Here is a 56,381-nt window from a genome sequence, read left to right as displayed (position 1 = left end):
GCGAGAACGCTTGCCGCCGAGTCGAGAACCACGGTGGTGGCCGTCGACTACCGACTGGCCCCCGAGAATCCACCGCCGGCACAGTTCGACGACGCGTACTCGGCCACCGCGTGGGTCGCCGCGAACGCCGAATCCCTTGGCGTCGACGCCGCTCGGCTGGCGGTAGTCGGCGACAGCGCAGGCGGCTCGCTGGCCGCCGCCGTGGCATTGGCCGCGCGCGACCACGACGGACCGAGCATCTGTTGTCAGGTGTTGCTCTACCCCGGCCTCGACCGCGACATGGCCGCACCGTCGGTCACGACGCTGGCCGAAGCGCCGATGCTCTCCCTCGACGACATCAACTACCTGCACGACCTCGCTGACGGCGGTGCGGGCGCACCCCACGATGCCTACCGGGTGCCTGCGTACGCCACCGACCTCACCGGGTTGCCCGCCGCGATCGTCGTGACCGGAGAGTGCGACCCGATTCGCGACTGGGGTGAGCGCTACGCGATGCGCCTGCGCGATGCGCGAGTACAGACGACCGTCACCCGCTACCCCGGCATGTACCACGGCTTCCTGATGCGCTCCGATGCCACCGCCAGGGGCAGGCTGGCCATCGCGGAGGTCGGCGCGCTGCTCAGGGCGAAATTCAGTCACCCGCTGCCCTTTTAACGTCCCGATCAACGGGCATGTGCGTGCTGCGGCGCCGTCGACGGCCGCAAAATCAAGTCCACACTCCAAGCACACCAAGAGGAGACGCAATGCTCACCGAAGAGCGGCGAACGGAGCTTTCAGAGATCCTGCGGCCGGCTTCACCGCCTCGGGAAATCGACAACGTCTACACCGAGGACCAGAAGCAGCGACTGCTCGATGTTGTTCACGCCGAGGGCCCATGGCGGCTGATCATCGCCCAGCACTTCGCGTCGGCCGACGAGTTGATGGCCACGATGAGCGGCATGTTCCCCGAGGGGTTCGAGCCGTCGCTGGATCTGTTTCTCACCCCGACGTTTCGCGGGTATCTGGCCAACTACGGCGCCGTGCTCTACCCCGAACTCCACGACGTGTTCTACAACGAGTCATTCCTGAACATGGCCAAGAGCTACTGGGGCGCGCAATACGCCAAGCCGGAGATGATGCTGTTCAACATCAACGGTCCGTGCGCGAACCGCGACCCCGGCCACCTCGACTCGCCGAGCTTCCGCGGCGTGCGCCACGAGAACGCCCCGACCTGGTTGTGCAGCGTGATGGGCAAATCCGGCCTTTTCACCGACTACCTGATCAAGATGGCTCAGGTCATCACCTGGTTCTCGCTCGACGAGGGCAGCGGCTTCACCTACTGGCCCGACGGGCCGCTGAAGGCGCCCAAACGCATTCTGCCTCCGATCAACAACCGCGGCGTCGTCGTCCAGAACGAGATGATGGTGCATCGCGGCGAGGCCAATGGCCCACTGGAACAACAGGTTCCAGCAGGCCTTGCATTCGATACGGTATTCACCGGCGACCCAGCGGACCGCGACCATTGGCTGCTCAAGAACGGTGACAACGTGATCGCGCGGCATCACACCGACGAGCTGCGATTCCTTGTGCACTGGTCGGCCGAGGTGTTCTCCGACTTCGACGAGCTGAAGAAGAACATGGACGGCACCGACGACCTGACGATCGAACGCGCCATCGAGACGATGGTCAAGGATCTCAACGGCAAGGGCCTCAAGTTGTCGATGCCCGGCGATCCGCTGCATGATGCGGAGTTCATCGGCGCGCTCAACGCCGCCTATGACCTCGGCGGGCCCACCGCATACCCGCAAGAGGCTCCGCTCAGCGCGTTTCAGCTGGCCTGAGCATCAACGCACCACTACCGAACTGGGCTCGCGCGGTGCACCCAACATGTCGCGGTGCGACGGCGGTCGCCGACCGTCCTCGTCGGTGATGCCGTAGCGCTGCGCGAGTTCCGCGCCGATCACGGTGTGTCCTGACAACTCGCCGAGGTCTGGATCGTGGTACAGCGCATTGATCAAATGCCCAGTGAATTCCGGGGTTTCGGCGTGCTTCGCGGTCTCGGTGAGCGCCTCAGGGTGCCCCGCGAAGGCGCTGCGGAACCGTTCGGTGAGCAGAATTCCCATCCAGATCGACACCGTCGCCACTCCCGTTTCGCGGAAGTCGACGGCCATGTCGGCGGCCATCTTGTCCACCCCCGCCTTCTGCGCACCGTAGGCGGGGCCGTGCATGTAGCACGCCGATCCGGGGGACGACGTGAACGCGACCAGGCCGCGATCCTGCCGGACCATCAACGGTGCGGCGTGCCAGGACGCCACATACGCCGACCGCAGCCCGACGTCCAACACGTCGGCCAGCTCGAGCGGCTTCTCCCAGAACGGCTTTGGATTCGTCAGGTCATCGTGGATGGCGGCGACATTGTTGACCAACAGATCCAGCCGGTCACACTCGTGCGCCACCCGTTCGAACAGCGTAGCTACCGCGGCGTCGTCGCTGTGGTCGACCTGTACCGCGATTCCGCCGTCGCCCGGGTCGGTCACCGTCCTGCCGGTCAGGTACACCCGCCAGCCGTGGGCAACGAGCGCCGCGGCGATACCCCGTCCCGCGCCGCGACTCGCCCCGGTGACTACCGCAACACGTTTCACGAATACGAAGTTACGTCGTCACCGGCACCGTCTCGTCTACTACCGGCAGATCGCCGTTGCGCACGGCCTCGACAATCGAATCGCTCAGTGCCGAACAGGCCAGGAACAAGCCTCGTGCCGCGTGCGCGGCGAGGTTCTCGGCATCGCGGCGCTCGTGGCAGCGGGCCGACGCCTCGCGATTCCACTGCACACTTGTCTGGTTCCAGCTGCTCTTGCGGGCCAGCACACAAGCCCCGCAACGGCGGCAGGCCACCGGCGCCATCGGGCAGTCGGCGTACCGATTGTCGGGCCGCACGGTCATCAGGTGGTCCCCGCGGCCGTCCTCGCAGCGAGGTTGGCGTTGACCACCTTCATCCACTCTTCGTACGGGCTGGTGGTGTCGAGCTCGTATTCGAAGCGATCGACCATATCGGGCTGCACATCGGCGACATCGACGTAGAACTGCTCGTACCATCGGCGGAGCTGGTAAACGGGACCATCCTCTTCACACAACAGCGGATTGTCGATGCGCGCCTTGTTCTTCCAGATCTCGACATCCTGCTCGAAACCCATCTTGACGAAGTCCCCAAGACCGATCGCGGTTTCCATCGCGAGATCGTCGGGCAGCGCCTCCGACTTCTTGACGATGATGCCGTATTGCAGCACAAAGGAATTCGCGTCGATCGGATAGTGACAGTTGATCAGCACAGTCTTGTGATCCACGTCGGGATAGTGATAGGTCAGGTCGTCGATCATGAACGAGGGGCCGAAATACGATGCCACCGAGGTGGTTCCAAGCATCTGCGACTCCCCCGGGTCGCCGATGTCCGGGCGGCCCGCCCCATTCATGTACTGAGTGGCGACGTGGCCTTCGAAGATGTTCTTGAAATGTGTGGGCAATGATCCGTGGATGTAGAAGAAGTGCGCCATGTCGACGACGTTGTCGATGATCTCGCGGCAGTTGATGTGCACGACGGTGGTGTACCAGTGCCAGTCCGTCCACTCGTCGCTGGTGGCGCCCTCGATGCGGGGGATTCTCACCTCCGGCGGCGGCGGATTGTGCTCGGGGTCGTTCCACACGAACAACATCCCGTCCTGCTCGAGGGTCGTCCACGTCGCGGTGCGGGCCAGCCTCGGCACCCGCTTGCTGTACGGCACCTTCTTGCACCGGCCGTCGCCTCCCCAGCGCCAGTCGTGGAACGGGCACGCAATCTCGTCGCCCTTCACCTCGCCCTGGGACAGGTCGCCGCCCATGTGCCTGCAGTAGCCGTCGAGCACGTTGATCCGGCCGTCCCCGCTGCGGAACACCACCAACTTCTTGCCGAACGCATTGATCCCATGCGGTTTGCCGTCGCCGAAATCCCTGGTCAAACCAAGACAATGCCAGCCGCGGGCGAATCGAGTGGGAGCCGCTTCGGCCTCGATCTGCCGAATCTCGTCAGTATCTGACTGCAACGTCATGACCTTGTTTCTACCGTCGCAGGACCGGTGACGGAGGCGATCGTCCCGCTAGAAGGGAGAAGTGCGCCGCCGCGCCGTTTCTGCGACTTACCGTCACACCCGTGACCTCTGCTCAAAGTGCGGCCATTCCCGCGGGCCTACCGATCGGTGACACGACGGTTGACTTGCTCGTCATCGGTTCCGGCACGGGCATGGCCGCGGCGTTGGCTGCCGCAGAGCGTGGGCTGAAGGTGCTGATCGTGGAGAAATCGGCCTATGTCGGCGGGTCCACCGCGCGCTCGGGCGGCGCGCTGTGGTTTCCGGCGAGCCCGGTCCTCGAGGAGAACGGCGCGGGCGACACGATGGCGCGTGCCGACACCTATCTCGAGTCGGTCGTGGCCGGCACGGCCCCTCCACAACGCTCGACGGCCTTCCTTGCGCACCTCGCGGAGACGGTGGAGATGCTGCGGCGCACCACACCGCTGCGATTCATGTGGGCACGGGAGTACTCCGACTATCACCCCGAGCAGCCAGGAGGAACGGCGGCGGGGCGCACTTGCGAGAGCAAGCCGTTCAATACCTCGGTGCTGGGTCGTTACCGCTCCCGACTGCGTCCCGGCGTCATGAAGGCGTCGATTCCCATGCCGACGACCGGTGCCGATTACCGCTGGATGAATCTGATGGCACGGGTGCCGCGAAAGGGCATTCCGTTGATCGTCAAGCGGCTGGGACAGGGAGTCGGTGGCCTGCTGCTCGGCCGCCACTACGCGGCCGGTGGTCAGGCGCTGGCCGCGGGCCTGTTCGCGGGTGTACTGCGAGCCGGCATCGGCGTGTGGACGGACACCTCGTTGGTGCGGCTGACGACTGATGGCGCCGAGGTCACCGGCGCCGTAGTACTACACGATGGAAAGCAGTTCACGGTGACAGCGCGCAACGGGATCGTGCTCGCCGCTGGGGGTTTCGACCACAGCATGGACATGCGGTGGAAGTTCCAGTCGGAATCCCTCGGGGAGCATGCCAGCCTTGGCGCAGAGTCCAACACCGGCGACGCCATACGGATGGCCCAAGATGTCGGGGCCGCAATCGATCTCATGGACCAGGCCTGGTGGTTTCCTGCTGTCGCCCCCCTGCCTGGCGGCGCCCCGGTGGTGATGCTGGCCGAGCGGTCGCTTCCGGGTTCGCTGATCGTCGACCAGAACGGCAGCCGGTTCGTCAACGAGGCGACCGACTACATGTCGTTCGGGCAGCGTGTGTTAGAACTCGAACGCGCAGGCACGCCCGTCGAGTCGATGTGGATCGTGTTCGATCAGAAGTATCGCAACAGCTACGTCTTTGGCGCCGAACTCTTTCCGCGGATGCGCATCCCCCAGGCGTGGTATGACGCGGGCATCGCCCGCCGGGCCGACAGCATCGCTGAGCTTGGCCGCCTGATCGGTGTCTCCCAGGAGACATTGCTTGCGACATTCTCCCGGTTCAACGAAATGTGCTGCGCCGGACATGATTCCGATTTCCATCGCGGACGAAGCGCCTATGACCGGTACTACGGCGATCCCACTATCACCCCCAACCCGAATCTGCGCGCGCTGAGCGAAGGCCCGTTCTACGCGGTGAAAATGGTGCTCAGCGACCTGGGCACCTGTGGCGGCCTGCGGGTCGACGAACGTGCCAGGGTGCTACGCGAAGACGGCAGTGTGATCGACGGGTTGTATGCGATCGGCAACACCGCCGCCAACGCCTTCGGGGCCACCTATCCGGGTGCAGGCGCCACGATCGCGCAGGGTTTGGTCTACGGCTACATCGCCGCGCACGACGCGGCAGGCAAGTAGTCAGTCGGAGTCTTCTGCGTCGGCCTTCTTCTCGATCTCGTACCAGTATTCCGGTGCAGGCCAAGGAACCTTCGTCCGTCCACTGTCACCGACGCGAGGAAACTCGGCGTCCGCCTCGTCGAGCTCCTTGATCATCTTCAACGTCAGCTCACGCTCGTTGGCGTAGTACCGCTCGGCCCATCGCAGCGCCACCCGCGCGTACGCCCACGACGGATCGGCCCCGGCCCATTTGGCATCCTTGGCGGCCTGCCGATGCATGTCGTCGGCATAGGCCAGGTGCTCCTGCAGAATCTCTTTCAGCCTCGTCGGGTCGGTGAGGTGTCCCAACGTCACTCGCAGCAGTGGGCTGTGTTTGAGCACGGGCGGGTCGAGGGGTGCTTCGTTGGCCCACCGCGTCACCGCTTCCAGCCCAGCCTCGGTGATTTTGTACAGCCTGCGATTGCGGGTGTTGCCGCTGTTCTCGACGCGCGACGTGACCAGGCCGAGTTGCTCCAGCTTCTTGAGTTCGGAGTAGATCTGGCTGTATGCCGGGCTTCCGTAAAAGAACCGCATGCTCCATTCGATCCACTTCCGGATGTCATAACCCGAAAGCTCGTACTCATACGACAGCATGCCCAGCAGCGCCCAGCTGGTGGCCGCCAGATTTGGCTTGCCCGGTGGATCGCCGTCTGCCATTTTTTCAGACTAACAACACTGGTCACAGCCGAAAGCGTCACTCACCACTGGCCGGGACGCCGTGTTGCGGTAGCTCAGTGCAGGCCCGCACGCTTCCAAGCATGACCACCACCAGACTCGACACGCCAAGCCCGGCGACGATGAGGGCCGTGCTCGGCCATTTCTGTACCGGCGTGGCAGTCATCACGGGGCACGACGGTGACCGCCCGGTGGGCTTCGCCTGCCAGTCGGTCACATCGGTGTCCTTGGATCCGCCCTATGTTTCGTTCTGCCCGGCGCGGACGTCCTCGAGCTGGCCGGCCATTCGGGCGACCGGACGGTTGTGTATCAACATCCTTTCCGCCGACCAGCATCACGTGTGCGCACAGTTCGGCGTCAGTGGCGGCGACAAGTTCGCCCGAATCGACTGGAGCCGTGGTGACAACGGCGCACCTGTGCTGGCGGGCGCACTCGCGACGATTGAAGCCGATCTCGAATTCGAGCACACGGCGGGCGACCACACGATCGTCGTCGCGCACGTCACCGGTCTGCGCGCCTCGAAAGGTCGCCGACCGTTGCTGTTCTATCGAGGCGGCTATGGCGGGTTCGCGTGAACGAACGGCTTGCGCAGTCGGTGCGGCGGCTCATCGACGCGACCATCCGCACTGAGGTCGACGACGCAACCTTGACGACCGTGCAGAGTCAAATCGACTGGGCGACAGCACAATTGAGCGTATCGCTGATGCCCGGATCATTCGGGGTGCGGCAGATGGCCGACGGTCAGAGCAGGGCATTAGGCAACGTGGTGATCGGCGACCGCAACCCGGTCGCGCCGCCCTTGAGAATCAACGATGACGCCGAGGGGTTCGTGTGGACGGAGTTCGTCCTCGGGGCCGCGTACGAAGGCCCAGCCGGACACGTGCACGGCGGGGTGTGCGCGATGATTCTCGACCACGTGCTGGGCGCCATCGCGCATCTGCCAGGCAAGCCGGCGTACACCGGCACGCTGACACTGCGGTATGTACGCGGCACTCCGCTCGGACAACAGTTGCGTGCGGAGGCGCACGTCGAGCGGACGGAGGGATCGAAGACATTCGCAGTCGGGCATATCGCTGACGCGGAGGGCGTCACCGTTCAAGCTGAGGGCGTGTTCATCCATCCGAAGAAAGCCGAGCATTGACGACCTGGGACGACGAAACCGATGTGATCGTCGCCGGCTCCGGCGGCGGCCTGGTCGGCGCGTACACCGCGGCCCGCGAAGGACTGTCGGTCGTGGTGCTGGAGGCCAGTGAGCTGTTCGGCGGCACCACCGCATACTCCGGTGGCGGCGGCATGTGGTTCCCCTGCAACCCGGTGCTACGTCGGGCAGGCGCCGACGACACCCTCGACGACGCGTTCGAGTACTTCCACGCCGCCGTCGGCGACCGCACTCCGATAGAACTGCAGCGTGCGTACGTGTACGGCGGCGCCGAACTGGTCGCCTACCTCGAAGCAGACGACCATTTCGAGTTCGACATCCTGCCCTGGCCGGACTACTACGGCAGCCTTCCGCATGCGCGTCTCGACGGGATGCGGCACACGGTGATGAAACCGCTTCCCGCCCAACGGCTTGGCGAGCTTGCCGACCGGATACGCGGCCCGCTGGACAGAGAACGGCTCGGTGCGCAGGTGCCGAAGTATCTGATCGGTGGGCGGGCGCTGATAGGCCGACTGCTCTCGGCGATCACCTCATATCCGCACGCTTCGCTGCGTCTCAACAGCCCGCTGGTGGAACTGATCACTTCCGAGGATGGGGTCGTTGGCGCAGTGGTCGAAGACGACGGCGGCCGCCGCGCTATCCGCGCCCGCGCCGGCGTCCTCCTCGCTGCAGGCGGATTCGAGAACAATCCGGCGCTGCGCGAACGCTTCGGCATACCCGGCGACGCGCGTGACACGATGGGCGCGCCAAGCAATCTGGGTCTGGCGCTCGAGGCGGGCATGGCCGCGGGTGCTGCGACCGACCTGTTGGACCAGGCGTGGTGGTCGCCCGGGTTCACCCATCCCGACGGGCGCTCGGCGTTCTCGCTGTGGTTCACCGGAGGCATCTTCGTCGGCCAGGACGGTAAGCGCTTCGTCAACGAATCCGCACCCTACGACCGGATCGGCAAGGCGATCATCGAGCAGATCTCCAGCGGCGCAATGACTTTGCCGTTCTGGATGATCTACGACGACCGAGAGGGCCTCGTTCCGCCGGTGAAGGCCACTAACGTGTCGATGGTCGATGCCGAGCAGTACGTCGACGCCGGTCTGTGGCACACCGCGGACACCCTGCCCGAGCTCGCGGCGAAACTCGGTGTGAATGCCGACAACCTGGTCGAGACGGTCAAGCGCTACAACGAGTTCGTCGCGGCGGGGGCAGACGACGACTTCGGCCGCGGCGACGAGGCGTACGACCGCGCGTTTTCGGGCGGCAAGTCGCCGATGGTGCCGATCGACGCCGCGCCGTACCACGCCGCGGCGTTCGGGCTGTCCGATCTCGGTACCAAGGGCGGACTCGTCACCGACAGCCACGCCCGCGTGCTCGATGCCGACGGCAACCCGATCGGCGGCCTCTATGCTGCGGGCAACACCATGGCCGCGGTCACCGGCACCGTCTATCCGGGCGGCGGCATCCCGATCGGCGCGTCAATGTTGTTCAGCCACCTCGCCGCACTCGACATGACAACTCACATCTCATCTGAGAGGAACTGACCATGGCATCACTTCAGCGATACACCGACCGTCGCGTCCTGATCACCGGCGGCGGCTCCGGCATCGGGCAGGCCACCGTGTTGCGCATTCTGGACGAAGGCGGCCGGGTCGTCGCGGCCGACATCAGCGAATCCGGCCTGAAGGACACCGTCGCCAAGGCCGAACCGCACGGCGATCGGCTCAGCAGCGTGGTCATCGACGTCGCGAGCGAGGAATCCGTCAAGGACGGCGTCGCCGAGGCGGTCGGTGCGCTCGGCGGGTTGGACGCCCTGGTCAACGCCGCGGGGATCCTGCGGTCATCGCACTTCCTCGACACCACGCTTGCCGACTTCGAGCAGGTGCTGCGGATAAACCTCGTCGGCACGTTCCTGGTGATCCGCGAGGCGCTGCCCGCGTTGCGTGGCGGAAACGATCCGGCAGTCGTCAACTTCAGCTCTACCTCGGCGTCCTTCTCCCACCCGTACATGTCGGCCTACGCCGCGTCCAAGGCGGGCGTCCAAGCGATGACTCACGCGCTGGCCCTGGAATTCGCCAAGGACCGGATCCGCTTCAATGCTGTTCAGCCGGGCTCGATTTCGTCCGGGATGACCGACGGCACGGGTGAATCCAAGCAGAGCATCGGACCCGGACTGCCGACGGATGCGGACTTCTCGCTGTTCGGCAAGATCACGCCGGTGCTACCGCTCGAGGACGGCGGCATGTTCGCCAGGCCGGACGCCGTGGCCGCAGTCGTCGCGATGCTCGCCTCGTCGGACGCCTACTTCGTGACCGGAACAGAGGTCCGCATCGACGGCGGCACCCACATGTAGCCGGTCATCCGTCGGTACGGCGGCGTCGAACCGGCGCCGCAGCGGCTCGCACGAGCGCCCGAACCTCGTCGTCCAATGCCCCGCCTGCGACGAACAGCATCTCGTCGCCCACCTGCAGCACCTCATCTGCTGTCGGCAGGAGCACTTCACTGCCACGCAGGACGGCGGCCAGCGCGGTGTTCTGCGACAAGGCCAACTCACGAATCCGTTGCCCGACAAATGCGTTGCCCTCGGGCAGCGTGAGCTTCGCGAGGTTCACCTGGCCCTCGCGAAGTTGCATCAACCGCACGAGGTGTCCGATGTCGATAGCCCCCTCGACACCTGCCACCATCGCGCGGGGTGTGGAGACCGCGACGTCGACACCCCACGCATCGGTGAACAGCCACTCGTTGCGCATCTCATTGACCCTGGCAACCACCCTCGGCACGCCGAACTCGGTCTTGGCCAGCAGCGCCGCGGTGAGGTTCACCTTGTCGTCCCCGGTCGCGGCGATCATCACCTCGCACGTCTGCAATCCCGATTCTTCAAGCGAGACAAGCTCGCACGCGTCGGCGAGCAGCCATTCGGCCGCAGGAACCGTGTGCGGTTCGTAGTGTCCGCGGTTGCGCTCGATCAGCAAGACCCGGTGGCCATAGTCAAGCAGTTCACGGGCGACCGATCGGCCGACGGCGCCGGCACCTGCGATGCCGATCCGCATCGTCGGCCTATCCTCGGCATGCGCCAACTGCTTTTGACCCTTCGACCGCCACCTCCCGCGAAGCACAAAGTCATACTGACCCATGACATGAGCTTGCAGCAGCTGTACCTCGCGCTTCTCGCCGGTGGAGTCGTGCTGCTGGCCAGCATCGTCGCGACGCGGCTTGGCACCCGGGTCGGCCTGCCCAGCCTGCTGCTGTTCCTGGGCGTTGGCGTCATCGTCGGCGAAGACGGCCTTGGCCTGCATTTCGACAACTATCTGCTGGCCGATCACCTCGGCACGGTGGCGTTGGCGATCATTCTGATCGAAGGCGGCCTGACGACGAAGTTCGCCGACGTGCGACGGGTATTGGCGCCGGCAGGCGCGTTGGCCACGGTGGGCATCGCGGTCAGCATGGCGGTCACCGCCGCAGGGGCGCATCTGTTGCTCGGAATGGACTGGCAACTGGCACTGCTGATCGGAGCCGTCGTGTCGTCCACCGATGCCGCGGCGGTGTTCTCGGTGCTGCGAGTCGTGCCATTGCCGCGCCGCGTCGCCGGGCTGCTGGAAGCCGAGTCGGGATTCAACGACGCGCCCGCCGTCATCCTCGTGCTGATGTTCAGCGTGACCCCGCTGCACCTGTCACCGGTGCACGCGCTCGCCGAGTTGGTCTACGAGTTGGCTGTCGGGGCCGCGATCGGCTTGGGCTGCGGCATACTCGGCGCGTTCGCGTTGCGCCGCATCGCACTTCCGGCCTCCGGCCTCTATCCGCTTGCGACGTTCGGACTGGGTATGGTCGCGTTCGCCGCGGCCGGGACCGCTCATGCCAGCGGGTTCCTCGCCGCCTATCTGGCCGCGGTCGTGCTCGCGAACTCGGGGTTGCCGCACCGTTCGGCCATCCGGTCGTTCGCCGAAGGGCTCGGCTGGCTCGCACAGATCGGCCTGTTCGTCCTGCTTGGTCTGCTCGTCGACCCCAGCGACCTCGGTGCTGAGCTGATACCGGCGATCGTCATCGGTCTGGTCTTGCTGTTGGTCGCACGACCGCTCTCCGTCGTCATCTCGCTGGCCGGATTCCGGGTGCCCTGGCGCGAGCAAGTGTTTCTGTCCTGGGCAGGCCTGCGCGGCGCCGTCCCGATCGTGCTGGCGACCTTCCCGATCGTGGGCGGCGTCCCCGACAGCCTGCGCATTCTGAACATCGTGTTCATCCTGGTGGTGCTGTTCACCGTGGTGCAGGGACCGAGCCTGCGTCCGCTGGCCCACCGGCTGGGGCTGATCCCGCGTGACGCCACCAGGGAGATCCAGGTGGAAGCCGCACCGCTGGACGTGCTGGATGCCGAGTTGCTGACCATGACGGTCCAGGCGCCGTCGCGACTGCACAACGTCACAGTCCTCGAGTTGCGGCTGCCCGACCCGAGCGTCATCACCCTGATCATCCGCGACGGCCATACGTTCGTTCCGCAGCCCGACACCCGCATCGAGATCGGTGATGAACTGCTCATCGTCACCACCACGAAGACGCGCGCGATTGCAGAACGCCGACTTCGGGCGGTGAGTCGGCGCGGCAAACTCGCCTACTGGTTCGATGAGTACGGCGAAGCAGATTGACCTCAAAGGAGATGTTGATGACGAACCGGCCACTACGCGTCATTCAGTGGACCACCGGAAACATCGGACGGCGCTCGCTGCACGCGATCATCGGCCGCGACGACATGGAACTGGTCGGGGTGTACGCGCACGGCGCCGACAAGATCGGCGTCGACGCCGCCGAACTCTCGGGTTGGCCCGAGCCCACCGGTATCGCGGCCACCAACGACATCGACGCGCTGCTCGCCACGAAGCCCGACGCCTGTTGCTACAACCCGCTGTGGCCCGACATCGACGAGTTGGCCCGACTGCTCGAGTCCGGCGTCAACGTCTGCTCCAGCGCGGCGTGGATCACCGGCGGAAAGCAGTCGCCCGAGGACCTGGAGCGCATCCGAAAAGCTTGCGAGAAGGGCAATTCCACGATCTTCGGCAGCGGAGCCCATCCCGGTATGACGAACCTGGTCGGCATGGTGCTCAGCGGATCGTGTGAACGGGTCGACGAAATCCGCATCACCGAGTCGGTGGACTGCTCGACCTACGAATCGGCGGGCACCCAAACCGCGATGGGGTTCTCCCAGGACCCGGATACGCCCGGTCTGGCCGAGAGCGTGCGGCGCGAGAGTGAGGTCTTCGCCGAATCGGCCGCGATGATGGCCGATGCGATCGGCGCCAAGCTCGACCGGATGACGTTCGACGTGCAGTTCACGGCGGCCACCGGTGACACCGATCTGGGTTTCATGCAGATCCCGAAGGGCACGGTGGCGAGCGTGTACGGCTATCACCGCGGCTGGGTCGGCGACCGCAATGTCGTCAGCGTCGGCTTCAACTGGACCATGGGCGATCACGTCACCCCGCCCAAGCCGCTGGAGCACGGCCACGTGATCCAGGTGTTCGGGCTGCCCAACATGCGGACCGTGCTGCACTGCCTGCCGCCGAAGGACTGGACCGAGCCGGGGTTCATGGGCCTCGGCATGATCTACACGGCGATGCCGGTGACCAACGCGGTACCCGCGGTCGTCGCCGCACCGCCAGGCATCGTGACGCTGAAAGATCTGCCACCGGTCACCGGCCGGTTTGCGGTGTAGGACGGGCCGCTCATCCCGGCGTTTGCCACACGCGCGAGGGCCGGCCGCTCCTACGCTGGGTGTATGCGTTTGGCGTGGCCGCTGACCGGCCGCTCGGAACAACTGCGAGCCATCGAGGCCGCCATTGCCGACGCTGACATCGGCGGGATCGTGATCAGCGGGCCAGCTGGTGTCGGCAAGAGCCGGATCGCTCGTGAAGCACTCGCCCTTGCCGCGGCGAGCGGATGTGAAACTCGTTGGGCCGTCGGTACGTCGTCGGCGGGGAAGCTTCCGGCCGGGGCGTTTGCCGCCTGGGTGGAGCCGAATGTCACCGACGCCCTGCAACTGGTCCGCAGTGTGATCGACGCCCTTACCTCGGCCTCACCAGGCCGCACGGTCGCCATCGGAGTCGACGACGTTCATCTGCTCGATGATCTGTCGACGTTCGTCGTGCACCAGATCGTCCAGCGCCGGTCCGCAAAGGTCGTGCTCACCGTTCGCGATGGTGACCCGGTTCCGCAGGCGACGCGTGAGATCTGGTCCGGTGGCCATTTCGAACAACTCGACCTTCCGCCGTTGTCACATGACGACACCGCCGCGCTGCTCGCCGCGACTCTTGGCGGTCTGATCGACCCTGGCGTCGTGCAGACGGTATGGCGCCTGACCCGCGGCAATGTTCTTTACGTACGCAACATCGTCGAACGCGAGATCGCGGACGGGCGATTGATACACCAGCATGGCCGATGGCAATGGACCGGCGAGCCCGTCCTACCACCAAGCTTGGTCACGATGATCGAATCCCGAATCGGGTCCCTACCTGTCGCGGTCAGCGATGTTATCGACGCACTCGCGGTCGGTCAGCCGATCGAACTCGCGTCGCTTGGCCGAATCACCGATTCGGCTGCGGTCGAGGAGGCCGACCGCCGTGGGCTCATCGCGATCGAATCCGTCGACGACGGGGTCGAGGTTCGGCTGGCACATCCCCTCTACGGCGAGGTGCGCCGTAACCGCGCAGCGGTTTCCAGGCTGCGGCGGTTGCGCGGGTTGGTTGCCGCCGAATTGGCCAAGGGGCACAGCGGCAACGACCCGCGAACAGTGGTGCGTCGTGCCACGCTGAGTATGGAGTCCGACCTCGAGCCCGATGCAGACCTGTTGCTTCGGGCTGCCCAGGGTGCGGTGTGGCTTGCCGATATTGCTCTCGCCGAGCGACTCGCGGAGGCGGCCATTCGCGCGGGCGCGGGACCTGAGGCGAATTTCGTTCGCGCGCATGTACTTGCGTTTCTGAGCCGCGGCGACGAAGCAATCGCGGTGCTCGCCGCCTGTCCAGAAGAAGAGCTGACCGACGCCGACCGCGCCCGGTTGGCCTTCCTTCGGTCCCACGTCACCCTTTTCACGCGCCGTGACCCCGCAGGCGCCAAGAGCTTGATCGACGAGGCGGCATACCAGACTCCGTCGACTGAGCGAACCTGGATCGATGCCTTCCTGGCGATCTATTGGGCAGTGATGGGTAAACCCCAATCTGCAATCGAGATTTCGCGGAACTTTGCACTGGATCAGTTGCCTGGCGTGATGGGCGCCGGCACTGCCATGGCGATCTCGGTCGCGTACGGCGACGCGGGCCGAACCTCGGACTCCGTGGCGGCCGCCAAGATCGGGTACGCGATCGTCGAGCGTTCGTTCGATGCCGCGCAGATGCGGTTCATCATTGCCGATGGCCATATCTGCGCGCTCTTGCAGGCGGGCCGAATTCGAGAGGCTCGCGAGGTTGCGGATCGACTGCAAGAACAATCGGCCGACCTCCCCGGCCCAGCCCAACTCTTCAGCAACGGGCAAGTCGGAATGGCCGCCCTCGCCGCCGGACAACTGAGCGCTGCATGTGGGTTGCTGGAATGGGTGGTCGCGGCATTCTCCGGCGACACAACGGGATGGGGTTACCGCTACCGGCTTCCGCACACCGTCGCGCTGGCCATGCTCGGTTCGCTCGATGAGGCCGCCGCCGGCCTTCGTGAGCTCGAGCAACAGCGGCACCCGACGTGGCGCTACCTCGACTACGAGTTTGCGATCGCGCAGGCGTGGGTGGCTGCGGCTGACGGGACGACCAGCAGAGCAATCTCGACACTGCTGTCGGCCGCCGAAACTGCCCATGACAATGGGCAATTGGCGGCGGAGGTTCTTTGCTTGCAGACGGCGACGCAATTCGGCGGCCGTTCATCTGGGCGGCGACTGAACGATCTCGCCCGCACAGTCGAAGGTCCGCGTGCCGCCATCGCGGCACGATTCGCCGCTGCATTACGCGAGGGCAACGGCGGCGAACTCGCGGCGGTATCCGATGAATACGAGCATATGGGCGACCTGGTCGCTGCTGCCGACTCGGCCGCCCACGCCGCCTGGGCTTTTCGGCACTCCGGTCATCGCGGATCCGCGTATCTCTGCGCGGCGCGAGCGGAGTCACTAGCCGCGACATGCGGCGGCCTGAGCACCCCGGCGGTTCGGAAGGCAGCGGAGCCCTTGCCGATCAGTGATCGCCAGCGCGAAATCGCAATGCTGGTCGGTGAAGGGCTTTCCGCCAAGGCGATCGCGGAGCGACTGACCTTATCGGTCCGCACTGTCGAAGGGCATATCTACCGGGCGATGTCGCGGACCGGCGTCGCTACTCGCGAAGAGCTCGCGGCCATAGTCGGCACTCGCAAGCCCCGGCGATGACTCCGTCAAAGCCGTTGGGCCAGTTTGGCTTTGCCGGGGCCGTCGAGGTCGTCGAGCGCGACGCGCCGGCCGGCCATCGCCATCAGCACCGCTTCGCCACTGCCCCGCACCTCGGGGCCCTTGCCGTAAGTCCAGTCGACGTCGGTGGCAACCAGACGCACCCCGCGAGTACGCAGAGCCCCCCGAAGTCGCGGGGCCCAGGTGGTGAAATCCAGTGCGGTTCGCAATGATTCGGCAGGGATGTCTCTCGGAATGCCGAGCGGCCTTCGGATGTCCTGCTGGTGAATCATCCCGTCGGTGAGCGCGATTTTGCCACCGAAGCCCGCCGTCAACCCGTGCGGCACGGCGTACTCACGCATCAGCGCCGTCAACTCCTCCGGCGACTTGCATGCGTACTCCGCAACCCCGACCACGTTGGCGCCACCCCGGGTTATCAGGCCTTTGGCCATGCGCCGCAACAGTTCTGCGCGACTCAGCGGGTCGTAACCGATGACGTGTGCGACGACATCGCGCACCCGCCACTTCTCGCACAGTGTCGGACTGTCCCACTGCTCGGCAGACAACCCCTCCAGCAGTGTGGCGAACTCCTCACGCTCGGCCTGCGCCAACTGCATCGTGTCCGTTGACGTCATTGGTTGAACAGGCCGGCGTAGCGGCCGAGATACAGCGGCCAGCCTGCGTCGCCGTCGACGCCCGTTGCGACCGACTCCCAACCGTCACCGTGGCGTTCGATGTGCCGGTGTTCCAGCTCGACGCGTGTCCGCTCGGCCGACTCGGCAATGAACCGGACCTCCACCTCGCTGGTCCGGGTGAGGTCGGTTTCCAGCTGCCATGTCGGCCCGATGTCCCATGTGAAGACGACGCGATTGGGCGGCTCGAAGGCGAGGACACGCGCCCACTTGCACAGGCTGCCGTCCTCGCCGCGGTCATAGATGTGTCCGCCGACGCGGCCCTCGAACACCGTCTCGGCGATCGGGACGTTCATCAGATTGTGTTCGCGCGGCTTGAAGTCTCCGAACCGCTCGGTGAATACGCGAAACGCCCTATCGAGTGGGGCGTTGACGACCACGTCGTGACGGATGCTCACGGGTCGCGCTTGCGTCATGATTCGTCTCCCTCCAGATGTTCGACGGTGTCCTTGAAGCCGGCCAAGGCCTGCACCCAGAACCGGTCGAGGTCGGCACGCAAGGCTTCGAGCCCCGTCGGGTCCAACTGGTAGACCCGTCGGGTGCCTGCCGCACGGTCGCGCACCAGGCCTGCGCGTTTGAGGACTTTCAGGTGTTGCGATACCGCGGGCCTGCTGACAGGCAGGTCGCGGGCGATTTCGCCCACCGCCATCGGCCCATGTGCGAGACGTTCCACGATCGACCGCCGGGTGCGGTCGGCGAGCGCGACCCAGACGTCATCTTGGTAAGTCGACACGAACCGTAAGTTACCACTTACCGATACGGCTGATCAATGCTCGTCGAGTGCAGCAGTCTTCGGGTGTGGCACTTCGATGGCGACCAACTCGGCGAGGCCACTGATGGTGAGGCTGCGCATCAGCACGGAGTTGACGATCAGGTGAATGCGGTCGGCTACGTGGTACAGCGCATTGATAGCTGAGCTGTCGAGGTACTCGACTGCTGTGAGATCGACGGCGAGCCGTTCGCCGCTCTCCGCTGCCGTCGCGGTGGAGTCTGTGAGCGCCTCGCTGAAGGAGTCGATGTTGCTGAGGTCGATTTCCCCGACCGCGATGAGCACAAGGTTTCCGTTGTCGCCGCGCGCGATCTCGAGCGTCAGCGACGCGGACATCAACCGACCCTAGCGGTCAGGTGAACCGTGGTTCCGGCAATGCCGGGCTGGATGGCAACCTCCTGCATGAGCCCGCGCATCAGTGCGATGCCCCGACCGCGAGTGGAGTCCCTCGCCGGCTGCGGAGGTTTCCACGAGCCGGAGTCAGTGATGGTCAAGTGCACCCGGTCGACCAGTGCCGTCGCGTCCATGCTGATGACTCCGTTCGGGTTGTCGCGGTGACCATGCTCGATCGCGTTGGCGACCGCCTCTCCCGCAGCAATGAGTAAGTCCATACTTTGATCCGGATTGACCATGGCTCGTTTCAGCCAGCCGCGTAAGGCATGCCGAGCGGGCGCGAGTTGGCTTGCGTGCGCTGGAAATTCAAGCGCGAGCGGGCCCGGGTGGCGGTAGAGCAACACGACCACGTCGTCCTGATACCCGCCTGCCGGCGCGACACCGGACATGATCTGGTTCGCCAGATCGTCCATTGTTGACGCGCGACCGTCCCGCACCACCTCGGCTACTCGGGAGATACCGTCGTCGAGTCCGCTTCTGCGACGTTCGATCAAGCCGTCGGTGTAGAGCAGCAGAGTCGCGCGCGGCGGGAGAGTCACCCGCGCTTCGGGGCGCGACCAGTTCGGCCGTACTCCCAACGCAATGGTGTGGCCGTCCTCGAGAATCCGAATAGCGCCGTCGGCTTCGACGAGGATGGGCGGCGGGTGCCCGGCACTGGAGTACACCAGCTCACCGGTCTCGGGGTTGAGCACGCCGCAGACGACCGTGGTGCATCGGGCGCCGGGAAGGTGCGAAGCGAAGCGATCCATCCCCTGCAAGGCCGCCCCCGGGCTGGCGTCGCTGAACAGCAGCGCACGGCAGGCGCTGCGCACCTGTCCCATCACGGTGGCAGCGGTCAGGCCGTGACCGACGCAGTCGCCGACGATCAGCGCGATGCGCCCGTCCTCGAGTTCGACGATGTCGTACCAGTCACCGCCCACCTGGAGGGGTCGACTTGCGGCCTGATAGCGCGCCGCGAATCCGGCCGGTAGCTCGGCGGGACCGAGGATTGCGTGTTGCAGCGCAAGGGCGGTTTCGCGCTGTTTGTCCACCTGATGCACCCGCTGCAGCCCCTGGCCGAGGCGGCCTGCCAGCACCGTCAGCAACGTCTGGTCCTCCAGCGTGAACGACCTCTGCTCAGCGAGCTCGATCCAGACCACAAGCACCCCCTCGGGATGCTGCAGCGCGATGCCCGTCGCGCCCGGCGGCATGGTGTTCGGGGAGCTGAGAAGATCGCCGTCGCGCAATTCCGTGATCAGCTGTTGGGTCTGAGGCGGCAGGTCGCTCCACGTCGCCGGCTCGCCGACCGACACCACATCTGGTGCACCATCGGCTCGTTCACCCGGGGTCGTGAAGGTGACCGCGAGTACCCGGCGCGCCCGCCACAGTCGGCGAAGTTCCTCCGCGGCGGCGCGCAACGCGTCCTCGACGGTGTCGGCCTGGGCGAGTTCCTGGTTGAGCGCATGCTCGCGACCTGCTGCCAGTGCCAACGCGATCGCAGCGTGCCGGGCGAAGTCGCTCACGAGGTCGAGGTAGTCGTTGCCGAACGGCGTCTGTTGAGGCTGACGGGCGATGGCGATCACCCCGAGCACCCTGCCGTCGGCGATGAGCGGTATCACGATCGCGGAGCGCTCCCCGACATCGGTGAACCCCTCGATGGGATATTGAAAGGAGTCCGTGATCAGCGGTATCCCGCGACGCGCGACGCCGCCGGTGGTGGAGCCGTCCATCGGTACCTGCTGACCGATCACCTGCGACGCGTACCGGCCCGCCGTGGCGGCCACGACCAGCGTGTCGACTTGATCTGGCAGGTCAGGCTCCCGCGGCACCAGCAATATCGCCTGCTCTGCATCGGCCAGCTCGAGCGCCCGGTTCACAATGAGCTGCAGCGGTCCCATTTGGGGATCGCCGGAAAGCAGCGCGGTGGTGATCTCGCGGCTGGCGCTCGTCCATTTCGCCGCTTCGCGTTCTCTCTCGAAAAGTCGAGCGTTGTCGATTGCGGCTGCCGCCGCCGTCGTCAGTGCGCGGACGGCGCCTTCCTGGGAATCGGAGAACACCCGGCCCGGCCGGTCGTCCGCAAGATAAAGAATTCCAAAATCGGTGCCCCGCACGGTGATTGGCGCCCCGAGGAGTGCTCGTAGCGGTGGCTTGTGTGCGCTGAGCACCTCGCCATGCGGATGCGCGCTCAAGTCATCGAGGCGCAGTCCCTCGCCGACGGGAAGCTCGCCGAGCCGACGCGCAGTCTCGTCGTCGATGCCCGCGTGCACGCCGGAGACCAGGCTGCCGTCTGATGCGCGCAGTCTCAGCACCCCGTACCGAGCGCCGGCCAGCTCGATCGCCGCGTTGACGATCCGTTTGAGCGTCACGTCCAGGTCCAGGTCGGAACCGATCTCGACGATCGCCCGCACCAGCTGTTCCAACTGGTCGCGGGCTGCCGCTAGCTCGTCTAGCTGATTACGCTCGCCCCGGGGGTCTTCCATCCGCGCAAAACCTCTTAACAGTCACTCACTTCGGAACAGCGAACGCGACCACACACTGGAAACCGGACGACCGCCACCTATCTGTGTACCCAACGAAGCGCCCGAGTACCCATGTAAAACCGGGTTACTGCTCAGCCAGTTGCACGGCAACACCGACCGCGCCGCCACCCACGTGAACCGACAACAGCGGCCCCATGTCGGTCACGACAAGCGACTCGATCTGGGGCAGCCGCGTCGTCAACGCCGCGCCGATCTCGTCGGCGGCGTCGTGATTGTCGACATGATGGACCGCGATCGCCGCCTGCCGCTCCCCGACGACTTCGGCGACCCGCTCCACCATCGCCGCGTGCGCCTTGGACACGGTGCGGATCCGCTGATCGAGCACGAGCCGCCCGTCGACGTCGAGACACAGCAGCGGCTTCAGCGACAATGCCGTGCCGAGCCGCGACGCTCCCTTGCTGATACGCCCGCTGCGTCGCAGGTTGTCCAGCCGGTGCACGACGACGAACACGTGCCCGCGCGACTGCGCCGTACGGGCCACCGCTTCAACGGCATCCAGATCGGCACCCGAGCCCGCCGCAAGCGCGGCTGCCAGCGCAATGAAGCCCACGCCCATCGCCGCCGACCGCGAATTCACCACCCGCACCGCGGGACCGAAGTCACGCGCAGTCAGCGCCGCCGAACTGTAGGTGCTCGACAGCGCCGCCGAAAGATGCACGGCCACAACGCCGCCGCCGTCGCTGTCGGTCAACGCCTGTTGATAGATCTCGGCGAGTTCTGCGGGTGTGGCACCGGCTGTCGTCACGCGCGGACGGTCGTGGATGTCGTAGGGCACGTCGTCGATGCCGTCACGCAGGTCAGTTCCGTCGACCAAGACGTGCAGAGGCACCTGCCGGATGTCGTACTCTTTGAGCTCGTCTGGCCCCAGCCGCGACGACGAGTCGGTGACGACGACGACCGGCATGACTACCGCGAATCCTCTTGCGGCACGCCGGCTTCGGCGAGCGCCTTGAGCATCAGCTCGGCCACTGCCTGGTGCGCCTCGAAGTTCCAGTGAATACCGTCGGGGTTGCCCCGACCGCTCATCACTTCCTCCTCTACAGCCGCCTTGAGGTCGACGAGCGGCACATCGTGCTCCTCGGCCCATGCAGTGATCGCCCTGGCCGTGCCTTCGCGGCCGTGGTGGGCCTTGCCGTAGGTCTCGGCGATGTGCACCGACGGCAGCGACGCGACGACGGGTATACCCGGCCTGTTGAAATCGATTGCTCCACGGGTCATTTCGAGATATTCGACCGAAACATGCGGAGGAAGGGCTGCGCGGGAGATCGGCGACAGCCGGGGCTGGACCCAACCGTAGCCGTCGCGAACCCAGCGCCGCAGCCAGGCCGGCCGGACATATCTGATCAGCTCACGCAGCGCTGTCGGCAGCGGCGACGGCAGCGAATCCATGCCGCCGGTCGCGAAGACCACCGCGCCCGCCCGTGGCAACGCCGCCCACGCCCGCGGGTCCTGAGTGGCCGCCCACCAGATGTCGCGACAGGTCCAACCGATCCGGCCGATCACCTCGACATCCCAACCCAGTTGTGTGGCAACGATATTCGGCCAGATTCGCGGATCGTCGGCGGGCAGCCCGCCGGTCGGGCCGTAGTAGGACAGCGAGTCGCAGAAGACCAGAAGGGTCTTATCAGAGGACATCGTTGGCGACCTGAGCCGAGGCGTTCCACACATCGAGTCGCCAGCGGATGTCCTCCGCAGCGGCATCGGGCCGCGAATGGCCGGACAGCTGCACCCAGCTGGCGTTGCCCATGCCGCCGAGCGCCGGCCAGTTGTCGACCGGCAGGCCAAGCAGCGCGGCCGTCAACGCCGCGATCAGCCCGCCGTGCGCGACCAGAACCACGGGGCGCTCGGGATCATCGACACCCCACTCGGTTTGGTCGGCGACCAACTCGGCCAGCAGCGGCATGCTGCGCGCCGCGACATCGACACGGCTTTCACCGCCGTGCGGCGCCCAGCGCGCGTCGTCGCGCCACGCCAGCCGCGCACCCGGCGCCGCGGCATCCACTTCGAGATGAGTCATCCCCTGCCAGTCGCCGAGGTGCGTCTCACGCAGCCGGGTGTCGACGAGCACCGGCTGACCTGACCGCTCACCCAATGCGACAGCGGTGTCCAATGCCCGCCGCAGATCCGACGAAACGATGACCAGCGGCTGCCGTTTCGCAAGCACTTCCGCGGCGGCGGCGGCCTGGTCGCGGCCGAGGTCGGACAGCTCGGTGTCGAGTTGGCCCTGCATGCGGCTGCCCGCGTTGTAGTTGGTCTGCCCGTGGCGCAGCATCACCAGCCGGCGCACCCTCATGGCGCCGCGTCCAGATCCACCGGCACGATAGGGCAGTCGCGCCACAACCGGTCGAGGGCGTAGAAGTCACGCTCGTCCTGATGCTGGATGTGCACCACGATGTCGACGTAGTCCAGCAGGGTCCATCGGCCCTCGCGGGCGCCCTCGCGACGGGCCGGCTTGTATCCGGCGAGACGCATCTTCTCCTCGACCTCGTCGACGATCGCGTTGACCTGCCGCTCGTTCGACGCCGACGCGATGACGAAGCAGTCCGTGATGACGAGCTGTCCGGACACATCGATGATGACGACATCTTGCGCGAGCTTCTCGGACGCGGCGCGCGCGGCGACGGTGGCCATGGCGACCGCTTCATCGGTGGCGGTCATATCTTCCCGTCTTTCGTCGCCGCCGGCTGGGCAGCGTAGAGGTCCCGCTTCGCGACGTATTGCACAACGCCGTCGGGCACCAGATACCAGATCGGCCGGTTCTCCTCGGCGCGCTTGCGGCAGTCCGTCGACGAGATCGAGAGCGCGGGCACCTCGACGAGCGTCAACGCGTCCGCAGGCAGTTCGGCGACCGCAGCCGCGATGTGCTTGCCGTCCAGTTCGTAGCCGGGCCTGCTGACGCCCACGAATTTGGCGATCGAAAACATGTCCTCCCAGTTCTGCCACGACAGGATCGAGGCCAGTGCGTCGGCGCCGGTGATGAAGTAGAGGTCCGTGTCGGGGTTCAGCGCCCGCAGGTCGCGCAGCGTGTCCTTGGTGTAAGTAGGACCGCGGCGGTCGATGTCCACCCGGCTGACCGAGAACCTCGGGTTTGACGCGGTAGCGATGACGGTCATCAGGTAGCGGTCCTCGGCGGCGGTCACATAGCGGTGGTGCTTCTGCCAGGGCTGACCGGTCGGCACGAACACCACTTCGTCGAGCTCGAAGAGATCGGCGACCTCACTGGCCGCGACCAGGTGGCCGTTGTGGATGGGGTCGAACGTCCCACCCATCACCCCCAGCCGCCGTCGCGAAGTCACAAACAGCCAGCTTACGGGAGGGGCGCCGGCGACTCTCCCCGCGCCGAACGTGGGTTACCGTCACGCTTCAGCCGCTCTAGACGTGCGGGTAACCCACGTTCGCGGGGATTAGACGGGCAGCAGGGCGTCGATGACTCCTGCCAGCTGCTTGGCCGACCGGCATTCGTGCATGGTGATGACGTCCTGATACCGCGGCACCGCCGAGTCGCCGCTGCCCCACAAGTGCTTGGGCTCGGGATTCAGCCAGTGCGCGTGCCTGCTGGCGTTGACCATGTGGGCCAACAGCTCGGTCTCCGGGTTGCGGTAGTTGTTGCGCCCGTCGCCCAGCACCAACAGCGAGCTGCGCGGCGAGAGCACGTTCGGCCACTTCTCCATGAACGACACGAACGCGTTGCCGTAATCGGAGTGACCGTCGCGGGTGTACACGCCTGCCTCGCGGGTGATGCGCTGCACCGCGACAGCGAGATCGGAGTCGGGCCCGAACAGCCCGGTCACCTCGTCGGTGGTGTCGATGAAGGCGAAGACGCGAACTCTGGAGAACTGCTGACGCAACGCATGCACCAGCATCAGCGTGAAATGGCTGAAGCCGGCCACCGAACCGGACACGTCGCACAACACGACGAGCTCGGGCCGCGCGGGATGCGGCTTTTTGAGCACGACGTCGATCGGGACGCCGCCGGTCGACATCGACTTGCGCAGCGTCTTGCGCATGTCGATCTCACCGGCGCGCGACCGGCGCCGCCGCGCGGCCAGCCGAGTCGCGAGCGTGCGTGCCAGCGGCTGAACCACCCGACGCATGTTGCGCAGCTGTTCACCTGAGGCGCGCAGGAATTCGACGTTCTCGGCGAGCTGCGGGACACCGTACATCTGCACGTGCTCGCGGCCAAGTTGCTCCGCGGTGCGCCGCTTGGTCTCCGCCTCCACCATCTTGCGCAGCTGCGCGATGCGTTGGGCGGCAAGCGCTTTGGCGATTTGCTCCTGCGACGGCGTCGGCTCGTCGCCGTACGGTGCCAGCAGCCCCGCCAGCAGCCTGCCTTCGAGGTCGTCCAGGCTCATAGCCTTGAGCGCCTGATACGACGAGTACGACGGCCCGCGGCTGGACTGGTAGCGGCCATAAGCCTCGACGATCTGGGCGATCATCGCCGCCAGCCGCTCGTCCATGTTGGCCAGATCGGCGTTCTCGCTGAGCATGTCGATGAGCGCGCTGCGCAGCGCTTCGATGTCCTCGGGCGGCAGGCCCTGCTCGACGTCGTCGGACTCGTCGTCGTCCTCCAGCACCGTTCTGGCGCCGAGCGCCGCGGGGAAGAACAAGTCGAACATCGCGTCGTAGGTGTCGCGGTGGTCGGAGCGGCGCAACACCGCACACGCGAAGCCCTCGCGCAATGCCTCACGGTCGCCAAGGCCCAAAACGGACAACACGCGGCCGGCGTCGACGGTCTCCGACGGCCCGACCGAAATGCCTTGCTTGCGTAGCGCTTCGACGAACTCCACCAAATGCCCGGGCAGACCGTGAGGGGCCAGCGGCTGAGGCGGACGGGTGCGGCGGGCGGCCATCAGTTCAACCTGAGTTCCCCGGAAGCCTTGACCTGATCGGACTGATGCTTGAGCACCACGCCGAGGGTCGCCGCGATCACCTCGTCGTCGATGGTGTCCATGCCGAGCGCCAGCACCGTGCGGCCCCAGTCGATGGTCTCGGCCACCGACGGCAGCTTCTTGAGCTGCATGCCGCGCAGCACCCCGATGATCTTCACCAATTCCTGCGCCAGGTGTTCGGGCAGTTCGGGAACGCGCGACAGCAGGATGCGGCGTTCGAGATCGGGATCGGGAAAGTCGATGTGCAGGAACAGGCATCGCCGCTTGAGCGCCTCGGACAACTCCCGGGTGGCATTGGAGGTCAGCAGCACGAACGGCGGGCGCTCGGCGGTGATGGTGCCCAGTTCCGGCACGGTGACTGCGAAGTCGGACAGCACCTCGAGCAGCAGACCCTCGATCTCGATGTCGGCCTTGTCGGTCTCGTCGATCAGTAGCACCGTGGGCTCGGTGCGCCGGATCGCGGTCAGCAGCGGGCGCGTCAGCAGGAACTCCTCGCTGAACACGTCGGTCTTCGTCTGCTCCCAGTCGCCGTGGCCGGCTTGGATCCGCAGGATCTGCTTGGCGTGATTCCACTCGTAGAGCGCGCGCGCCTCGTCGACACCCTCGTAGCACTGCAGTCGCACCAGCCCGGAACCGGTGCACTGTGCCACGGCACGCGCCAGTTCGGTCTTGCCGACACCGGCGGGACCCTCCACCAACAGCGGCTTGCCCAGCCGGTCAGCGAGGAATACCGCTGTGGCCGTTGCGGTGTCGGGTAGATAGCCCGTCTCAGCCAGCCGTCGCGAAACATCGTCGATGTCGGCGAACAGCGGCGCAGGGCGCGCGGGGACGCTCACGAAAGTCTTCTCCTGTTTAGGCCGGGCGGGTGTGGCCGTCTCCCCACACAATCCACTTGGTTGACGTCAATTCGGGCAGGCCCATCGGTCCGCGGGCGTGCAGCTTCTGAGTCGAGATGCCGATCTCGGCGCCGAATCCGAATTGCTCACCGTCGGTGAAGGCGGTCGATGCGTTGACCATCACTGCGGCGGCGTCGACACGCTCGCTGAATCGTTGGGCCGCAGCGAGATTCGTCGCGACGATGGCCTCGGTGTGTCCGGTGCCGTACTCGTTGATGTGCGCGATCGCCGAGTCGAGGCCGTCGACGACCGCAAGCGCGATGTCCATCGAAAGGAACTCGGTACGCAGTTGCTCTTCGGATGGATCGGCGTGCACGGTGACGCCGGCGTCCTGCAGCGCCTTGGTCAACCGCGGCACCGCGCGCTCGGCGATGGCCCTGTCCACCAGCAGCGACTCGGCGGCGTTGCAGACGCTGGGCCGACGGGTCTTGGCGTTCAGCAGGATGTCCTCGGCCACGTCGAGATCGGCCGATTCATGAACGTAGACATGGCAATTGCCGACACCGGTCTCGATGGTCGGCACCGTCGCGTCTCGCACCACCGCATCGATAAGGCCGGCCCCGCCGCGCGGGATCACGACGTCGACGAGGCCGCGCGCCTGGATCAGGTGCGTGACGCTGGCGCGGTCCTCGCATGGCAGCAGTTGCACGGCATCGGGGCTGCGGTTCTCGAGTTCGAGCGCGTCGCGAAGTGCCTTGACCAGAGCGGCATTCGAGCGCGCGGCCGACGAACTGCCGCGCAGCAGCACAGCGTTACCCGACTTGAGCGTCAGCCCGAACGCGTCGACGGTGACGTTCGGCCTGCCCTCGTAGACGATGCCGACGACGCCGAGCGGGACCCGCTGCTGTCGAAGCTGCAGACCGTTGGGCAATGTGCGCCCGCGCAACACCTCGCCGATCGGATCGGGCAGGCCGGCCACCTGGCGCAGCCCCGAAGCGATGCCGTCGATGCGGTTCGGATTCAGTGCGAGCCGGTCGAGCATGGCCTCCGGGGTGCCGGCCGCCTTGGCGGCAGCCAGGTCCTCGGCGTTGGCGGCGAGGATCGCACCCTCCTCGCGCAGCAGATTGTCGGCTGCGGCATGCAGCGCGGAGTTCTTCGTGTCGGTGCTGAAGGTGGCCAACTCGCGCGCGGCGACGCGTGCCCGCCGCGCGGCGCCGTGCACCTGCTCGCGCAAGCCGGAGACGGCTGGTGCTTGGACACTCATCGACCCAGCGTATCGGACATGCCCGAGCCGCTCGACAGGTGTCAGGTCGGGCCGAGCTGCGTTAGCGTTGACAGTTATGGTCGCGCGGGTCTGCGTAGTGGGCAGTGTCAATGCCGACCTCACTTTCACCGTCGATTCGCTGCCGAGGCCCGGCCAGACCGTCCTCGCGTCGTCGCTGTCGTCGGCACCGGGCGGCAAGGGCGCCAATCAGGCGGTGGCCGCGGCCCGTGCCGGCGCGGAGGTGCAGCTGGTTGCGGCGCTCGGCAGCGATACGGCCGCCGATCAGCTGCGCGCTCACCTTCGCGACAACGAGATCGGGCTGGACGGCCTAGTCACCCTGCCCGGGCCCAGCGGCTCGGCGGTGATCATCGTCGACGCCGCAGCCGAGAACACGATCGTCGTGGCGCCAGGCGCGAACGCCCATCTGACCGTGACGTCCGGCGACGTGCGCGCGGTGATCACCGACAGCGACGTGGTGCTGCTGCAGTTGGAGATCCCGATCGCGACGGCTATCGCCGCCGCGGGAGTCGCGCGGGCCGCCGACGCGGTGGTGATGCTCAACGCGTCGCCTGCCGGCGCCGCACCCCACCGGTTGCTTGCGCTTTCCGAGTTGGCCGACGTCGTCATCGTCAACGAAGCCGAGGCGCGTGAATGGCATTGGCCCGTACCGCATCTGGTGATCACCCGCGGCGCGCGCGGCGCGAGCTACCTCGGCCAGGACGAGCGGTTCGACGTGCCCGCCCCAGCGGTCGAGGCCGTCGACACCACCGGCGCGGGAGATGTTTTCGCCGGAGTGCTGGCCGCCGGCTGGCTGCAAGGGCATGAGGATGCGCTGCGCCGGGCCTGCGCGGCGGGTGCGCTGTCGACACTGGTTCCAGGAGCAGGCGACTGCGCGCCATACGCAGAGGCCATCGATGACGCGGTGGTCAACCGCAGGGCGGGCGAAAGGCAGATATGACGACAACCACGCCACGTCCACCGGAGGGCGACTGGCTCGGCACGCCGTATCTGCGCTTCACCAGGGAGGGCGCGTTCGGCGTGTGCACGCTGGACCGGCCCGAGGCGCGTAATGCGATGACGCCCGCGATGTATTTCGGCATCCGCTACGCCGTGCGGCACGTCGACGCCGACCCGGACCTGGCCGGCCTGATCATCACCGGCACCGGTGACGTGTTCGCGCCCGGCGGCGACTTGGGCGGCGGCGACGGCTCGGACAACTGGCTGACGTTCGGCTCCGCGTTGGGTATGGACGTGACGCCGTTCGAGGTGCTGCGGCAGTCGGTGAAGCCGGTGGTGTCCGCGGTCAACGGGTTGTGTCAGGGCGGGGGCTTGCAGATCGCGCTGTGCAGCGACATGGCGGTGGTCAGCGACCGGGCGACGTTCCGGGTGCCGGAGTTGTTGCGCGGCATCGCCGACACTTACTACAGCCACATGCTGGCGCGGCTGATCGGGCCGGTGCGCACACGGGACCTGATGTTCACCGGGCGGACGTTGAGTGCGGCCGAGGCTGCGGAGTGGGGCATGGTCACGCGGGTGGTGCCGCATGACTCGTTGCTCGATGCGGCCCGCGAGGTACTCGGCCAGTGCTGCAGGACCGCGCCGGCGGCGCGCGGCGTGGTGAAGTCGAGCCTGGACAGTTACATGGGGCTGTTCGACCGGATCGGCATGCAGGCCAGCTATTCGTCGCCAGAGGCCTTGGAAGGCTTCCGCGCGTTCAAGGAACGGCGTTCGCCGGACTGGGTGCACCCCGACCTGCGGATCGACGGCCGCCTCTGAGCGATTTGTGCACGGTTTCACGCGATGAGCGCGGATTTTCGTGCACAAGTCGCTGGGAATAGTACAGATTCTGCTGTACTGTCTGGCGTATGCAGACCGTGATGCAGCGCGATGCCCTTGCGCGGTTCGGTTACGCACTGTCCGACGCGACGCGCACCGAGATCCTGCTGACGCTGCGCGAGGGGCCGGGCTATCCGTCGGAGCTGGCCGAGAAGATCGGGGTGTCGCGGCAGATCCTGTCGAACCACCTGGCGTGCCTGCGCGGCTGCGGGCTGGTAGTGGCGCAGCCGGAAGGCAGGCGCAGCCGCTATGAGCTGGCCGACAAGCGAATCGCGCACGCGCTCGACGATCTGGTTGGCCTGGTGCTCGCCGTCGACCCGACCTGCTCCTGCTGATGCTCGAGACGCGTCGCACCACGCTGCAGCGCCGGATCCGGCTGCTGGTCACCGCGACCATCACCTACAACGTGCTCGAGGCGATCGTCGCGTTGGCGGAGGGCACGCGGGTGTCGTCGTCGGCGCTGATCGGCTTCGGCCTCGACTCGGTTGTCGAGATCTCCTCCGCGGCAGCCGTAGCGTGGCAGTTCTCGGCCAAGGACCCCGAGACGCGGGAGAAGGCCGCGCTGCGCTTCATCGCATTCTCGTTCTTCGCGCTCGCCGCCTATGTCTCGGTCGACGCGATCCTGTCGCTCCTTGGCGTCGGTGAGGCGCGGCCGTCAGCGATCGGCATCGCCCTTGCGACGGCGAGCCTCGTCATCATGCCGGTGCTGTCGCTGACGCAGCGCCGTACCGGCCGCGAGCTCGGTTCGTTGTCTGCCGTCGCCGATTCCAAGCAGACGCTGCTGTGCACATACCTATCCGCAGTCCTGCTGGCAGGCCTGGTGCTCAACAGCCTCTGGGGATGGTCGTGGGCGGACCCGATCGCCGCTCTTGGTATCGCCGCTATCGCCGTACGAGAAGGAATCAACGCGTGGAGAGGTGACCCATGCTGCCAGTGATGTCATTAACGCTCTTCACTGTCTTCGGAGCGCTCGGATTCGGTTGGCGCAGTTTGGATCAGCGACCGCGACTATCTCGCCCACATCGGCCGCTTCGTGCCAGGAGTCGGCCGCGTCTAGACTGCCGGGCATGCCGTTGCTAGGAAAGCTGCTCCGCCGTTTCCGCGCGGGCGAAGCCCGCAGTCCACTGTCCGGCCCGGACTACTCCGGTGCCGCCACGATCGAGGTCACCAGCCCCGCGTTCACCGATGGCGGCGCGATCCCGCAGAAGTACGCCGGAAAAGGTGTGGGCGACAACGTGTCTCCTGCGCTGCAGTGGACCGGCGTTCCACCCGAGGCCAAGCAACTGGTGCTGATCATGGACGACCTCGACGTGCCGATGCCGAAGCCCTTGATGCACACCACCGCGGTGCTGGAGTCAGGTCTTGGTGGGCTCGGTGAGGGTGAACTCAAGCCCGGCACCGCCGGCGTTCGGTTGATCAAGGCGTTCGGTGACACCTACGTCGGGCCGGCGCCGATCCCCGGTCACGGGCCGCATCATTACCGGTTCCTGCTGTTCGCAGTTGACCAACCGATCGGCGATGATGTCGCCGACAACAAGGCACTTCTGACCGCGATGGCCGGCCATGTCGTCGCGCGCGGCGTGCTGACGGGCACTTACGAGCGCTGACCGCCGCCTGGTCGCAGACGTGATGGAGGCCGACAGGCACTCAGTCTCGGGACCTTAGCCTCTGCTCCTGCCGATACGCCCTGGCAGAAGGTAGGAGCATGAACCAAGTGGCGCAGCGCCATGACTGACCTGGTGCTCTTGCTGTACGCGCTGTGCGGCATCGTCACGTTTTGGGCGATGTTCACAGGTGCTGCCGGCGCGACGGACGACGATCCGCCCACTTCCAACGCGGCAGCGGCGGTTTCGCTTGCGGCGAGCGTCGTATGGCCGCTTGTGTTGCTAGGTGCACTCCAGGTGTCGGTACTGGCCATGGTCGGCAGCCTGGCAGCGCCACGACCGAGCTAGTCCTCGGGGACTTCGCGTTCGATCTCCTCGAGCCAGATCCGCGCCGACATGTCCGACGGTGCCCGCCAGTCTCCGCGCGGCGACAGTGATCCGCCGTGGGACACCTTCGGCCCGTTCGGCATGGCCGAGCGCTTGAATTGCGCAAACGAGTAGAACCGCTGCGCAAACACCTGCAGCCAGTGCCGAATCTCCTTCAGCGAGTAGGCGGGCCGCTTGTTGTCCGGGAACCCGACCGGCCAGTCGCCGCGCTCAGCGTCGCTCCACGCATGCCACGCCAGGAACGCGACCTTGGACGGCCGGAAACCGAATCGCAGCACCTGAAACAGCGAAAAATCCTGCAGCACATAGGGTCCCACCTTGGACTCGCTGCTTTGGATCTCCTCATCCTCGCCGCTCGGAACCAGTTCGGGGCTGATCTCGGTGTCGAGCACGGACTGCAGCACCTCGTTGACCGCATCGTCGAACTGATTCGACGAGATCACCCAGCGGATCAGATGCTGGATCAGGGTCTTGGGCACACCGCCGTTGACGTTGTAGTGCGACATCTGGTCGCCCACACCGTATGTGGACCAGCCCAGCGCGAGCTCGGACAGGTCGCCGGTGCCCAGCACGATGCCGCCGCGCTGATTGGCCAGCCGGAACAGATAGTCGGTGCGCAAACCCGCCTGCACGTTTTCGAATGTGACGTCGTAAACCTTTTCGCCGCGGGCGAACGGATGATCCATCTCCTTGAGCATCAGCTCCGCGGTGGCCTTGATGTCGATGGTTTCGAACGTCACGCCCAACGCCTCGGCAAGCCGGATCGCGTTGCTCTTGGTGCGATCGCCCGTCGCGAACCCGGGCAATGTGAACGCCAGAATGTCGCTGCGCGGCCGGTCTTCCCGGTCCATCGCGCGGGCGGCGACGATCAGCGCATGCGTGGAGTCCAGCCCACCCGAGAGACCGAGCACGACCTTCGGATAATCCAATGCGCGCAGCCGCTGCTCCAATCCGGCGACCTGAATGTTGTAGGCCTCGTAGCAATCCTGTTCCAGCCGTGAGGGATCCGCGGGAACGAACGGGAACCGCTCGACCTCGCGACGCAGCCCGATGTCACCTGCCGGCGGGTCGAGTTTGAACTCGACTCGACGGAAAGAGTCCGTTGTGATCCCGTGGTGGATGCGGTTGTCGTCGAAGGTGCCCATTCGCAGCCGCTCGGAGCGCAGCAGATCCAGGTCCACGTCGGCCACAGAGTACCTGTCCCCCAACGGGAATCGCTCCGACTGCGCCAGGCACACTCCGTTCTCCCACACCATCGTCTGGCCGTCCCAGGCCAGGTCGGTGGTGGACTCGCCCTCCCCCGCCGCGGCGTAGACGTACGCAGCCAGGCACCGCGACGACGCGGATCGGGCCAGCAGGCAACGGTCTTCGGCGCGCCCGATGGTGATCGGGCTGCCCGAAAGGTTCGCCAACACCGTCGCGCCCGCAAGAGCGGCCTGGGCGCTTGGCGGAATCGGCACGAACATGTCCTCACAGATCTCGACATGCAGCACGAAACCCGGTAGGTCGGTCGCGGTGAACAACAGATCGGGACCGAACGGCACGTCGGCGTTGCCGATCCGCATCGCACCGCGCACCAGGTCGCCCGCCGCCACCTGGCGCCGCTCGTAGAACTCGCGGTAAGTCGGCAGGTAGGACTTCGGCACGACGCCCAGCACCCGCCCGCGGTGGATCACCACCGCGGTGTTGTAGATCCGGTGCTGATAGCGCAGCGGTGCGCCGACCACCAACACCGGCATCAGTTCGGCCGAGGCCACCACGACATCGAGCAGCGCGTCTTCGACGGCATCGAGCAGGGTGTCCTGCAGCAGGATGTCCTCGATCGAATAGCCCGACAGAGTCAGCTCCGGGTAGACGGCCAGCGCCACGCTTTCGTCGTGGCAGGCTCTGGCGACCCGCAGCACCGACTCGGCGTTCGCGGCGGGGTCAGCGATGGCCGTGTGATGCGTGCACGCGGCCACCCGAACAAACCCCTGGTGATATGCCGAGTAAAAGTCCATGCCTAATTGTTGCCCGAAAACGTATCGGGGTATGCAACACGCCATGAGTGACGTCGCGGTGCTGGTCATCGACATGCTGAACACGTATCAACACGAGGACGCGGATGTCCTCGCAAGCAGTGTCGGAGATATCGTCGACCCGCTGGCCGGGCTGATTTCGCGGACGCGTGACCGCGACGACGTCGATTTGATTTACGTCAACGACAACTACGGGGACTTCACCGCCGAGTTCGACGATCTCGTCGAGGCTGCACTGCACGGCGAGCGACCTGAGCTGGTATCGCCGATCGCGCCGCCGGAAAGCTGTCAGCGGCTGCTGAAAGTGCGGCACAGCGCCTTTTATGCGAGCTCGCTGGACTATCTGTTGACCAGGCTCGAGGCGAAAAAGCTGATCCTGACAGGTCAGGTCACCGAGCAGTGCATCCTCTACACCGCGCTAGACGCCTACGTGCGGCACTTCGATGTGGTCATCCCGCCGGACGCCGTCGCGCACATCGATCCCGAACTCAGCGACGCCGCGCTGACGATGATGCACAAGAACATGCATGCCGAGATCGTGCCCGCGGAGAAGTGCCTGGATTGAGGTTTTGGCCTGCTCATGGCGGGTAGGCGCTCGGCGTGGAGCAGCGCGATCGCATCGCCGAGCCGTGGGGTGGCCGAACGCCTTACGGACGAGGCCAAACGTGGCCCACTCGCGTGGACACGTTTCTGGACAACGGGGTTGCCGAGGACGACGTCGAAGAATGGGTCCAGTCGGCGGCGGTGCTGCACTCCAACGGCGACGGGCTCGACATCGCGGTCAAGGCCGGCCGCATCGTCGGCGTCCGGGGCCGCGCCGACGACCGCGTCAACCACGGTCGGCTCGATCCCAAAGATCTCTACGGCTGGCAGGCCAACGCCTCTCCCGACCGGCTGACCACACCGCTGATCCGCCGCCATGGTGAGCTCGTCGAAACCGACTGGGACACCGCGATGGACGCGATCGTGCGGCACAGCAGAAAACTGCTCGACGACGTCGGACCAAGCGCAGTCGGCTTCTACACCTCCGGCCAGCTGTTCAGCGAGGAGTACTACAGCCTGGGAGTGATCGCCCACGGTGCGATCGGCACCAACCACGTCGACGGCAACACCAGGCTCTGTACGGCCACCGCCGCCGAAGCGCTGAAGGAGTCCTTCGGGTGCGACGGGCAGCCCGGCTCCTACACCGACGTCGACCATGCCGACGTGATCGCGTTGTTCGGCCACAACGTCGCAGAAACGCAGACCGTGCTGTGGATGCGGATGTTAGACCGGCTGGAAGGCGACAATCCGCCGGCGCTGGTGTGCGTCGATCCGCGACAGACACCGGTAGCGCGGCACGCCACCGTCCATCTGGCGCCCCTGCCGGGTACCAACGTCGCGCTGATGAATGCGCTGCTGCACGAAATAATCGCCAACGACTGGGTCGATCACGATTACGTCGCCGCGCACGCCGTCGGCTTCGAAGAGCTTCGCAAGCGAGTGGCCGAGTTCCCGCCGGAGCGGGCCCACCGGATCTGTCGCGTGCCTGCCGCCGATATCCGGGAGGCGGCCAGGCTGATCGGCACCGCCACGGCATTGCTGTCCACCGTATTGCAGGGCTTCTACCAGTCCAACCAGGCCACCGCGGCGGCGGTGCAGGTCAACAACATTCACATTCTGCGCGGCATGCTCGGCCGCCCCGGTTGCGGACTTCTCCAGATGAATGGTCAGCCCACCGCCGAGAACACCCGAGAATGCGGGGCGGATGGTGACCTCGCCGGCTTCCGTAACTGGTCCAACGACAATCACATTGCCGAGCTCGCCAAGTTATGGAACATCGAGCAGAAGCAGATACCGCACTACGCGCCCCCGACCCACGCCATGCAGATGTTCCGCTACGCCGAACAAGGCACACTGCGTCTGCTGTGGGTCAGCGCCACCAACCCTGCGGTGTCGCTGCCCGAATTGGCCAGGGTACGAAGCATTCTCGCCCAAGACAGGCTCTTCCTTATCGTGCAGGACATCTTCCGTACCGAAACCGCCGAACTTGCCGACGTCGTGCTGCCCGCAGCAGCGTGGGGCGAAAAGACCGGAACATTCACCAATGCAGACCGAACCGTTCATCTCTCCGAGAAGGCGATCGAACCGCCGGGACAGGCCCGCCCCGACCTCGACATCTTCATCGACTACGCGCGGCGCATGGACTTTCGCGACAAGGACGGCAACCCCATGCCGCCTTGGGAGGACTACGAATCGGCGTTCGAGGCATGGAAGAAATGCAGCGCGGGTCGGCCATGCGACTACACCGGGTTGACCTACGACAAGCTGCGTGGCTCTGCGGGAATCCAATGGCCTTGCAATGACGAACATCCCGACGGCACAGAGCGGCTGTATGCCGACGGGAAGTTCTGGGCCCGGCCCGACTACTGCGAGGCCTACGGCAAGGACCTGATCACGGGAGCGCCACTAGAGCCAACCGAGTAACGGGCGATGAACCCCGATGGCAAGGCCATCATCAAGGCAGCCGAATATGTTGCACCGCACGAACAGCCGAGCGGCAACCACCCGTTCGTGTTGACCACGGGACGCACGCTGTATCAGTTCCACACGCGAACCAAGACCGGCCGGTCACCGCAACTGCAGCACGCCGCTCCCGAGGTCTGGGTGGAAGTGTCCGAGTCCGACGCTTCGCGGCTGCGCATCGGCGAGGGCGATGTGGTCGAGGTGACAACCGCCCGCGGTTCGGTCACTGCCAAGGCGCGAATCAGTGGGATCCGCGACGGGGTCCTGTTCCTGCCGTTCCATTACGGGTACTGGGACGAGCACGATGCGGCCAGCCACCATCGTGCAGCGAACGAGTTGACGATCACCGACTGGGACCCCGCTTCCAAGCAACCAATCTTCAAAACTGCTGCAGCACAACTGCGCCGGATAGCCGAGGGCTCCGGACCGGCTCCCGCACCGACCACCACGGCTTCACGACCGGTCAGCGACGCCGTTCAGCAGACCGTCGGCGGTCCGGATGTCGGCGTCACCGAGTCGACGGTGGGAGGGTGAGGTGAAGCTCGGGCTTGCACTGCGGGAGCTGCACCGGTCGGAAGTCAGGCTGGCTCGAAGCCTGGATGCCATCGCAGCGCGCCATCACAACGACCACGGTATTTACCATGTGGCGCTCGACTTGGCGCACTGGTCTCGTGAGCACGCGACGTTGATAGCCGAACTCGGGGAGAAGTACGGCCTCCGGCTGCGTCGACATCCCCGGACGACCGCGATTGCCGATTCCGCACAGGAGTGGATCAGTGACCGGGTGGGCCGCCGACCTGAACCGGCCCTGCTGTTGCTGGCCGATCTTCGCAGACTGCACCGGCTGGCGGCGGGCGTGTCGGTCGACTGGGAACTGGTGGCACAGGGCGCGCAAGCGGCTAAGGACGACGATCTGCTGGCGCTCACGCAGCGCTGCCATCCGCAGTCACTGCGGCAAATGCGATGGGCCAACGCCATGCTCAAGGAACTGGCTCCGCAAACGCTGACCAACTGAGGCGCCGAATTCTGTTGGTCTGCAGTTCGCCCGAGCGAATAGCAGACGATCCGTCGATTTTGGTTGCGTCGGGCATCGTGAATCAGACCGCCCAACCCTGGAGGAATCGTGAATCAGCTTGCTGTTCAACGTCAGTCGCGCCCGCTGCTGCCGGAGCTGCCCCAATTGCTCAACGGCTTATCAAGCTTTCCTGCCTTCGCAGGCCTGGCGAGCCTGCGGTCTTTCTTCGACGGCAAGCCGATGCGTCTGGAGGATGAGACCAAGGACGGGTCATACGAGGTGCGCGCCGAGCTACCCGGCGTCGACCCCACCGACGACATCGAGGTCACCGTGCACGACGGCCGGCTCACGATCAGGGCCGAGCGCACCCGGGCCGGCGAGTCCAACGGGCGCTCCGAGTTCTCGTACGGCACGTTCGCGCGGACCGTGGCATTGCCCGTGGGAGCCGACGAAGACGACATCAACGCCACCTATGACCGCGGCATCCTGACCGTGACGGTGCCGCTGTCAGAGGACCACCCGGCCGAGAAGCGCGTCGAGGTCATCGAGACGATCCTCGTCGACGAAGACGAAGAAGACGAGGACTACGACGACGATGAAAAGCCCGAGTTCGATGAGGCCGAGCACGGCGCTGACGAGGAGCAACACCAGCCGGTTGGCTGAGCTGCATTAACCTGGAAAGCGTGGAAGCACCGGAACTCGTCGCCCTGCTGGACGGACGCCGTGTCGCGGTGCTCACCGGCGCAGGGATGTCGACGGATTCGGGCATCCCGGACTACCGGGGCCCGGACTCGCCGCCGAGCAATCCGATGACGATTCGCCAGTTCACCTCCGATCCGGTGTTTCGGCAGCGGTACTGGGCGCGCAACCACGTCGGCTGGCGACACATGGACGAGACGCTGCCCAACGCCGGTCACCGCGCACTGGCCGAACTTGAACACGCCGGCGTGGTCTCCGGCGTGATCACCCAGAACGTCGACCTGCTGCACACCAAAGCAGGCAGCCGCACGGTGATCAACCTGCACGGCACCTACGCCCAGGTGGTCTGCCTGGATTGTGGGCACACCATGCCACGCGCGACGCTGGCCGAGAGGTTGGATGCCGCTAATCCCGGCTTTCTCGAGCGGGCGGAGGCCGTTGGCGGCATCGCGGTGGCGCCCGACGCCGACGCCGTGGTCGGCGACACCACATCGTTCGCGATCATCGACTGCCAAGAGTGCGGGGGCATGCTCAAGCCCGACATCGTCTACTTTGGCGAGAATGTGCCGAAAGACCGTGTGGACGAAGCATATTCGCTTATCGATGACGCCGAGGCGTTGCTCGTCGCCGGGTCGTCGCTGACAGTGTATTCGGGGTATCGGTTCGTCCGGCACGCCGCCGCGCTGGACATGCCGATCGCGATCATCAACCGCGGCCGCACGCGCGGCGACGATCTGGCGACGGTGAAGGTCGAAACCGGTTGCTCGGAGATGCTTTCCCTGTTGGCCGATGAGCTTCCCGCGATTGCGAATTCGGCGTAGATGACCGACGACGACGCCTCCTGGCTGCAGTCGCTGCTGGAACGCAGGCGACCCGAGCCTGGGCCGGTCGCCGGGCGGTGGGCCCTTGGCATCGGCGACATGGTGGCCGATCATCCGCTGACACCGGACAAGCTGCACTGGCTGGCCCGCAAGCTGAACCATTTCGGCGGCGTGGCGATCAGCGAAGAAGGCGTCGAGTTCGACGGCGACGACGTCAAGTGGTCGGACGTCACCGAGATTCGCACGCGCAGCCTCATCGAATATCTGTTCACCGGTGGTGTGGACAAGCAGGCGGACAAGCTGCCGTTGCCGTGGTTCCCGTTCCGCGGCAAGGTGATCCAGGCGATTTCACGCGGGGCGCTGACGCTGCTGCTCGCCGCGGCCAAGCAGCAACTCGAGGGTGGGGCGATGGAGATCCGGATACCCGCCGAGGTGCACTATCACGGTCTTCTTGGGACACGCGAACTGTCGCCGGGGATGCTCGCCGCTGTCGTGCTTGCCGACCCCGCGGTTCGTCAGTGTTTCGAGGCGACCGCGCAGGCACACGGGGTCACGATCTGTCCGGCCGACGACGACGTGATGACCGACGCCGACCACCGCGCCGAGCAGATCAAGTCGATGCTCGGTGCGATTTCGGCGCGGATACGGTCGCTCAGCGACGGTTAGCGCGCCGAAATCACTTTAGACGGCAACCAGATCGTCGGCGTGCACTGCGGGACGGCGCATTTCGGCTGGCAGGTCCGACGTCGAGCGGCCCAGCATGGTCGCCAGCTCGCTGTGGTCGTAGGCCACCACGCCGCGAGCCACCATCGTCGCGTCCTGTGACCGCAGCTCCACGACGTCGCCGCCGTAGAACCGGCCCGAAAGCGCTGTGATGCCCGCCGGCAGCAGCGAACGACGTTGCCGCACAACGGCACGCACCGCTCCATCGTCGAGCGTCAGTGCGCCTGCCGACTCGGCGGCGTAGCGGACCCAGAACCTGCGCGCCGACATGCGTTCGGACCGCGGCGCGAACACGGTGCCCACCGACGCGTCGGCCAACGCGGTGCCGACATCAGCCGCTGCGGCCAACAGCACCGGCACGCCGGCGTCGGCGGCCAGCAGCGCCGACGACAGTTTCGACGCCATCCCGCCGGTGCCCAGATGGCTGCCGCTGCCTGCCACCACGCCGTCGAGATCGTCGGATCCGGAGACTTCAGAGATGAAGCGGGCGTTGCCTTTTCGCGGGTCCGAATCGTAGAGGCCGTCGATATCCGACAGCAGCACCAATGCATCTGCGCCCACCAGATGGGCGACCAACGCCGAAAGCCGGTCGTTGTCGCCGAACCGGATCTCGTTGGTGGCGACGGTGTCGTTCTCGTTGACGACCGCGACCGCGTGCAGCGCGCGCAGCCGGTCCAGCGTGCGCTGGGCGTTGGTGTGCGACACCCGTCGCGAGATGTCGTGTGCGGTCAGCAGCACTTGGCCGACCGTGCGGTGGTAGCGGGCGAACGCCGTGCTCCACGAGTTCACCAGAGCCACCTGCCCGACGCTGGCGGCGGCCTGCTTGGTGGCTAGATCCGTCGGGCGTTTGGAAAGCCGCAGCGGTTCGATGCCCGCGGCGATCGAGCCCGACGACACGATCACCACATCGGAGCCTGCTTTCATGCGCCCCTCGATGGCATCGGCCAACACGGCCAGCCTGCCCGCGTCGAACACCCCCGAAGGCGTGGTCAACGCGGTGGTGCCGACCTTGATGACGACGCTGCGCGCGGTGCGGACCGCCTCGCGATGCGGGCTCGTCATTCTTGATGCTCTCGACGTTGGCGCCGCGCGGCCTTGCGCTCGTCGGCGCCGACGCGGTCGGTCTGTTCCAGTCGCGAGTCGGTGCCGCGGCCGGACAACGTGACGTCGACGCCCGCCGGTGTCTGCGGCTCCCAGTCGAATGTCATGTCGCCGATGGTCACCGCGCAGCCGGGCTTGGCGCCAAGGCGCAGCAGCTCGTCCTCGACACCGAGCCGGGCCAGCCGGTCGCCGAGATAGCCGACGGCCTCGTCGTTGTTGAAATCGGTTTGGTTGACCCACCGTTCGGGTCGGGTCCCCCGCACCACGAAGCCGCCCTGGCCGGCGGGCTCGACGGTGAAGCCGCTCTCGTCCACGGCGATCGGCCGGATCACCGGACGGCGCGGAACGATCGGCGGCTGCGCGGCGCGGTACGCCGCGACCATGTCCCACAGCGCGAATATCAACGGCCGCAGTCCTTCTCGAGACACGGTCGAGACCTCGAACACCGGCCAGCCGAAGCGGCGGGCGATCTCGTCGCGGACGAAGTCGGCCAGTTCTCTCGCGTCGGGCACGTCGATCTTGTTCAACACCACCGCGCGTGGCCGCTCAGCCAGATCGCCAAGCGTCGTATCTCCTTGCAGTGTCGGCGTATACGCGGCCAGTTCGGCTTCCAGCGCCTCGATGTCGGAGATCGGGTCACGGCCCGGTTCCAGCGTCGCGCAGTCCACCACATGTACCAGCACCGCGCAGCGCTCGATGTGCCGAAGGAAGTCGAGACCGAGACCGCGGCCCTCGGACGCGCCGGGGATCAGGCCCGGCACATCGGCGACGGTGAAGGTGTGCTCCCCCGCCGACACCACACCCAGATTGGGCGTCAGCGTGGTGAACGGGTAGTCGGCGACCTTCGGCTTGGCGGCAGAGATGGTCGAAACCAGTGACGACTTACCCGCCGACGGAAACCCGACGAGGCCGACGTCGGCGACCGTCTTCAGCTCCAGCGTGAGATCGCGCTCCTGGCCCTTTTCGCCGAGCAGCGCGAAGCCGGGTGCCTTCCGAGCCCGCGACGCCAGGGCTGCGTTGCCCAGCCCACCGCGCCCGCCAGCAGCGGCTTCGAAACGGGTGCCGGCGCCGACGAGGTCGGCGACCATCCTGCCGTTCTCGTCGAGGACGACGGTGCCGTCGGGCACCTTGACCTCGAGATCGGTACCTGCGGCGCCGTCGCGGTTGCTGCCGGTACCCTGCTTACCGGAGGGAGCGACGACGTTCGGGTGGAAGTGAAAATCGAGCAGGGTGTGCACCTGCGGATCTACGACCAGGACGATGCTGCCGCCGCGACCGCCGTTGCCGCCGTCGGGTCCGCCGAGTGGTTTGAACTTCTCCCGGTGGACTGAGGCGCAACCGTTACCGCCGTTGCCCGCTCGCGCGTGGATGACGACGCGGTCTACGAAGCGCGGCATTGCGGTGCCTCCTTAGCCGAAATGGACGTTTGGGCGGGAAATTACGAGAGTCCCGCGCCAAAGCGTCGATCTCGACGCGGAAACTAAGCCTGTGGGGCGGACGGTCGCACCACGCTGACCGTCTTGCGGCCACGCTTGGTGCCGAACGTCACGGCGCCGGGGGCCGTCGCGAACAGGGTGTCGTCCCCGCCGCGACCGACATTCACGCCGGGATGGAAGTGGGTGCCGCGCTGGCGGACGATGATCTCGCCGGCCTTGACGATCTGGCCGCCGAACCGCTTGACGCCCAGCCGCTGGGCGGCTGAGTCGCGACCGTTACGTGAGCTGGAAGCGCCCTTTTTGTGTGCCATTTCGTCGCCTCCTACTTGATGCCGGTGACCTTGAGGACCGTCAGCGGCTGACGGTGACCTTGCCGCTTGTGATAGCCGGTCTTGTTCTTGAACTTGTGGATGCGGATCTTGGGGCCCTTGGTGTGCTCGAGCACCTCTGCGGCGACGGCCACCTTCTCCAGCGCCTTGGCGTCGGCGGTGACCTTCGAGCCGTCGACAACGAGGGCGACAGGCAGCGAGACGCTGGCACCAGGCTCCGAGTCGAGCTTCTCGACCTTGACCACGTCGCCGACGGCAACCTTGTACTGCTTGCCGCCGGTCTTGACGATTGCGTACGTCGCCATCGTGCTATCACTCCTAGGTCGTTCACTTGACTGCGCGCTACCTGTTGGTGCGCTCGCGGGTCTCGGGTGCGGAGCCGCGTAGGGCCCGCTGTCGTCGGCGTCAGCCGAAAGACAACTGGTCCAGGGTACGTGAGGCCCGCCTACAGGGTCAAATCACCGCAGGTCACACCGCTCAGCCGTCGTGAGCCGGCGGGCCGGCGGGCCGCACGGCGGCGCGACGGCGGTGCCGACCGCCGGGAGCCGTCACCGCGGCGGGCTGCTCGACGTGGTCTTCCGACTCATCCGAGTCGTCATCCGAGTCATCTGAGTCGTCCTCCGAGTCGTCGGAGTCGTCCTCGTCGGAGTCGTCTTCGTCGAACTCGTCCTCGTCATCGTCGGAGTCTGTGTCGTCGTCGGTGTCCCCATTGATGACCTCGATGTCGTCGTCGATGTCTTCATCCTCGTCGTCGGCGTCGAGGTCGATCTCGTCCTCATCCGATTCGTCTTCGTCGGACTCGTCGTCGTCGGACTCATCATCGGACTCGTCGAAGTCCTCGTCCTCGTCCTCGAGTTCTTCGTCCTCGGCCTGGACGTACGCCTCGCGGATGGTGTCGGGTTCGAGCTCGGCGACTTCCTCGGCGGCCTTGGTTTCGTCGACCTCACCGTCGATGTCTTCGTCGTCCTCGTGCTTACCGTTGGCCGCGGCCATCGCCTTGAACATCGGATGCTCACCGGCGGGGTGCGCGGGCACCTTCGCGACCTCGACGTCGTCGGCCTTACCGCCCTTCTTGCCCCGCTTGCCGCGGCGCCCACCCGAGTCGGACTTGCGGGCGCCCCCGGAAACGGAATCCACCGGGTCACCATGCAACAGGATGCCCCGGCCCGCGCAGTGCGGGCATGGCGTGGAGAACGCCTCAATCAGGCCGGTGCCCAACCGCTTTCGTGTCAGCTGCACCAATCCCAACGATGTCACCTCGGACACCTGGTGGCGGGTGCGATCGCGCGCCAGCGCCTCGGTCAGCCTGCGCAACACCAGATCCCGATTGGATTCCAGCACCATGTCGATGAAGTCGATGACGACGATGCCGCCGATATCACGCAGCCGCAGCTGGCGCACGATTTCCTCGGCCGCTTCGAGGTTGTTGCGCGTGACCGTCTGTTCCAGGTTGCCACCCGAACCGGTGAACTTGCCGGTGTTCACGTCGACGACGGTCATCGCTTCGGTGCGGTCGATGACCAGCGTGCCGCCCGACGGCAGCCACACCTTGCGGTCCATCGCCTTGGTCAGCTGCTCGTCGATACGGTGAACCGCGAACACATCCGGGCCGCCCTCGGCGGGCTCGTACTTCGTCAGCCTCGGAACAAGTTCGGGCGCAACGGTATTCACATAGTCGTTGATGGTCTTCCACGCGTCGTCGCCGGACACGATCAGGCCGGAGAAGTCCTCGTTGAACAGATCGCGGATGACCTTGACCAACACATCGGGCTCTTCGTAGAGCGCGATCGCAGCGCCGGCCTTTTTCGCGATGGTCTCGGCGGCCTTGGCATCGATCTCGGTCCAGCGCTTCTGCAGGCGCTCGACGTCGGTGCGGATGTCTTCTTCCTTGACGCCCTCCGACGCCGTGCGGATGATCACGCCCGCATCGGCGGGGACCACCTCGCGCAGGATTTCCTTCAACCGCTGCCGTTCGGTGTCGGGCAGCTTGCGGCTGATGCCGGTCGACGACGCGCCTGGCACATAGACCAGGTAGCGGCCGGCGAGCGACACCTGCGTCGTGAGCCGCGCGCCCTTGTGCCCGACCGGATCCTTGCTGACCTGGACCACGACGTAGTCGCCGGGTTTGAGGGCCTGCTCGATCTTGCGGTTCTGCCCGCCGAGTCCCGCGGCCTCCCAGTTCACCTCGCCGGCATACAGCACGCCGTTTCGGCCCCGGCCGATGTCGACGAACGCCGCCTCCATCGAGGGCAGCACGTTCTGCACGATGCCGAGATAGATGTTGCCGACCAGGCTGGCCGACGCGGCGGAGGTGACGAAGTGTTCGACGACGACGCCGTCCTCGAGCACCGCGATCTGCGTGTAGCGGGCGCCTTCGTGCGGCGGCTCGGTGCGGACCTTGTCGCGCACCACCATCGTGCGCTCGACCGCCTCGCGGCGGGCCAGGAATTCGGCCTCGCTCAGGATCGGCGGACGGCGCCGGCCCGCGTCGCGGCCATCCCGGCGGCGTTGCCGCTTGGCCTCGAGCCGGGTCGATCCGCTGATGCCCTGGATCTCGCCGTTGCCTCCGTCGCTGTCGGCCTTGCTGGACCGACGCGGCGCACGCTCATGGACGACGGTGTTGGGCGGATCGTCCGGCGAGGTGGCTTCATCACTGTCGTCCCCGGAACCGGACTTGCGGCGCCGACGGCGGCGGCGACGGCGGGTTGCGCCTTCGGTGCCGCCCTCCTCATCGCCGGTGTCGTCGTCGGATTCATCGGAATCGCCGTTGGAATCCTCGTCGCTCTTGGCGTCGGACTGCCCGTCGCCGGAGTCGTTGTCGTCGTCGTCGTTCTGTTCGCCGCGCCCGCGGCCACGACCGCGACGGCCCCGGCGGCGGCGGCGGCCGGCGGGCCGTTCCTCTTGGTCGTCGTCGGAGTCGGGTCCGCCGTCGTCGTCCTCGTCGTCTTCGTCGGAGTCCGGGTCGTATTCCAGCTGGACCGGCTGCGGCGCCATGAACAGGGGCAGGTAGTCGGCCCGTTCGGGTTCGGGGGCTTTCTCGAGGATCAGCCGCGACTCCGGCTCGTCTTCTGAGGAGTCTTCGGCGCCCTCAAGGGCTGTGGAACCGTCCGATTCGTCTGAGTCCGCGGATGCTTCGGCGTCTGCCGACTCCGGTGACTCCCCGGACACGTCGTCCGCACGGGCTTCCTCGGCGTGGTGCTCGGCCGGCGGGTCCGTCAGCGCCTGTGGCTGGTCCTCACCGGGCTGAGTCTCTTCTGATAGGTCTTGGGTAGGCGCATCTTCGGCCACGTATTCTCCTCAAGCCCCCGGGCGCGTCCTGTCTGACGCGGCCACGCGAGGGCTTTCCCTATGAGCCCGGGCTACTTCTCCCGAGCTTGTTATGGTCTCGCCCCGAGGAGTCCCTTGTTCGGAACCGTCTCGGTGCCGGTCTGAATGATGGCTGGACGGTCGGCGCCGCACCGCGGTAGCGATGGTCGCGCACGTCTAAGTCTTCATTCGGGCATCCGCCCCGCGTAACAGGCCGGCTACCCGAGGCCAGTATCCCACATCACTCGTCGGTGACCGACCAGGCTGGACAACCGCGGCTGTCGGCAGCTAAAGATCCGGAAACCAGAGCTCGATCTCGCGGGCCGCAGACTCCGGCGAATCAGACCCGTGCACGAGGTTGTCCTGGGTGACAAGTGCCAGGTCACCGCGGATTGTGCCCGGCGCGGCCTTCTCGACCGGGTCGGTGCCGCCGGCGATCTGGCGAAACGCGGCAACGGCCCGCGGGCCCTCGACGATGGCCGCCACGACGGGGCCCGAGGTGATGAACTCCAGCAGCGATCCGAAGAACGGCTTGTCCTCGTGCTCGGCGTAGTGCCTGCGAGCAAGGTCGTCGCTGACGTTCTTCAGTTCCAGCGCCGCGATGCTCAGGCCCTTGCCTTCGATACGGCTGAGGATCTGTCCGACCAGGCGCCGCTGGACGCCGTCGGGCTTGATCAAAACGAGGGTCCGCTCAGTCACGGCGCACAGCCTAGTCGGACGGTGTCTGCTGGCCCGGCAGCAGGCCGCGCTTCTGCCTGCGCAGCACTTCGGCGCGCAAGTACGCGATGAACAGCCACACTGCGGCGAAGATCAGGCCGATGAAGCCGACCGCGCCGTTGAGCAGCCACCCCGCGATCAGCACCACCTGTATCGCGACGTTCACCCAGATCGCCCACGGTCGACCCTGGACGCCGGCAAGCAAGACCAGCACGATCGCGAAGCCGATCAGGTAACCGGCGGTCAGCGGGGTCAGGCCGTGATCTGCCGAGGAGACCACTGGCAGCGCCAGCAGCACCACGATGGCTTCCAGGATCAGCGTGCCCGCCATCACGCCGCGAAAGCTCTTCCACGGGTCGGGGGTTTGAGGCTGCTCGCTCACTCTGGATCCTTCCCGAACAGCGTGCGCGCCGCCCCCGCGGTGACGACCGAGCCGGTGATCACCACGCCGGCGCCACTGAACCCTTTGTCGTCATTGCTCTCGACGAGCGCCGTGGCCGTCTCGATCGCGTCGGGCAGCGTGGCTGCCGTGACGACTCGCTCCGGTCCAAACCTTTCCTCGGCGCGCAGCGCCAGTGCCTCGACGTCGAGCGCACGCGGTGATCCGTTGTGCGTCACGACGATCTCATCGAAGGCCGGTTCGAGCGCGGCGAGGATGCCGTCGACGTCCTTGTCGGCCATCACCGAAACCACACCGACGAGGTAGCGGAAGTCGAACTCCTCCTGCAGCGCCTGCGCGAGTGCTGTTGCGCCGGCGGGGTTGTGGGCCGCGTCGATGAACACCGTCGGCGCGGTACGCAGACGCTCCAGCCGGCCCGGGCTGGTGGCGGCGGCGAACCCGGCACGGACCGTTTCGATGTCGAGCTGGCGGTCCGCGCCCGCACCGAAGAAGGCCTCTACCGCAGCGAGGGCGACCACTGCGTTGTGTGCCTGATGTTCGCCGTGCAGCGGAATGAAGATGTCGGAGTAGACACCGCCGAGGCCCTGCAGTTCGAGCAGCTGGCCGCCGACGGCCACCTGCCTACCAAGCACCGCGAACTCGGAGTCCTCACGCGCCACCGCGGCATCAGCTCGAACCGCTTGCGCCAGAAGAACTTCCATCGCCTCGGGCAGTTGGCGGCCGATGATGGCGACGGTATCCGTGGCCACCAGGTCGTCATTCTGCTTGGTGATGATGCCTGCCTTCTCGCCGGCGATCTCCGCGATGGTGTCGCCGAGGTAGTCCGCGTGGTCGACCCCGATCGGCGTGATCACCGCGACCGGCGCGTTGACGACGTTGGTGGCGTCCCAGCGGCCGCCGAGACCAACCTCGATCACAGCCACGTCGACGGGAGCGTCGGCGAACGCGGCGAACGCCATCCCGGTGACGACCTCGAACTTGCTCATGGCGGGTCCGCCCGCCGCTTCCGACTGCTGGTCGACGAGCTGCACGAACGGCTCGATCTCTTGATAAGTCGCGACATACGCGGCCGGACTGATGGGCCTGCCGTCGATCGAAATCCGTTCCACAGCGGACTGCAGATGGGGGCTGGTGGTGCGTCCGGTGCGCCTGCTGAACGCGGTGAGTAGCGCGTCGACCATCCGGGCCACCGATGTCTTGCCGTTGGTCCCTGCGATGTGGATCGACGGGTAGCCAAGCTGCGGCGAGCCGAGCATCTCCATCAGCGCGGAAATGCGAGCTGTGCTCGGCTCCAATTTCGTTTCAGGCCAACGCTGATCGAGCAGGTGCTCGACCTGTAGCAGCGAAGCGATTTCGTCCGGCGTGGGGACGAGTTCAGTCATTTAATTCCACTCTTCGCGCAAGCGCTCATCGACCGAGCCCGGCCAACCTCGCGCTGATGCGATCAACTTCTTCGCGGGCCAGCTGTTGGCGGGCGCGGATCTTCTCGACGACGTCGGCGGGCGCCTTGGCCAGGAACGCGTCGTTACCGAGTTTCCCTGCGGTTCCTGCCAACTCCTTTTCGGCTGCGGCCAAGTCCTTTTCGAGGCGACGCCGTTCGGCCGCGACGTCGACGGTGCCCGAGGTGTCGACCTCGACCACAACCGTGCCCCGCGACAGCCGCACCTCGACTTGGGCCGACGGGGCGAACGACTCGTCGCTTTCGGTGAGCCACGCCAGTGACCGCACGGCCGGGATCTGCGCATGCAGGTCGTCCATGTCCGACAGCCGCGCAGGCACCCGCTGTCTGTCGTTGAGGCCCTGATCGCTGCGGAACCGGCGGACCTCGGTGACCAGCTTCTGCATATCGACAATGCGTTGCGTGGCAACGGCATCCACGGCGAACCCCGAAGGCTGCGGCCAGTCCGCGATGACGATCGACTCGCCGCCCGTCAGCGTTTTCCACAACACCTCGGTGACGAACGGCATCACCGGGTGCAGCAACTTCAGCAGAGTGTCCAGCACAGCGGCCAACACCGCGGTCGTGTGTTGGGCACGACTCACTTCTTCGGAGGCCAGTTGCACCTTGGCGAGCTCGACATACCAGTCGCAGAACTCGTCCCAGGCGAAGTGATACAGCGACTCGCACGCCCTGCTGAACTCGTAGCTGTCGAACGCCGAATCCACCTCGGCGCGAACCTCTTCCAAGCGGCCGAGGATCCACCGGTCGGCGTCGGTCAACTCCGACACCTCTGGCAGCGGGGCCGGCGCGGCGCCGTTCATCAACGCGAACCGGGTGGCGTTGAACAGCTTGGTGGCGAAGTTGCGCGATGCCCGCGCGTGGTCCTCGCCGATCGACAGGTCGCCGCCGGGACTGGCGCCGCGGGCCAGGGTGAAGCGCAGCGCGTCGGCACCGAACTGCTCCACCCAGTCCAGCGGGTCGATGCCGTTGCCGCGCGACTTGCTCATCTTGCGGCCGAACTCGTCGCGAATGAGGCCGTGCAGGAACACGTTTTCGAACGGGACCTGCGGGCCGCGCTTGCCGTCCAGCGTGATCGCGGGATCGTCGGCGACGTATGTGCCGAACATCATCATCCGCGCGACCCAGAAGAACAGGATGTCGTAGCCGGTCACCAGCACCGTGGTCGGATAGAACTTCGCCAGGTCGTCGGTGTGGTCCGGCCAGCCAAGCGTGGAGAACGGCCACAGCGCCGAGGAGAACCAGGTGTCCAGCACATCCGGGTCCTGCTCCCAGCCCTCGGGCGGTGTCTCGTCGGGCCCGACGCATACGGTTTCGCCGTCAGGGCCGTGCCAGATCGGGATGCGGTGGCCCCACCAGAGCTGACGCGAGATGCACCAGTCGTGCATGTTGTCCACCCAGGCGAACCAGCGAGGCTCCAGGCTGGGCGGATGAATCACGGTGTCGCCGTTGCGAACCGCATCACCGGCGGCCTTGGCGAGCGACTCGACCTTGACCCACCATTGCATCGAAAGCCGCGGCTCGATGACTTCGCCGCTGCGCTCGGAATGTCCGACGCTGTGCAGATACGGGCGCTTCTCCTCGACTACGCGGCCCTGCTCGGCCAGCGCCTCGCGGACCTTGACCCGGGCGTCGAACCGGTCAAGACCGTCGAATTCGGTTCCGGTATCCGTGATCCGGCCCCTGGTGTCCAACATCGACGGCATCGGCAGCTGATGACGCAGGCCGATCTCGAAGTCGTTGGGGTCATGGGCGGGCGTGACTTTGACTGCGCCCGTTCCGAATTCGGGGTCGACGTGGTCGTCGGCGACGATGATGATCTGCCGGTCGAGGAACGGGTGCGGCAGCGATTTGCCGACGAGGTGCCGGTAGCGGTCGTCGTCGGGGTGCACTGCGATCGCGGTGTCGCCGAGCATCGTCTCGACCCGAGTGGTGGCGACCACGATGTGCGGTTCGCTGTCGTCCAGCGAGCCGTATCGGAACGACACCAGCTCGCCCTCGACCTCCTCGTACTTGACCTCGAGATCGGAGACAGCGGTCTGGAGCACCGGCGACCAGTTCACCAGCCGCTCGGCGCGATAGATCAGCCCCGCGTCGAAGAGCCGCTTGAAGATGGTGCGGACGGCCCGCGACAGCCCGTCGTCCATGGTGAACCGGTCGCGACTCCAGTCGACGCCATCGCCGAGGCGGCGCATCTGGCCGGCGATGGTGCCTCCGGATTCGCGCTTCCAGTCCCACACCTTGTCGATGAACAGCTCGCGGCCGAAGTCCTCTTTGGTTTTGCCGTCGACGGCAAGCTGCTTCTCGACCACGGTCTGGGTGGCGATGCCCGCATGGTCCATGCCCGGCAGCCACAGCACCTCGAAACCCTGCATCCGCTTGCGGCGGGTCAGCGCGTCCATCAGTGTGTGGTCCAGCGCATGGCCCATGTGCAGGCTGCCCGTCACGTTCGGCGGCGGGAGCGCGATCGAATAGGCGGGCTTGGTGCTGGAAGGGTCGGCCTTGAAGTAGCCGGCGTTGACCCAGCCCTCATACAAATCGCTCTCCACCGCGCCCGGCTCCCACGACTTGGGCAGGGCATCGGCGGAGTTATCGGAGCTGGCGGTCACCCGGCAATTCTAGGGAGACAGCGCGAGCAGACGTAAAAGGCCCCGACACGCCCACGAAATGGGACACTTTGCGTCTGTTCGCGCGAGAAAAGCTACTTCTTGCCGCCCAGCAAGCCGCCAAGGATGTCGCCGAGTGCGCCGCCCTGCTTCCCACCGAGCACGCTGCCGAGGATGCTGCCCAGCGGGTTGTCACCGCCGCCACCACCCGCGCCGCCGAGGATGCCGCCCAGCACGTCACCCAGGCCGCCGCCTGAGGACTGCGCCTGCGGTTCGGCGGGCGTCGAGTTCTTCGTAAGCTGCTTGCCGATATACGCGAGCACGATCGGCGCGAGGATCGGCAGCAGCTTCTTGATCAGATCGCTGTTGCCCGCCCCGCCGCCTGCCAGTGCCGAGGCGACCGCATTGCTGTCGTTGCCGCCGAAGATCCGCGAGATGTACCTCTCGCCCTGGTTCGAGTCGACCTGGTCGACATTGACTCCGCCGTCGAGCAGACCGCTTTGACCCTGCTGGGCGACTTCGGATTCGAGCTTGGTCGAGTCGATGTCGTCGGCCGCGACGTTGTGTTGGATACCTCCGACAAGAGCGGGCACCAGGGTCTTGACGGCGCTGTTCACTTCCCCTTCGTCGACGCCCAACTTGGCGGCAATCTCTTGCGTGGGAATCTGATTGAAGAGTTCGTCAAGATCGGCCATGGATCGACCCTAGTCGCTGCGATCTTGGCGGACAGCGGTTCTGCGCGGGCAGGTCAATTCAGTCGGGTCGTCTCCAACGTCACACCGACAGCGGGGAATCGGTCCATCAGCGCATCGCCCATCGCGGCAGCGGGCGTCAGCACGCCGCGCAGATCGGACAGCCGGTCGCGGTCCAGCGCCAGCGCCAGTCCGCTCTCCCCCAGCAAGACCGACGTCGCCTTGTATCCGGGGTCGCCCTGCTGCGACATGGTGCTTCGATAGCGCGCACCGGTCGTCGTGGTCGTGTAGGTCTCAATGGTGTAGTGACCTTTGTCGCGGACGCTTTCGGTCGGTCCGGTGCCGGGTTTGGGGGCGATCCGTTCGACGAGCTTGTCCGGCAGTAGGTTGAAGTACCGGCTGCCGAGCGCGATCGTCGCTGCGTTTCCCCCGGTGGCCATGGCCGCTGCGACGGGCGCGACGAGGGACTTGCCGACGCTCATCTGCTCGGCGTATTCGAACCGCCTGCCGTACGCGTAGCCGAGTAATGCGTTGGAGCGCCGCACAATTCGCGTGTTCGCTGCGGCCATCACGAAGGCTCCGGTCCAGTAGCCGTCGAGTTCCGGTGCGATCTCACGGCCGCGGCGCCACCGCGCGTCGGGCTGGGCGCCGAGTTCGGGTTCCGCGGCGCGGTCGGGGCTCAGTGTGTACGGGTCGATCATCAACCGCCTGGCCTCTGGATCCGACGAAGCCACGCGAAGCAGTTCGAGCATCGATGCGACGGTGCCACCGGACACCCCTGCGGCGAACTTGCGTACCACCATGTTGGTGTCGGTGAGCTGGCCCGCCTGGTCCTGCTCGGCGCGCCGGTGCAGCGCGAAAACGGTGAGATCCGAAGGGATGGAATCGAATCCGCACGAGTGCACGATCCGGGCGCCCGTGTCGATCGCCTGCTTGTGATAAAGGTCGATGCTTTCGCGGATGAACAGCGATTCGCCCGTCAGGTCCGCGTAGTCGGTGCCGGCGGCAGCGCACGCGGCGACCATCGGCAAGCCGTACTTGATGTAGGGGCCGACGGTCGTCACCACCACCTGCGTCCTGGCGGCCATCGCATCCAGCGTCGACTGTCGCGACGCGTCGGCCTCGATCAGCGGCCACGCTTGCGCGGTGTCCCCGAGGGTGTCCCTGACCGCCCGCAGCTTGTCCTGCGACCGGCCCGCCAGCGCGATGCGGGCATCGGTCCCGGCTCTGGCCAGGTATTCGGCGGTCAGCTTGCCCACGAAGCCGGTGGCCCCGTACAGGACGATGTCGAACTCGCGAGGCTCCGGTGCGCTCATGTCGGCGACGCTACCCCAGCGTCTGGGGCAGCTCGACGTGCTCGCCGAGTACATGCTCGGCGAGGAACGCGGTGACCACCTGATACCAGATCTTGGCGTGCTGCGGCGAGAGCACCCAGTGGTTCTCCGACGGGTAATAGAGAAACCGGTGCGGGCTGGTCCCGTCGTCCGCCGCCGGCAGACCGGACTCGGTCAACAACTCGAACCACAGCCGCAATGCCTCGCCGATCGGCACGCGGTAGTCCTTGTCGCCATGAATGACAAGCATCGGGGTGCGGATCTGGCCGACGTAGCGGTGCGGCGAATTCCGTTCGGCCATCTCGGGTGTCATCTCGCGAGCCCACCAGTACGCACCGTCGGTGGTCGGCCCGAACTGGTCGAGCGCCCACAAGCTGGCGTGGGTGACGATCGCGTCGAACCGGTCGGTGTGGCCCGCGATCCAATTCGCCATGTAGCCACCGAACGAACCACCCATGACCGCGGTCCGCGTCGCGTCGACACCCGGGTGCGCACACGCCGCGTCAGTGGCCGCCATCAGATCGGTGTAGGGCGCGAAACCCCAAGCGCCCCAGCCGCGTTGGATGAAGTCCTGGCCGTAGCCCGTCGACAGCGCCGGATCCGGCATCAACACCCCATAGCCCTTGGCCACCAGTAACCAGGGATTCCACCGCCAGTGCCAGGCGTTCCAACTGGCCAGTGGCCCGCCGTGCACCCACAACACCAGCGGCGCGGGCCCGTCGCCGTTGGGCAGTGCCAGCCACGACCGCACCGACTGGCCGTCGGCGGCCGTCGCAGTCACCTCGGTCAGCGTGCCGGGCAGTTCGGGCGTGGGCACGCAGGGCAACTCCGTCACAGTCCCGTCGCTGTCGATCCGGACCGGATGCGACGGCCGCGTATACGAACTGCGCATCGCATACGCAACGCCGTCCGGCGCGGTGCGCACATCGGTGTAGGTGTAGTCGTCGTTGGTGAGGCGGCTGACTGCGCCGGTCGACGGGTCGACCGTGAAGATCGGGCCACGTCCGTTCTCGTCGGCGGTGACGATCACCGCCGAACCGTCGGTCCGCCACGTGACCGAGGTGGGCCATCGGTCCCATTCCCCGGTCAATTCGACCAAGGGCTCGCCGAAACGCATGTGACACAGCGTGATTCGCGGCGCCTCGGCGGGTGTGGAATGTGTTTCCCTGATGAAGGCCACCGCGGTGCCGTCGGGCGAGATCGCGGGCAAGCCAAGATCGGCATCGGCTTCGTCGGCAATGACTGTGTGCTGCCCGGTGGCGACATCGATGCGGACCAGGGTTACGCGGATCGATGCACCTGTCGCGGGGGCGTGCCACGACGTGACGATGAACGCGCCATCGGCGCTGACGTCGAAGTCGGCCTCGCGCAACGCGTCACCGGGCTGAGGCGTCAGATCCCGCGAGCCGGCGGCGTCGATCAGGTGCGGCTGGTCGGGTCCGAGGTCGTGATCCCAATAGCGCACCGGATAACCGCTGTGCAGGACGGCCGACACCTTGTTGTCCTTGCGCAGCGTGCGCAGTCGCTTGTCGTCGTCGACGCCGCCCGCGGAGCGCAGCAGTTTCGCGGCGACCACCGTCACCCCCGCGCCGGTGGCGGCGCGAACGCCCTCGACGCCGCCGGGCAGTGCGAGCACCTCGACGGCTTCCCCGCCTGCGGCGGGCAACCGCCACAACGCTGCGGGCGGCTTGTCGTCGTCCTCGGTTGGCCGCGCGGCCACGAACAACAAGTCACCGTCGGCGGTGAACACGGGCGACGACTCGCCCTTGGCGCCGCGGGTGAGGCGACGTGCCGGCGTCCTGCCCTCGGGATCGAGCTCCCAGATGGCGTTGACGAAGTCGGTGCGCTTCTCGTTGAGTTCGGCAATCGACGTGACCACCCGCGATCCGTCCGGTGACACCGCCAGTCCCGAAGCGCGCGGCAGCGCGAGGAAAGCGTCGAGGTCATCAAAAGGGGTCGTCATGCATTCGAGCCTGCTCACAGATCGCAATCTCACGCAAATTCGCGACCTCCCCGCGGTCTCGCAGCAGTGAGTTTGACTTTCAAACTCACTGCTGCGATGCTTGCGTCATGCGCACAGTGGTCCTGGCCGACTTGCCGGGTCGGGCATGCCCGATCGCGGCATCGCTGGAGTTGGTCGGCGAGCGGTGGTCGCTGCTGATCATCCGCGAACTGGCGCTGGGCAATCGCCGCTTCTCCGGGATCGTCGAGAGCACCGGAGCGCCGCGCGACCGCGTCGCGGCCCGGCTCAAGGCGCTGGAGGAGGCCGGCGTGGTCCGCCGCGCCGCCTATCAATCAACACCGCCGCGCTTCGAGTACCACCTGACCGACTCCGGTCGAGGCCTGATCCCGGTGCTGGACGCATTGACCGCGTGGGGTTTGGACCACGCCGTCGAACCCGACGACCCCGACCGCCCACGTTTCCGCCGGGCACCGTGGCAACCAAGAGAGAGGACACCATGACCGCCGAATTGGTAGATACCGACGTCCAGGCCGACTGGGGGCCGGAGCGTTCACGCACCGTGACGTGGCACTCGCCGGGACCCAGCACCGCCAAAGGCCTGACGATGGCCGGCATCGACTACCTGCGTGCCATGGTCGACGGTGAACTCCCCCAAGCTCCGATTGCCGGACTGATGCAGTTCGAACTCGTCGAAGTCGAACACGGCCGAGCGGTATTCACCTGTGTCCCTGACGAATCCGCGTACAACCCGATCGGAGCCATCCATGGCGGGCTGATCTGCACGCTGCTGGATTCGGTCACCGGTTGCGCCGTGCACACCACCCTTCCGCAGGGCAAGGGATACACGTCGGTCGAGATCAAGGTCAACTATCTGAAGGCGGTGCGACTCAACAGCGGAACGCTCACCGCAACGGGCACGGTCGTGAAGTCCGGTTCGCGAGTGGGCTTCTCAGAAGGTGTGGTGACCGACGCCAGCGGCGCGGTCGTCGCGACGGCCACCAGCACGCTGTTGATCTTCGACCTGTAGCTGCCGCGGGCCGCGCTACCTTCGAGGGATGGCGCAGCAGATCCTTATCATCGGGGCGGGCATCGCCGGGCTGGCGACGGCGGTGGCGCTGCAACGCCGCGGCCACGAGGTGACGGTCATCGAGGAGCGCACCGATAGCTCGTCCGGCGCTGGGATCAGCATCTGGCCCAACGCGCTTGCGGCACTTGGTGAAATCGGCCTCGGGGACGCAGTGCGCGAGGCAGGCGGCAGGGTGACCGCAGGGGCGCTGCGTTGGCGCGACGGTACCTGGCTGCGCCACCCCGCCAGGGAGCGGTTGGTCAAGGCGCTCGGTGAGCCGCTGGTGGTGATCCGCCGTTCCGCGTTGACCGCGGTGCTCGCCGACGCACTTGCCGACGGCACCGTGCACACCGGACTGTCCGTCCGCGAGCTGGTGACGACTGCCGATGGTGTACGAATCACCTTGTCGGACTCCACAACTCGGGAAGCCACCGCGGTCGTCGGCGCCGACGGCACCCGGTCGATGGTCGCCCGCCACCTCAACGGTGCGCTGGCAGACCACTACGTCGGCTATACCGCATGGCGTGGAGTGTCCGACTACTCGATCGACCCCGATGTCGCAGGCGAAGTCCTGGGTCCCGGCATCGAGTTCGGGCTTGTGCCGCTGGGAGCCGATCGCACGTATTGGTTCGCCACCGAGCGAGCCGCAGAGGCGCAGGTATCGCCGCGGGGTGAGCTCGCCTATCTCACGACCCGCTTTTCATCGTGGGCCGCCCGATTCCGGCTGTGCTTGCCGCCACCGATCCGAACGGCGTGCTGCGCAACGACCTCTACGACCGCGAGCCTGCAAGACAATGGTCACGTGGTCCGGTCGTCGTGGTCGGGGATGCGGCGCATCCGATGCGGCCGCATCTGGGACAGGGCGGCTGCCAAGGCCTCGAGGACGCCGCGGTGCTCGCGCGGTTCGTCGACGGCACCG

At 66.4% G+C, this 56,381-nt stretch carries 55 protein-coding genes and 1 pseudogene (2 of these 56 running past the window's edge); 25 read left to right on the top strand and 31 right to left on the bottom strand.

What is annotated here, in order from left to right:
• Nucleotides 1–654 carry the 3' portion of an alpha/beta hydrolase gene (locus J3E61_RS27625; RefSeq protein ID WP_210086040.1) on the top strand. The gene continues 282 nt to the left of window position 1, outside the view, so 654 of the gene's 936 nt are visible here — the last part of the coding sequence; its start codon lies beyond the left edge, outside the window; its stop codon occupies nucleotides 652–654.
• An 89-nt stretch (nucleotides 655–743) separates the two neighbouring features.
• Nucleotides 744–1,820, top strand: coding sequence for a hypothetical protein (locus J3E61_RS27620; protein WP_210086039.1), 1,077 nt, complete (start codon nucleotides 744–746; stop codon nucleotides 1,818–1,820).
• A 3-nt stretch (nucleotides 1,821–1,823) separates the two neighbouring features.
• Here the strand turns inward: J3E61_RS27620 and J3E61_RS27615 are convergent, their stop codons facing one another.
• Genes J3E61_RS27615 through J3E61_RS27605 form a run of 3 tightly spaced genes read right to left on the bottom strand, consistent with a single transcriptional unit; the run spans nucleotide 1,824 to nucleotide 4,061 of the window.
• Nucleotides 1,824–2,621, bottom strand: coding sequence for an SDR family NAD(P)-dependent oxidoreductase (locus J3E61_RS27615; RefSeq protein WP_210086038.1), 798 nt, complete (start codon nucleotides 2,619–2,621; stop codon nucleotides 1,824–1,826).
• Nucleotides 2,622–2,631: 10 nt separating this feature from the next.
• Nucleotides 2,632–2,922: a ferredoxin gene (locus J3E61_RS27610; protein WP_210086037.1), complete on the bottom strand. Its 291-nt coding sequence runs from the start codon at nucleotides 2,920–2,922 to the stop codon at nucleotides 2,632–2,634.
• Nucleotides 2,922–4,061: a 3-ketosteroid-9-alpha-hydroxylase subunit A gene (locus tag J3E61_RS27605; protein ID WP_210086036.1), complete on the bottom strand. Its 1,140-nt coding sequence runs from the start codon at nucleotides 4,059–4,061 to the stop codon at nucleotides 2,922–2,924. The genes J3E61_RS27610 and J3E61_RS27605 overlap by 1 nt, the downstream gene beginning before the upstream one ends.
• A 101-nt stretch (nucleotides 4,062–4,162) precedes the next feature.
• Between J3E61_RS27605 and J3E61_RS27600 the strand changes: the two genes are divergently transcribed.
• Nucleotides 4,163–5,866: a 3-ketosteroid-delta-1-dehydrogenase gene (locus tag J3E61_RS27600; protein ID WP_210086035.1), complete on the top strand. Its 1,704-nt coding sequence runs from the start codon at nucleotides 4,163–4,165 to the stop codon at nucleotides 5,864–5,866.
• Here J3E61_RS27600 and J3E61_RS27595 read toward each other — a convergent pair whose 3' ends face one another.
• Nucleotides 5,867–6,541 (bottom strand): helix-turn-helix transcriptional regulator, encoded by a 675-nt coding sequence (locus tag J3E61_RS27595; RefSeq protein WP_192723375.1) that lies wholly within the window; start codon nucleotides 6,539–6,541, stop codon nucleotides 5,867–5,869.
• A gap of 101 nt (nucleotides 6,542–6,642) precedes the next feature.
• Between J3E61_RS27595 and J3E61_RS27590 the strand changes: the two genes are divergently transcribed.
• The 4 genes from J3E61_RS27590 to J3E61_RS27575 are packed head-to-tail and all read left to right on the top strand — an operon-like array spanning nucleotide 6,643 to nucleotide 10,059.
• Nucleotides 6,643–7,134 carry a flavin reductase family protein gene (locus J3E61_RS27590; protein ID WP_210086034.1) on the top strand — a complete coding sequence of 164 codons (492 nt, stop codon included), beginning with the start codon at nucleotides 6,643–6,645 and terminating at the stop codon, nucleotides 7,132–7,134.
• Nucleotides 7,131–7,700, top strand: a complete 570-nt coding sequence (locus tag J3E61_RS27585) for a PaaI family thioesterase (protein WP_210086033.1) — start codon at nucleotides 7,131–7,133, stop codon at nucleotides 7,698–7,700. Before J3E61_RS27590 ends, J3E61_RS27585 begins: the two co-directional genes overlap by 4 nt.
• Nucleotides 7,697–9,250 carry an FAD-binding protein gene (locus J3E61_RS27580; RefSeq protein WP_210086032.1) on the top strand — a complete coding sequence of 518 codons (1,554 nt, stop codon included), beginning with the start codon at nucleotides 7,697–7,699 and terminating at the stop codon, nucleotides 9,248–9,250. The genes J3E61_RS27585 and J3E61_RS27580 overlap by 4 nt, the downstream gene beginning before the upstream one ends.
• A gap of 2 nt (nucleotides 9,251–9,252) precedes the next feature.
• A complete protein-coding gene (locus J3E61_RS27575) occupies nucleotides 9,253–10,059 on the top strand; it encodes an SDR family oxidoreductase (protein WP_192723379.1) in 807 nt (268 codons plus the stop codon).
• Between the two features lie 4 nt (nucleotides 10,060–10,063).
• On the opposite strand, the gene J3E61_RS27570 is transcribed toward J3E61_RS27575, so the two are convergent.
• Nucleotides 10,064–10,756 (bottom strand): NAD-binding protein, encoded by a 693-nt coding sequence (locus J3E61_RS27570; protein ID WP_192723905.1) that lies wholly within the window; start codon nucleotides 10,754–10,756, stop codon nucleotides 10,064–10,066.
• Nucleotides 10,757–10,843: 87 nt separating this feature from the next.
• Between J3E61_RS27570 and J3E61_RS27565 the strand changes: the two genes are divergently transcribed.
• The 3 genes from J3E61_RS27565 (at nucleotide 10,844) to J3E61_RS27555 (ending at nucleotide 16,086) form a co-directional block, all read left to right on the top strand.
• Nucleotides 10,844–12,340 carry a potassium/proton antiporter gene (locus J3E61_RS27565; protein WP_192723380.1) on the top strand — a complete coding sequence of 499 codons (1,497 nt, stop codon included), beginning with the start codon at nucleotides 10,844–10,846 and terminating at the stop codon, nucleotides 12,338–12,340.
• 11 nt (nucleotides 12,341–12,351) lie between these two features.
• The gene (locus J3E61_RS27560; RefSeq protein ID WP_210086719.1) at nucleotides 12,352–13,404 is read left to right on the top strand and encodes a dihydrodipicolinate reductase; all 1,053 of its coding nucleotides are present in this window, start codon (nucleotides 12,352–12,354) and stop codon (nucleotides 13,402–13,404) included.
• Nucleotides 13,405–13,467: 63 nt separating this feature from the next.
• Entirely contained in the window at nucleotides 13,468–16,086 is a 2,619-nt protein-coding gene (locus tag J3E61_RS27555) for a helix-turn-helix transcriptional regulator (RefSeq protein ID WP_210086031.1), read from the top strand.
• A 5-nt stretch (nucleotides 16,087–16,091) separates the two neighbouring features.
• On the opposite strand, the gene J3E61_RS27550 is transcribed toward J3E61_RS27555, so the two are convergent.
• The 13 genes from J3E61_RS27550 to J3E61_RS27490 all read right to left on the bottom strand — a co-directional run bounded on the left by J3E61_RS27550 (nucleotide 16,092) and on the right by J3E61_RS27490 (nucleotide 27,445).
• Nucleotides 16,092–16,700 (bottom strand): maleylpyruvate isomerase family mycothiol-dependent enzyme, encoded by a 609-nt coding sequence (locus J3E61_RS27550; RefSeq protein WP_210086718.1) that lies wholly within the window; start codon nucleotides 16,698–16,700, stop codon nucleotides 16,092–16,094.
• A 14-nt stretch (nucleotides 16,701–16,714) separates the two neighbouring features.
• Nucleotides 16,715–17,191 (bottom strand): SRPBCC family protein, encoded by a 477-nt coding sequence (locus tag J3E61_RS27545; RefSeq protein WP_210086030.1) that lies wholly within the window; start codon nucleotides 17,189–17,191, stop codon nucleotides 16,715–16,717.
• Nucleotides 17,188–17,508 carry a winged helix-turn-helix transcriptional regulator gene (locus J3E61_RS27540; RefSeq protein ID WP_210086029.1) on the bottom strand — a complete coding sequence of 107 codons (321 nt, stop codon included), beginning with the start codon at nucleotides 17,506–17,508 and terminating at the stop codon, nucleotides 17,188–17,190. The genes J3E61_RS27545 and J3E61_RS27540 overlap by 4 nt, the downstream gene beginning before the upstream one ends.
• A gap of 33 nt (nucleotides 17,509–17,541) precedes the next feature.
• A complete protein-coding gene (locus J3E61_RS27535) occupies nucleotides 17,542–17,880 on the bottom strand; it encodes an STAS domain-containing protein (protein WP_210086028.1) in 339 nt (112 codons plus the stop codon).
• Nucleotides 17,880–20,396: a SpoIIE family protein phosphatase gene (locus tag J3E61_RS27530; RefSeq protein ID WP_210086027.1), complete on the bottom strand. Its 2,517-nt coding sequence runs from the start codon at nucleotides 20,394–20,396 to the stop codon at nucleotides 17,880–17,882. Before J3E61_RS27530 ends, J3E61_RS27535 begins: the two co-directional genes overlap by 1 nt.
• A gap of 124 nt (nucleotides 20,397–20,520) precedes the next feature.
• Nucleotides 20,521–21,360, bottom strand: coding sequence for a DegV family protein (locus J3E61_RS27525; protein WP_210086026.1), 840 nt, complete (start codon nucleotides 21,358–21,360; stop codon nucleotides 20,521–20,523).
• Nucleotides 21,361–21,362: 2 nt separating this feature from the next.
• Entirely contained in the window at nucleotides 21,363–22,091 is a 729-nt protein-coding gene (locus tag J3E61_RS27520) for an SGNH/GDSL hydrolase family protein (protein WP_192723387.1), read from the bottom strand.
• Nucleotides 22,081–22,749, bottom strand: coding sequence for a histidine phosphatase family protein (locus J3E61_RS27515; protein ID WP_192723388.1), 669 nt, complete (start codon nucleotides 22,747–22,749; stop codon nucleotides 22,081–22,083). Before J3E61_RS27515 ends, J3E61_RS27520 begins: the two co-directional genes overlap by 11 nt.
• Nucleotides 22,746–23,114, bottom strand: coding sequence for a ribosome silencing factor (gene rsfS / locus J3E61_RS27510; RefSeq protein WP_210086025.1), 369 nt, complete (start codon nucleotides 23,112–23,114; stop codon nucleotides 22,746–22,748). Before rsfS ends, J3E61_RS27515 begins: the two co-directional genes overlap by 4 nt.
• A complete protein-coding gene (gene nadD, locus J3E61_RS27505) occupies nucleotides 23,111–23,752 on the bottom strand; it encodes a nicotinate-nucleotide adenylyltransferase (protein ID WP_210086024.1) in 642 nt (213 codons plus the stop codon). Before nadD ends, rsfS begins: the two co-directional genes overlap by 4 nt.
• Before the next feature lie 108 nt (nucleotides 23,753–23,860).
• Nucleotides 23,861–25,306 (bottom strand): VWA domain-containing protein, encoded by a 1,446-nt coding sequence (locus J3E61_RS27500; protein WP_210086023.1) that lies wholly within the window; start codon nucleotides 25,304–25,306, stop codon nucleotides 23,861–23,863.
• The gene (locus J3E61_RS27495; RefSeq protein ID WP_192723392.1) at nucleotides 25,306–26,181 is read right to left on the bottom strand and encodes an AAA family ATPase; all 876 of its coding nucleotides are present in this window, start codon (nucleotides 26,179–26,181) and stop codon (nucleotides 25,306–25,308) included. The genes J3E61_RS27500 and J3E61_RS27495 overlap by 1 nt, the downstream gene beginning before the upstream one ends.
• Before the next feature lie 16 nt (nucleotides 26,182–26,197).
• Nucleotides 26,198–27,445 carry a glutamate-5-semialdehyde dehydrogenase gene (locus tag J3E61_RS27490; protein ID WP_210086022.1) on the bottom strand — a complete coding sequence of 416 codons (1,248 nt, stop codon included), beginning with the start codon at nucleotides 27,443–27,445 and terminating at the stop codon, nucleotides 26,198–26,200.
• 76 nt (nucleotides 27,446–27,521) lie between these two features.
• On the opposite strand from J3E61_RS27490, the gene J3E61_RS27485 reads away from it, so the two are divergent.
• From J3E61_RS27485 to J3E61_RS27460, 6 genes are all read left to right on the top strand, one after another.
• Nucleotides 27,522–28,403, top strand: coding sequence for a ribokinase (locus J3E61_RS27485; protein WP_210086021.1), 882 nt, complete (start codon nucleotides 27,522–27,524; stop codon nucleotides 28,401–28,403).
• A complete protein-coding gene (locus tag J3E61_RS27480; RefSeq protein WP_192723395.1) occupies nucleotides 28,400–29,221 on the top strand; it encodes an enoyl-CoA hydratase/isomerase family protein in 822 nt (273 codons plus the stop codon). Before J3E61_RS27485 ends, J3E61_RS27480 begins: the two co-directional genes overlap by 4 nt.
• Before the next feature lie 89 nt (nucleotides 29,222–29,310).
• Nucleotides 29,311–29,616 (top strand): metalloregulator ArsR/SmtB family transcription factor, encoded by a 306-nt coding sequence (locus J3E61_RS27475; protein ID WP_192723396.1) that lies wholly within the window; start codon nucleotides 29,311–29,313, stop codon nucleotides 29,614–29,616.
• The gene (locus J3E61_RS27470) at nucleotides 29,613–30,218 is read left to right on the top strand and encodes a cation transporter (protein WP_210086717.1); all 606 of its coding nucleotides are present in this window, start codon (nucleotides 29,613–29,615) and stop codon (nucleotides 30,216–30,218) included. Before J3E61_RS27475 ends, J3E61_RS27470 begins: the two co-directional genes overlap by 4 nt.
• 130 nt (nucleotides 30,219–30,348) lie before the next feature.
• Nucleotides 30,349–30,888 carry a YbhB/YbcL family Raf kinase inhibitor-like protein gene (locus J3E61_RS27465; protein ID WP_210086020.1) on the top strand — a complete coding sequence of 180 codons (540 nt, stop codon included), beginning with the start codon at nucleotides 30,349–30,351 and terminating at the stop codon, nucleotides 30,886–30,888.
• Between the two features lie 120 nt (nucleotides 30,889–31,008).
• Nucleotides 31,009–31,233: a hypothetical protein gene (locus J3E61_RS27460; RefSeq protein ID WP_210086019.1), complete on the top strand. Its 225-nt coding sequence runs from the start codon at nucleotides 31,009–31,011 to the stop codon at nucleotides 31,231–31,233.
• Here the strand turns inward: J3E61_RS27460 and J3E61_RS27455 are convergent.
• Nucleotides 31,230–33,272: an NAD(+) synthase gene (locus J3E61_RS27455; RefSeq protein WP_210086018.1), complete on the bottom strand. Its 2,043-nt coding sequence runs from the start codon at nucleotides 33,270–33,272 to the stop codon at nucleotides 31,230–31,232. The genes J3E61_RS27460 and J3E61_RS27455 overlap by 4 nt on opposite strands.
• Nucleotides 33,273–33,315: 43 nt before the next feature.
• Between J3E61_RS27455 and J3E61_RS27450 the strand changes: the two genes are divergently transcribed.
• The 6 genes and pseudogenes from J3E61_RS27450 to J3E61_RS27425 all read left to right on the top strand — a co-directional run bounded on the left by J3E61_RS27450 (nucleotide 33,316) and on the right by J3E61_RS27425 (nucleotide 38,996).
• On the top strand, nucleotides 33,316–33,855 hold the full coding sequence (locus J3E61_RS27450; RefSeq protein WP_210086017.1) for a cysteine hydrolase: 540 nt from the start codon (nucleotides 33,316–33,318) through the stop codon (nucleotides 33,853–33,855).
• Nucleotides 33,856–33,890: 35 nt separating this feature from the next.
• Nucleotides 33,891–36,329, top strand: a pseudogene (locus J3E61_RS27445) (nitrate reductase).
• Nucleotide 36,330: 1 nt separating this feature from the next.
• Nucleotides 36,331–36,810, top strand: coding sequence for a hypothetical protein (locus tag J3E61_RS27440; protein ID WP_210086016.1), 480 nt, complete (start codon nucleotides 36,331–36,333; stop codon nucleotides 36,808–36,810).
• A 105-nt stretch (nucleotides 36,811–36,915) separates the two neighbouring features.
• Nucleotides 36,916–37,473: an Hsp20/alpha crystallin family protein gene (locus J3E61_RS27435; protein WP_210086716.1), complete on the top strand. Its 558-nt coding sequence runs from the start codon at nucleotides 36,916–36,918 to the stop codon at nucleotides 37,471–37,473.
• Nucleotides 37,474–37,493: 20 nt separating this feature from the next.
• Nucleotides 37,494–38,330, top strand: coding sequence for an NAD-dependent protein deacetylase (locus J3E61_RS27430; protein WP_210086015.1), 837 nt, complete (start codon nucleotides 37,494–37,496; stop codon nucleotides 38,328–38,330).
• A complete protein-coding gene (locus tag J3E61_RS27425) occupies nucleotides 38,331–38,996 on the top strand; it encodes a hypothetical protein (protein WP_210086014.1) in 666 nt (221 codons plus the stop codon).
• 15 nt (nucleotides 38,997–39,011) lie between these two features.
• On the opposite strand, the gene J3E61_RS27420 is transcribed toward J3E61_RS27425, so the two are convergent.
• The 12 genes from J3E61_RS27420 to J3E61_RS27365 all read right to left on the bottom strand — a co-directional run bounded on the left by J3E61_RS27420 (nucleotide 39,012) and on the right by J3E61_RS27365 (nucleotide 54,396).
• On the bottom strand, nucleotides 39,012–40,115 hold the full coding sequence (locus J3E61_RS27420) for a glutamate 5-kinase (protein WP_210086013.1): 1,104 nt from the start codon (nucleotides 40,113–40,115) through the stop codon (nucleotides 39,012–39,014).
• Nucleotides 40,112–41,551: a GTPase ObgE gene (gene obgE, locus J3E61_RS27415; RefSeq protein ID WP_210086012.1), complete on the bottom strand. Its 1,440-nt coding sequence runs from the start codon at nucleotides 41,549–41,551 to the stop codon at nucleotides 40,112–40,114. Before obgE ends, J3E61_RS27420 begins: the two co-directional genes overlap by 4 nt.
• Before the next feature lie 83 nt (nucleotides 41,552–41,634).
• A complete protein-coding gene (gene rpmA / locus J3E61_RS27410) occupies nucleotides 41,635–41,901 on the bottom strand; it encodes a 50S ribosomal protein L27 (protein WP_192723408.1) in 267 nt (88 codons plus the stop codon).
• 11 nt (nucleotides 41,902–41,912) lie between these two features.
• A complete protein-coding gene (rplU, locus tag J3E61_RS27405) occupies nucleotides 41,913–42,224 on the bottom strand; it encodes a 50S ribosomal protein L21 (protein WP_192723409.1) in 312 nt (103 codons plus the stop codon).
• Between the two features lie 172 nt (nucleotides 42,225–42,396).
• Nucleotides 42,397–45,207: a ribonuclease E/G gene (locus J3E61_RS27400; RefSeq protein ID WP_210086011.1), complete on the bottom strand. Its 2,811-nt coding sequence runs from the start codon at nucleotides 45,205–45,207 to the stop codon at nucleotides 42,397–42,399.
• A gap of 306 nt (nucleotides 45,208–45,513) precedes the next feature.
• Entirely contained in the window at nucleotides 45,514–45,924 is a 411-nt protein-coding gene (gene ndk, locus J3E61_RS27395) for a nucleoside-diphosphate kinase (protein WP_192723411.1), read from the bottom strand.
• A 10-nt stretch (nucleotides 45,925–45,934) separates the two neighbouring features.
• Nucleotides 45,935–46,324: a DUF4233 domain-containing protein gene (locus tag J3E61_RS27390; RefSeq protein ID WP_210086010.1), complete on the bottom strand. Its 390-nt coding sequence runs from the start codon at nucleotides 46,322–46,324 to the stop codon at nucleotides 45,935–45,937.
• A complete protein-coding gene (locus J3E61_RS27385; RefSeq protein ID WP_210086009.1) occupies nucleotides 46,321–47,724 on the bottom strand; it encodes a bifunctional folylpolyglutamate synthase/dihydrofolate synthase in 1,404 nt (467 codons plus the stop codon). The genes J3E61_RS27390 and J3E61_RS27385 overlap by 4 nt, the downstream gene beginning before the upstream one ends.
• 25 nt (nucleotides 47,725–47,749) lie before the next feature.
• Nucleotides 47,750–50,410, bottom strand: a complete 2,661-nt coding sequence (locus J3E61_RS27380) for a valine--tRNA ligase (RefSeq protein WP_210086008.1) — start codon at nucleotides 50,408–50,410, stop codon at nucleotides 47,750–47,752.
• A 92-nt stretch (nucleotides 50,411–50,502) separates the two neighbouring features.
• Nucleotides 50,503–51,102 (bottom strand): DUF937 domain-containing protein, encoded by a 600-nt coding sequence (locus tag J3E61_RS27375; RefSeq protein ID WP_210086007.1) that lies wholly within the window; start codon nucleotides 51,100–51,102, stop codon nucleotides 50,503–50,505.
• Nucleotides 51,103–51,155: 53 nt separating this feature from the next.
• Nucleotides 51,156–52,415 carry a saccharopine dehydrogenase NADP-binding domain-containing protein gene (locus J3E61_RS27370; protein ID WP_210086006.1) on the bottom strand — a complete coding sequence of 420 codons (1,260 nt, stop codon included), beginning with the start codon at nucleotides 52,413–52,415 and terminating at the stop codon, nucleotides 51,156–51,158.
• Between the two features lie 10 nt (nucleotides 52,416–52,425).
• Nucleotides 52,426–54,396 (bottom strand): S9 family peptidase, encoded by a 1,971-nt coding sequence (locus J3E61_RS27365; RefSeq protein WP_210086005.1) that lies wholly within the window; start codon nucleotides 54,394–54,396, stop codon nucleotides 52,426–52,428.
• Between the two features lie 107 nt (nucleotides 54,397–54,503).
• Between J3E61_RS27365 and J3E61_RS27360 the strand changes: the two genes are divergently transcribed.
• From J3E61_RS27360 to J3E61_RS27350, 3 genes are all read left to right on the top strand, one after another.
• The gene (locus J3E61_RS27360) at nucleotides 54,504–54,896 is read left to right on the top strand and encodes a helix-turn-helix transcriptional regulator (protein ID WP_210086004.1); all 393 of its coding nucleotides are present in this window, start codon (nucleotides 54,504–54,506) and stop codon (nucleotides 54,894–54,896) included.
• The gene (locus J3E61_RS27355; RefSeq protein WP_210086003.1) at nucleotides 54,893–55,423 is read left to right on the top strand and encodes a PaaI family thioesterase; all 531 of its coding nucleotides are present in this window, start codon (nucleotides 54,893–54,895) and stop codon (nucleotides 55,421–55,423) included. Before J3E61_RS27360 ends, J3E61_RS27355 begins: the two co-directional genes overlap by 4 nt.
• Before the next feature lie 741 nt (nucleotides 55,424–56,164).
• On the top strand, nucleotides 56,165–56,381 hold the 5' end (the start) of the coding sequence (locus tag J3E61_RS27350) for an FAD-dependent monooxygenase (protein WP_210086715.1). 239 nt of this gene lie beyond the right edge of the window; only the first 217 of its 456 coding nucleotides appear in the window; the start codon lies at nucleotides 56,165–56,167; the stop codon falls past the right edge of the window.

This window comes from Mycobacterium sp. OAE908 (genome assembly GCF_017872775.1).
Taxonomy (GTDB): Bacteria; Actinomycetota; Actinomycetes; order Mycobacteriales; family Mycobacteriaceae; genus Mycobacterium.
This window is presented reverse-complemented; position numbering and strand designations above follow the sequence as displayed.

Excerpts from the sequence above, each read along its gene's own strand:
- J3E61_RS27610 (WP_210086037.1), bottom strand. The coding sequence starts at position 2,922 with ATGACCGTGCGGCCCGACAATCGGTACGCCGACTGCCCGATGGCGCCG.
- J3E61_RS27515 (WP_192723388.1), bottom strand. The coding sequence starts at position 22,749 with ATGAGGGTGCGCCGGCTGGTGATGCTGCGCCACGGGCAGACCAACTAC.
- J3E61_RS27590 (WP_210086034.1), top strand. The coding sequence starts at position 6,643 with ATGACCACCACCAGACTCGACACGCCAAGCCCGGCGACGATGAGGGCC.
- J3E61_RS27520 (WP_192723387.1), bottom strand. The coding sequence starts at position 22,091 with ATGTCCTCTGATAAGACCCTTCTGGTCTTCTGCGACTCGCTGTCCTAC.
- J3E61_RS27455 (WP_210086018.1), bottom strand. The coding sequence starts at position 33,272 with ATGGACTTTTACTCGGCATATCACCAGGGGTTTGTTCGGGTGGCCGCG.
- J3E61_RS27565 (WP_192723380.1), top strand. The coding sequence starts at position 10,844 with ATGAGCTTGCAGCAGCTGTACCTCGCGCTTCTCGCCGGTGGAGTCGTG.
- rpmA (WP_192723408.1), bottom strand. The coding sequence starts at position 41,901 with ATGGCACACAAAAAGGGCGCTTCCAGCTCACGTAACGGTCGCGACTCA.
- J3E61_RS27595 (WP_192723375.1), bottom strand. The coding sequence starts at position 6,541 with ATGGCAGACGGCGATCCACCGGGCAAGCCAAATCTGGCGGCCACCAGC.
- J3E61_RS27460 (WP_210086019.1), top strand. The coding sequence starts at position 31,009 with ATGACTGACCTGGTGCTCTTGCTGTACGCGCTGTGCGGCATCGTCACG.
- J3E61_RS27485 (WP_210086021.1), top strand. The coding sequence starts at position 27,522 with ATGGTCGCGCGGGTCTGCGTAGTGGGCAGTGTCAATGCCGACCTCACT.
- J3E61_RS27480 (WP_192723395.1), top strand. The coding sequence starts at position 28,400 with ATGACGACAACCACGCCACGTCCACCGGAGGGCGACTGGCTCGGCACG.
- J3E61_RS27385 (WP_210086009.1), bottom strand. The coding sequence starts at position 47,724 with ATGACTGAACTCGTCCCCACGCCGGACGAAATCGCTTCGCTGCTACAG.
- J3E61_RS27365 (WP_210086005.1), bottom strand. The coding sequence starts at position 54,396 with ATGACGACCCCTTTTGATGACCTCGACGCTTTCCTCGCGCTGCCGCGC.
- J3E61_RS27550 (WP_210086718.1), bottom strand. The coding sequence starts at position 16,700 with ATGCAGTTGGCGCAGGCCGAGCGTGAGGAGTTCGCCACACTGCTGGAG.
- J3E61_RS27500 (WP_210086023.1), bottom strand. The coding sequence starts at position 25,306 with ATGGCCGCCCGCCGCACCCGTCCGCCTCAGCCGCTGGCCCCTCACGGT.
- J3E61_RS27475 (WP_192723396.1), top strand. The coding sequence starts at position 29,311 with ATGCAGACCGTGATGCAGCGCGATGCCCTTGCGCGGTTCGGTTACGCA.
- J3E61_RS27465 (WP_210086020.1), top strand. The coding sequence starts at position 30,349 with ATGCCGTTGCTAGGAAAGCTGCTCCGCCGTTTCCGCGCGGGCGAAGCC.
- J3E61_RS27560 (WP_210086719.1), top strand. The coding sequence starts at position 12,352 with ATGTTGATGACGAACCGGCCACTACGCGTCATTCAGTGGACCACCGGA.
- obgE (WP_210086012.1), bottom strand. The coding sequence starts at position 41,551 with ATGCCGCGCTTCGTAGACCGCGTCGTCATCCACGCGCGAGCGGGCAAC.
- J3E61_RS27555 (WP_210086031.1), top strand. The coding sequence starts at position 13,468 with ATGCGTTTGGCGTGGCCGCTGACCGGCCGCTCGGAACAACTGCGAGCC.
- rsfS (WP_210086025.1), bottom strand. The coding sequence starts at position 23,114 with ATGACCGCCACCGATGAAGCGGTCGCCATGGCCACCGTCGCCGCGCGC.
- J3E61_RS27545 (WP_210086030.1), bottom strand. The coding sequence starts at position 17,191 with ATGACGCAAGCGCGACCCGTGAGCATCCGTCACGACGTGGTCGTCAAC.
- J3E61_RS27360 (WP_210086004.1), top strand. The coding sequence starts at position 54,504 with ATGCGCACAGTGGTCCTGGCCGACTTGCCGGGTCGGGCATGCCCGATC.
- J3E61_RS27525 (WP_210086026.1), bottom strand. The coding sequence starts at position 21,360 with ATGCCGGTCGTCGTCGTCACCGACTCGTCGTCGCGGCTGGGGCCAGAC.
- J3E61_RS27450 (WP_210086017.1), top strand. The coding sequence starts at position 33,316 with ATGAGTGACGTCGCGGTGCTGGTCATCGACATGCTGAACACGTATCAA.
- J3E61_RS27355 (WP_210086003.1), top strand. The coding sequence starts at position 54,893 with ATGACCGCCGAATTGGTAGATACCGACGTCCAGGCCGACTGGGGGCCG.
- J3E61_RS27605 (WP_210086036.1), bottom strand. The coding sequence starts at position 4,061 with ATGACGTTGCAGTCAGATACTGACGAGATTCGGCAGATCGAGGCCGAA.
- J3E61_RS27370 (WP_210086006.1), bottom strand. The coding sequence starts at position 52,415 with ATGAGCGCACCGGAGCCTCGCGAGTTCGACATCGTCCTGTACGGGGCC.
- J3E61_RS27570 (WP_192723905.1), bottom strand. The coding sequence starts at position 10,756 with ATGCGGATCGGCATCGCAGGTGCCGGCGCCGTCGGCCGATCGGTCGCC.
- J3E61_RS27490 (WP_210086022.1), bottom strand. The coding sequence starts at position 27,445 with ATGAGTGTCCAAGCACCAGCCGTCTCCGGCTTGCGCGAGCAGGTGCAC.
- J3E61_RS27375 (WP_210086007.1), bottom strand. The coding sequence starts at position 51,102 with ATGGCCGATCTTGACGAACTCTTCAATCAGATTCCCACGCAAGAGATT.
- J3E61_RS27530 (WP_210086027.1), bottom strand. The coding sequence starts at position 20,396 with ATGGAAGACCCCCGGGGCGAGCGTAATCAGCTAGACGAGCTAGCGGCA.
- J3E61_RS27620 (WP_210086039.1), top strand. The coding sequence starts at position 744 with ATGCTCACCGAAGAGCGGCGAACGGAGCTTTCAGAGATCCTGCGGCCG.
- rplU (WP_192723409.1), bottom strand. The coding sequence starts at position 42,224 with ATGGCGACGTACGCAATCGTCAAGACCGGCGGCAAGCAGTACAAGGTT.
- J3E61_RS27575 (WP_192723379.1), top strand. The coding sequence starts at position 9,253 with ATGGCATCACTTCAGCGATACACCGACCGTCGCGTCCTGATCACCGGC.
- J3E61_RS27535 (WP_210086028.1), bottom strand. The coding sequence starts at position 17,880 with ATGTCCGCGTCGCTGACGCTCGAGATCGCGCGCGGCGACAACGGAAAC.
- J3E61_RS27420 (WP_210086013.1), bottom strand. The coding sequence starts at position 40,115 with ATGACGAGCCCGCATCGCGAGGCGGTCCGCACCGCGCGCAGCGTCGTC.
- J3E61_RS27425 (WP_210086014.1), top strand. The coding sequence starts at position 38,331 with ATGACCGACGACGACGCCTCCTGGCTGCAGTCGCTGCTGGAACGCAGG.